Below are 55,683 nucleotides of genomic sequence, written 5' to 3' on the forward strand. Positions count from 1 at the left end.
ATGGCTGTCGCCGCTGCAGTCACAAATTTCATCGATCATCCTCCCGATCAGTCGCTGAAAACAGGACCACACAAAAATGCGCGCCCCCAAATCATCATCACCATTAAAAAGAGTCCGGCAACAAATCATGCGAGGACGCCCGAAATTCGGAAAAGCGCATGAATTTCAGTAAGATAAGGACGGAAACCTTGGGATAGGGCCCCTCATGTGTGCGGATTTCCGCACAGCGCAGCGCGGTGGTGTGCGGATTATCGCGCAATTTTCAAGTCCGGCTATGCTTATGGATAGGGGGCTATGCAAAAGACTTGTTCACGATTCTAATGTGCACGCGATATGTAAGTTAACAGAATTTCGTTCCTGCCCACCGTCCGTTGGAGATTGCAATGACCGTGCCAATCCGCGCATCTGCCGTCCTCCTGGCCCTTTGTCTCGCCACGGGAAGCGCTGCCAACGGAACGTTGCCGGCGCCCTCGGATCCGGTGATCCTGACCATCAGCGGCACCATCCTGCACACCAATGACGGTGACGTGGCGCGTTTCGACCGGGCCATGCTGGCCGGGCTGCCGCGCGTCGAGTTCACCACCGAAACCATCTGGACCGACGAAGCGACGACCTTCAGCGGCGTCCCCTTGCGGGAGGTTCTGGCCCACGTGGGCGCGCAGGGAAGCCATATCCTGGCCATGGCCATCAACGACTACAGCATGGAAATCCCGATGGATGAGTTGGGCGACTATCCGATCGTCGCCGATCTGCTGAACGGCGAACCCATGTCGGTGCGCGACAAGGGTCCGCTGTGGATCGTCTATCCCTATGATCAGGACGATTCGTTTCAGTCCGAGGTGATCTATTCCCGCAGCGTCTGGCAGCTTGGACATATCCAGGTTCTGCCCTGACGGTGTCGCGGGTGTTTTCGGAGGATCCTGCCGGCGCGCCTGCCGACGCCCAGACCGGGCCAAGGCCGCGCACCACCCTTTTGCACTATGCCACCTTCGTGGCGGCGATCGCCACGCTGGCCGGCGTGGTCTGGTTCGTCGCCAGCGATTTCGCGGCCAAGGTGGAAAGCCTTGCCAAGGCGCGGTCCGACAACGTGCAGTGGTCGCTGTCGCAGGTCGAGGTCGAATACCTGATCTTCGACCAGGCCCTGCGCGATGTCGGCGTTGTTGGCGCAGAGGCCCTGCCCCAACTGCGCCAGCATTTCGATATCCTTTACAGCCGCATCGACACCCTGCGCAGCAGCGACCTGTTCCGCGAGGTGCGCGAACAGGATGATTTCCAGCCCGCTCTGGCCGAGACATGGACCACCATCACCGATGCCCTGTCCTATATCGACGGGCCAGACCAGATGCTGCTGGACAATCTGGACACGCTGATCGCCCGGTTCGACGCCATCCACGACGACGTGCGGATGCTGGGGCTGCATGGCATTTCGTTCTTTGCCGAACGGTCGGACGAACGTCGCGAGGGCATCGCCGAAACCCTGAACCGGGTGGCGGCGATCACCCTGATCCTTGTCTTCATCCTGACGCTGATGATTTTCGTGCTGTGGCGGTTCTCGCGGGTGCTGCGCAGTCATGCGGAAGACGCCCGCCTGTCGGCCGACCGCATGTCGGCGGTGGTGACCACGGCGCTGGATGCGGTGGTTGTGTCGGACCACAGCGGCGTCATCCATGAATTCAACGGCGGTGCGGAAGACATCTTCGGCTACACCCGCGACGAGGTTCTGGGCCGCACCATCGAGGATATCCTGGTGCCCCCGCACCTGCGCACGGCCCATATCGAGGGCTTCCGGCGTTATCTGAGCACCGGCGAGCGCCGTGTCATCGGCCAGGGCCGCGTCAAGCTGGAAGCGCGGCGCAAGAATGGCAGCACCTTCCCGGTGGAGCTTTCACTTTCGTCCACCCGCCAACAGGACGGTGCCGAGATCTTCGTGGCCTTCCTGCGCGACATCACCAGCCGGGTCGCCACCGAACAGGCGCTGCGGCAGGCGCGCGATACCGCCATGGCGGGCGAACGCGCCAAGGCCGAACTGCTGGCCGTGATGAGCCACGAAATGCGCACGCCGTTGAACGGCATGCTGGGCACGCTGGAACTGCTGGGTGAAACCGATCTGTCGGCGCGGCAGCAGAAATACCTGTCGGTGGCCAACCGCTCGGGCCAGCTGTTGCTGCATCACGTCAACGACGTGCTGGACGTGGCGCGGCTGGAGTCGGGGAAAATGGGGATCGAGCAGCGCGTGGTGGACCTGTCGGATCTGGTGCGCGAGGTGGTCGAAGGCCAGCAGACCGTGGCCGAGGCCGGGGGCAATGCCATCGAGGTCTCGTTGCCACCGGCGGACAAGTCCCTGGTGCTGAGCGACCCGGTGCGCCTGCGCCAGATCCTGCTGAACCTTGTGGGCAACGCGGTGAAATTCACCCGCAATGGCGTGATCCACATCTCGGTGGATCGGCTGGGCTATGACGACATGGTGGAAATCAGCGTGACGGACACCGGCATAGGCATTGCGCCCGAGGATATCGAGCGCGTGTTCAGTGATTTCGTCACCCTTGATGCCACCTATGATCGGAAGAACACCGGCACCGGACTGGGTCTGGCCATCGCGCGGCGCATGGCCCGTGCCATGAACGGCTCCATCGGGGTCGAAAGCGAACCCGGCGAAGGCAGCCTGTTCTGGATCCGCATCCCGATGCCCCCGGCCCCGGCCGACGCCACCGCCGACGAGGACATTCCCGCCCCGGTGGTGCCGCTGCTGCCCGAGGTTACAACCCCGGCGCAACCGGACCACGCACCGTTGCGGGTGCTGGTGGTTGAAGACAACGAGATCAACCGCCTGGTGGTGCGCGAGATGCTGGAAACCGCCGGCCATACGGTGACCGAGGCCATGGATGGGCTGGAAGGTGCCGACGCCGCACGCGACCACATGTTCGACCTGATACTGATGGACATCTCGATGCCGCATATGGACGGGATCGAGGCGACGCGGCTGATCCGCTCCCGCGATGGCGCCTCGTCTGGCGTGCCGATCGTGGCCCTGACCGCCCATGCGATGCTGGAGGAAATCTCGCGCTTCAAGGCCGCCGGCATGGATCACAGCCTGACCAAGCCGATCTCACGCGAGTCGCTGCAAATCGCGCTGAACCTTGCACGCGGCACCCCGGCCAGCCCCGACATGCCCGAGAAATCCGCGCCCGAGGCCGACACGCCGGTGGATCAGTCCCGGCTGGATACCATGGCGCAGGAGGTCGGTGCCGAGCGTCTGGGCAAGCTGATCGACGCCTTCCTGGCCGAAGCCGACAAGACTGTCGACTGCCTGACCACCACACAGGAGACCGCCCGCGACGATCGCAGCGTACTGGCCACCCTGCACCATCTGGCGGGATCGGCGGCGGTGTTCGGTGCGCGCGACCTGCACGGCTGGCTGGCCGAGATGGAACGTCTGGGCAAATCGGGAAAAACTGGCCGGATGCACGACCGCCTGCCCGAAATTGGCCCGATCTGGGCGCGCACTCGGGCGCAGTTTGCCGAGATCCAGACCGCAGCCAACCCGGATTGATCCCGTGTCGGGGCGTGGCTTCGATGCCCGGTTTCGCCCCGATGCAGTGCCGCCCTGCCCCGGGCAACTTGAAATTGTTTGCAGAATCCGTCCAATTGCCGGAATGTCAGGACAAGATCCCGGCCCCTCGGGTGACATGGAGCATGGATATTGGAAGTTCTCATTGCCGACGATCATGATCTGGTGCGCGAAACCCTGGCGGCCTTTCTGACCGGCCAGGGCGGGATCGAGGTCGAGACCGTCGAAAACCTGGACCTGGCCTGCGACCGGATCAAGGCGAACGGCAGTTTCGACCTGGTGCTGCTGGACTATACCATGCCCGGCATGAACGGCCTTGAGGGGCTGCGCCGCGCCATGGAAATGAACGACGGCAAGCCGGTGGCGATCATGTCCGGCACCGCACCAAAATCCGTCGCGCAAGAGGCGCTGGATGCCGGCGCCGTGGGCTTTCTGCCCAAGACCCTGCCCGCCAAGTCGCTGGTCAACGCCATCCGCTTCATGGCAGCCGGCGAAACCTATGTGCCCGTCGCCTTCATGACCGCCGAGGAAGAGGTCGAAGAAAACCCTGTCGCCAAGAAGCTGAGCGAACGTGAAATGCAGGTGCTGGGCGGCCTGTGCCGGGGCATGTCGAACAAGGAAATCGCCCGCGAACTGGACCTGCAGGAAGTCACCATCAAGCTGCACGTCAAGACGCTGACCAACAAGCTGGAAGCGCGCAACCGCACCCATGCGGCGATGATTGCCAAGGAAGCCGGGCTGTTCTAAGCGCGCACCCGCCTTGTTCCTGCCCCGCAGCATTGCCATATACCGCAGCAGCAACTTCGGAGACGGCATGAGCGACAACGAATTCCCCGGCTGGCATGGCACCACCATCATCGGCGTCCGCAAGGGCGGCAAAGTGGTGATCGCCGGCGACGGGCAGGTATCCCTGGGCAACACGGTCATCAAGGGCACGGCCCGCAAGGTCCGGCGGCTCAGCCCCGGCGGCTTCGACGTGGTGGCGGGCTTTGCAGGCTCGACCGCTGACGCCTTCACCCTGCTGGAACGCCTTGAGACCAAGCTGGAAGCCACCCCCGGCCAACTGGCCCGCGCCAGTGTCGAGCTGGCCAAGGACTGGCGCACCGACAAATACCTGCAAAAGCTGGAAGCGATGCTGATCGTCACTGACGGCCGCGAACTGCTGGTCATCACCGGGGCGGGCGACGTGCTGGAGCCGGAACATGACGTGACCGCCATCGGCTCGGGCGGGAACTATGCCCTGGCAGCGGCACGCGGGTTGATGGAATCCGATCTGGACGCCGAAGAGGTCGCCCGCAAGGCCATGGCCATCGCCGCCGATATCTGCGTGTTCACCAATGGCAAGCTGACGGTCGAAACCATCGGCTAGACCCGCACCGGCGTTTCACCGCGTCGGGCACTGGCGGCGAATCCCATCGCAAGAAGTGCCGTGTTCGCCAGAAAGATCAGCGAATACAACGGCATCTGTCGAACCATCGGAACACCGGCATCGATCAGCGCGCCGGTGACCACCGGGCCAATGGCCGTGCCCAACACCAGCGCCGAGGCTGCCCCGGCGCGGATCGACCCCATGTGGCGCGTGCCGTAGAACTCGGCCCAGAAGGCGCTTGAAACCGTCATGAAGCCGCCTATCGTTGCGGACAGCAACATCAAGCCCACCGCCGTCATACCCAGCCCCGAGCTGACGCCCAGCACCGCGAACCCGGCCGCCATCGGCAGTTGAAACAGCGTCATCAGACGACGCGCGCCCAGCCGGTCGATCAGGATACCCGACCCGATGACCGCGCTGACCGATACCAGCGTGGCCAGTGGAAACAGCGTCACCAGTTGCGCATGGGCCAGCCCCTTGGCCTGCGCCACATGCACCTGGTGGAAGTAGAAAGCGGTCATGAAAATCGCCGGGCTCATGATGCTGGGCAAGGCGCACCAGAACAGCGGATGACGCAGGGCCTGTGCGCGGGTCCAGTGCCGCCCGGCCATGCCCGGCGCATGGGTGGCCTCAGACAGGCTCTGCGGGGTGCGCTCGCGCCGCAACAGCACAAACAGCACCGGGATCGCCAGAACCGCCAGAAAGGCCGCCAGCACCCAGAGCATGCGCCAGGACATCAGCGGCTTCAGCGCCACGAACCCCACCGGCAACAGGGCTTCCGCCGCAGCAAACCCCAGCGTGGCAAAGGCCAGCGCCTTGCCCCGGTTCGAAGCGAACCACCGCGCCATGGCGATACTGGCCAGGTTGGTGGACATGCCCTGACCGAAGAACCGCAGCCCCAGGATGACGATCACCAGCATCGCCGGAGACGCCACCGTCGCCATCCCCAGACAGGCCGCCGCCATACCCAGCATGATCAGCGCCCCAAGGCAGCGCACCCGCATCCGGTCGGCCCAGCCCCCGGCCCAGATCATCGCCAGCGCCGACAACAGCGTGCCCGCACTGTAAAGCGCTCCCCAACCGGCGTGGCTGAGCCCGAATTCGGCCTGCAATTCCGCCGCGAAGACCGAGATGAAGAAAGTCTGACCATAGCCCGACCCGAAGGCGATCAGGAACCCGGCGCTGAGCCAAGGGGCATTGGACCGCAGGAAGCGGGGATCGGGCATTTGCATGGACGGGGACTCGGGCTTGGGGGCAGGCGTGCGGTCAGACTATCCGGTCTGACCAGCCCTGCAAAGACCCGCCCAGCTACAACACATAGCGGCTGAGGTCGGGGGATCTTGCCAGATCGCCCAGATGCTTCTCGACGAAGGCGGCGTTGATCTCGACCTGATCACCGGAGCGGTCCGGCGCGGTAAAGCTGAGATCTTCGAACACCCGTTCCAGAATGGTGTAGAGCCGCCGTGCGCCAATGTTTTCAACACTTTGATTGACCTCGGCGGCAATGCGCGCCAGCGCGGCGATGCCGTCTTCGGTAAACTCGACGACAACCTCCTCGGTGGCCATCAGCGCCCGGTATTGCAGGGTCAGGGCGTTGTCGGTTTCGGTCAGGATGCGCACGAAATCGCCTTCGGTCAGCGCCCGCAACTCGACCCGGATCGGCAGACGGCCCTGAAGCTCGGGCAGCAGGTCCGAGGGTTTGGCGATGTGGAAGGCACCCGAGGCGATGAACAGAATGTGATCGGTTTTCACGGTGCCGTGCTTGGTGGACACGGTGGTGCCTTCGATCAGGGGCAGCAGATCGCGCTGCACGCCTTCGCGGCTGACATCGCCACCGCGCACATCCTGCCGGGCGCAGACCTTGTCGATCTCGTCCAGGAAGACGATGCCGTTTTCCTGCACCGATTCCAGCGCGGCCTTGGTGACCACCTCGTCATCCAGCAGCTTGTCGGCCTCTTCCGAGATCAGAACCTCGTAGCTGTCGCCCACGGTCAGTTTGCGTTTCACGGTGCGCCCGCCGAAGGCCTTGCCGAAGATATCCCCGATGTTCATCATTCCCGCGCCGCCCATGCCGGGCTGACCGGGAATTTCCATGGTCGGGAAGGGGCTTGAAGTGTCGGTGACCTCCAGTTCGATCTCGTGACCGTCCAGATCGCCCCGGTGCAGTTTTTCACGGAACTTTTCGCGGGTTCCCTCGCGGGCATCTTTGCCCGCGATGGCCTCGATGACCCGATCCTCGGCGGCCTGTTGCGCCTTGGCTTTCACATCCTCGCGCATCTGTTCGCGAGTCTGGATGATGGCCGCATCCACCAGATCGCGGATGATCTGCTCCACATCGCGGCCCACATAGCCCACTTCGGTGAACTTGGTGGCCTCGACCTTCAGGAACGGTGCCTTGGCCAGTTTCGCCAGCCGCCGCGAGATCTCGGTCTTGCCGACGCCGGTCGGGCCGATCATCAGGATGTTCTTGGGATAGACCTCGTCGCGCAGGTCATCGGGCAGTTGCTTGCGGCGCCAGCGGTTGCGCAGGGCAACGGCGACGGCGCGCTTGGCATCGGCCTGGCCGATGATGAAACGGTCAAGCTCGGAAACGATCTCGCGCGGGGTCAGGGTGGTCATGGTCCGTCCTTTCGTTGCAGGCGATGTATGGTGCCTGCGGCCCGGTGCCAAGGGGCGCGTGGCAATCAGCGCTGCCGCTTGAGATAGACGTAGTAGGCGCCGTCGCCGCCGTGACGCAGATGCGCGGGGATCACCTGAAGCACCATCGCCGACAGGTTCTGCCCATGCAGCCAATGCGGCACCTGATGGCGCAGCACGCCGCGCGGCACCGGCATGGCATAGCCTTCGTCGCGATCCTTGCCCTTGCCGGTGATGATCAGGACAAGGCGGCGATGCTTGTGATAACTGTCTGCAATGAAACGCAAAAGGGCAGGGTGTGCCTGCGCCAGTGTCATCCCGTGCAGGTCCAGCCGACCTTCGGGGCGCAGCTTGCCGCGCCGGATCTTGCCCATGGTGCGGGCGTCCACGCGGCTGGGCATCTGCTTGAGATGCTCGGCGATGCCCGGCGCGGCCGCGTGATGCACCGGGTTCGGCGCCGGGGCGCGGCTGCCGATGCGGAAGGTGGGAAGATTTGGGGTGAAGCTGGCCTTGGGCGCCGGGGCCGACACGTCCTTGGCGCGGGGGTCGGGCATCGGCGAGGCCGAGCCCAGAAGATCGCCCAGATTGGCCTTTTCGGGTTTCAGGGGCGCAACACTTTGCGCCACCTGAGACCAGAGTTCGCGATCTTCGTCAGACAGCGAGGAACGACGGCGACGGCGGGCCATGGCAGAACGCTCCCAACCGGTACGGGATTATTCGCCGGTGGCGACAAGCTGCCAGTTGGGATCGTCGGTGCCCATGACGCGGGCGAAGGTCCAGATATCGCGCTGGCGCTTGATCTCGTTCGGATCGCCCTCGACGATCTCGCCCGACAGGTTGCGCACGACCGAAGTCAGCTCGCCCACGAAACGTACCGTCAGTTCGCCTTCCGAGGTTGCCGGGTCGAAGGCGGCGGTCACCAGCTTGACCTCGCGCAGGCCGACGAAATTGGCGTCGATGGACAGGCCCTGTTCCTCTCGCGCGGCGATCACCTCGGCGAAACTTTCGCGCACGTCCTCGGCCAGGAAGGGGTCGATCTCGGCCAGATCGCCTTTTTCAAAGGCCATCAGGATCATTTCATAGGCGCCGCGTGCGCCCTGCAGGAACTCGCCCACCAGGAAGCTGCTGTCGATCCGCTTCATTTCCGCCAGCGCTTGCGCGGCGGGGCTGTCGGGATCCACATGATCGACGATGTCGTGATCCGGGCCCCCCTCGATCACTTCCAGATCGGGCCGCGACCTGTCATCGGACTTGGCGCCCGCAGACGTCAGGGGAGGTTTTTCGAAACCCTCACGGGTACCCAACACGCCTTTGAGCCGCAGGACCAGGAATACGGCGATCCCGGCAAGCACGAGGAGTTGGATAATTGACGAGCTCATGGAGACCTCTCAGGGCAATGGGATAGCAGAACGGGCATGAGTTTCTTATGTAGGTGACAGCATATCACAAGTCCACCAACTGGCCGGACGCAAAAACGCGAGAATTCACATGTGGCTACTGTTCGCCTTCATCGCCATCCCCCTGATCGAGATCGGCCTGTTCATTCAGGTCGGCGGCTGGCTGGGTCTGTGGCCCACGCTGGCGATCGTTGTCGGCACCGCCATCGCCGGCACCGCCCTTGTGCGCAGCCAGGGTGTGTCCGCATTGGGACAAATCCAGCGTTCCTTCGAGCAGATGGACGATCCCACCGGTCCTTTGGCACATGGAGCGATGATCCTGCTGTCCGGGATATTGCTGCTGACGCCGGGGTTTTTCACCGATGCGGTGGGCTTTGCCCTGCTGGTGCCGGCGGTGCGCGAACGCGTGTTTACCTACCTGCGCAGCCGGATGCGTGTGACCACGTTTTCCACCGGTCCGGCCCAGAACAGCGGCCCCATGTCGCGGGGCGGGCCGGGCAACGGGGTCATCGACGGCGAGTTCTACGAGGTCGACCCCGACGAAATCGAACCGCGCCCGGGCACCCGGCCTTCGAAGTGGACCCAGGACTGACCCCGCCAGGCCCGCGCACGGCTTGTGACGCCGGGGTCTAGCTGATACGCCCACGGCAAAATGACATCTATCTTCGGAGAAAACGATGAACGACGACGCCCCCGCACCCAATGGCGCTGCCCAGCAGACCCCGGTGAAGATGCAGGTCCTGGCCCAGTACATCCGGGACATGTCCTTTGAAAACATCGTGGCCCAGAAAGGCATCAACGGCGACGTGAAGCCGGACGTGCAGGTGCAGGTCAACCTGGATGCCAAGAAGCGCCCGGTGGACAACCAGTACGAAGTGCTGACCAAATTCACCGTCACCTCGAAAAACAAGGACGACCAGTCGGTTCTGTTCGCGCTTGAGCTGGAATACGGCGGCGTTTTCCACATCGAGGGCGTGCCCGAGCAGCAGCTGCACCCCTTCCTGCTGATCGAATGCCCGCGGATGCTGTTTCCCTATGTGCGCCGCATCGTGTCGGACGTGACCCGTGACGGGGGCTTCCCGCCGCTGAACCTGGACAACGTCGATTTCGTGGCGATCTACCGTCAGGAACTGGCGCGTCGCGCCCAGGCCGAAGCCGAGGCCGCCCCGGCCACGCCGCAGGCCTGATCTAGTCCTTTGTCTCGGCGGCGGGCAGGTACCGCCGCCAGACCGCATCGTCGCCAAGGGCTTCGATGAATACCGAATGCGCTTGGGCTTCGGCCCCGGACAGGCGCGCGGGCAGGGGGTTGGGGCGCGGACGCGGACGCCAGTCTTCGCCGCCGCGCCGATCCGCACCGCCCCGGTTCTGCGCCAGCATGAACCCCGGCTGACGCCCCCCGATCAATTCCAGATAGACCTCGGCCAGAATTTCGCTGTCCAGCAGTGCGCCGTGCTTTTCGCGCGCCGAATTGTCGATCCCGAAGCGGCGGCACAGCGCATCCAGCGAGGCAGGCGAGCCCGGAAACTTCTTGCGCGCGATGGCCAGCGTGTCCAGCGCCTGCGACATGGGCAGGGTGCGCAGCCCGGCCCAGCCCAGCTCGGCGTTCAGGAATTTCATGTCGAACGAGGCGTTGTGGATGACCAGCGTGGCCTCCTGCACGAAGTCGAGAAATTCCTGTCCGACCCGTTCGAACACCGGCTTGTCGGCCAGGAATTCTTCACTGATTCCATGCACTTCGAAAGCATCTTTGGGCATATCACGCTTGGGGTTGATGTATTGGTGATACACCCGCCCGGTCGGCATGTGGTTGAGCAGTTCGACACAGCCGATTTCGACCAGGCGATGGCCTTCCGAAGGCTCGAAGCCAGTGGTTTCGGTGTCCAGAACGATCTCACGCATGGCGGTGCCCAATCTCCTGTAAAATCCGGTCCACATCCGCCTGCGCCTGCGCAAGGCTGGTGGAGCGAATAATGTAGTCCGCCCGTGCGCGCTTGTCCGCATCGGGCATCTGTTTGGCCAGAATGGCCTCGAACTGCGCCTCGGTCATGGTGCCGCGCGCCAGCACGCGGTCGCGCTGAACCGATGCGGGGGCCGAGACGACGGCCACTGCATCCATTTGCGCCTGGGTGCCGTTTTCGAACAGCAGCGGAATGTCGTAGACGGTGACCGGCGCGCTGCTGCGTGCGGCAAAGGCTGCGCGGTCGGCGGCCACAAGCGGATGCACGACCTTTTCGATACGGGCCAGCGCCGTGGGGTCGGCATCGATCCACGCCTTCAGCGCCGGGCGCGAGACCGCACCATCCACCACCGCCTCGGGATGCAGGGCCGCCAGGGGGGCCACCGCCGCGCCACCGGGCGCATACAGCCGATGCACCGCCGCATCCGCGTCCCAGACGTCACAGCCGGCATCGGCGAACATCTTCGCTGCCGTCGACTTGCCCATGCCGATCGATCCTGTCAGCCCCAGCCGAAACGCGCTCACGGTGCCAGAACCACGTCCCGCAGGGCGTCATCCACCAACGGGTTGGTCCCGAACCAGGCGTTGAAGCCCGGAACCGCCTGATGCAACAGCATCCCCAGCCCGTCGACAGTTTGCAGCCCGTGCTTGCGCGCCTCCTTCAAAAACGGTGTGTCCAACGGCACATAGACGATATCGGTCGCCAGAGCGCCCTTGGCGGCCCCGGCCAGAGACAGGGTGAAAGGCGGTTGTCCCTCCATCCCCAGCGAGGTCGTGTTGACCAGCGTATTGGCGCCCGCGGCGGCGGTTTCGGCCCGCTCCCAGTGGATGACGGTGACCTTGTCCCCGAAATGTTGGGCCAGCACTTCGGCCCGTGCGCGTGTGCGATTGGTCAACCGGATCTCGGGCACCCCTGCGGTCAGCAGCCCGTCAATAACCCCGCGCGCCGCGCCGCCAGCACCAAAAACTGCCGCTGGGCCGGCTTCGGGCCGCCAGTCAGGCGCATTCTGCTTCAAATTGGCGATGAACCCGTAGCCATCGCTATTGTCGGCATGGATCTTGCCATCCTTGAACACCAGCGTGTTGGCCGCGCCCACCCGCGCCGCCCGGTCGCTGACTTCATCGGCCAGCGCCAGCGCCGCTTCCTTGTGCGGCAGGGTGACATTGCAGCCGACGAATCCCGCTTTGGGCAATGTGCGCAGTACGGTTTCCAGATCCTCGGGCGCCACGCCCATCGGCACGTAGTGCCCGCTGATGCCGAGGAAATTCAGCCAGTAACCATGCACGCGCGGCGACTTGGAATGCCCGATCGGCCAGCCGATGACACCTGCCAGGGGGATAGGGTCCGCACTCATCCTTCGATATCTCCTCGCAGGGTCAGGGTGTTCAGAAGCTCCAGCAGCGGCAGCCCCAGAACGTTGAAATAATCGCCCTGGATCCGGGAAAACAAGCGCACGCCTTCTTCTTCCAGCTTGTAGCCACCGACCGAATCACCCAGCCCCGGCCAGTTCCGATCCAGATAGCCCGCAAGGTAATCGTCCGAGAAGTCGCGCATGGTCAGCCGAACCATGCCGATGTGTCGCCAGATCGGCTGATTGTCGCGCACCAGCACTGCCGCCGACAGCAACCGATGGGTCTTGCCGCGCAGCTGGAGGAGTTGTTCGGCCGCAGTCTTGCGGTCGTTCGGCTTTCCAAGGACGCGACCGTCGAAATCCAGCACCTGATCGCTGCCCAGCACCAGCGCGCCGGGTCGTTTGTCACTGATCTTGCGCGCCTTCATTTCCGCCAGAAGATCGGCGATATCTCGGGGGGGGGCGCCCTCGGCTTCCATTGACGCGCGGATCGCACCTTCGTCCAGCCGGGGCTTTTCAACCTCGAAGTCCAGTCCCGCCGCGGCCAGCATCGCCTGGCGCGTCGCCGAACCGGAAGCCAGTACAAATTTCTGCATCTTGTGGATAACTCTGTGTGGGACTCTGCGGAGGGGCGGTGCATGGCGTCGGGACGAACCGGGACAGTTTCGGCAACCTCTCGCGCGGGGGGGATAAAGTCAAATCCACACCCACAGTCATCCACGGTAGACAAGTTTTCCCATGACGATAGGTCAGCTTCGGTGACTCAGATACTATCCGCAAACTTATCCACAGGTTGCGTTTTAGCGTCGCCTTGCAAGTTGTTGTTTTTAAATATATTTTAGTTATCGACAGGACCAGAGATGGTTTCCGGACAGATTCTATTCACATGGAACAATCCTGTTGATAAACCCTTAATCCCCAATATCCCCTGTACTACCTACAACATCATCTTTTCTTTTCTCTTTCTTTATTGTTTTGAAGTGCTGCCAACCGAGGGAACGAAAATGTCCGATCTGCTTGTCAACCTGTATCCGTGGACGAAATCCTTGCATGTGATCTCGGTGATCTCCTGGATGGCGGGTCTGTTCTATATGCCACGCCTTTTTGTCTATCACGTGGAGCGGGTGAGTGCGGCAGGGCCCGAGACGGTTGAAATCTTCCAGACCATGGAACGCAAGCTGCTGCGCTTCATCATGAACCCGGCCATGGTCGCCACTTGGATCTTCGGTCTGGCTTTGGTGTTCACGCCGGGGATCGTCGACTGGGGCGCGTTCTGGCCCTACACCAAGGGTGCGGCCATCATTGCAATGACCTGGTTCCACCACTGGTGCGGATACCGCCGGAAAGACTTTCTGGCGGGCAAGAACACGCGCACGGGCCGCGATTTCCGGCTGATGAACGAGGTTCCGACGGTCCTGATGATCGTCATCGTCGTATCGGTGATCGCCCGCCCGTTCTGACGACAATCCGGTCTCGTTGACTTCGAATTGCGAAAGTCTATATACGGATTATAGCGGGCGTCCGTCCGTTATTTTCCGACTGCCGCAAGTTGAGCTGAACCGTGATCCCGGATCACGAGCGCCGGAGCGCATTGTATGAATATTGCCGTTTCCCAGGACCGGGTGAATCTCTCGGACCTCAAAGCAAAAAGCCCCACCGATCTGCTGGCGATGGCCGAGGAACTCGAAATCGAGAACGCCTCGACCATGCGCAAGGGCGAGATGATGTTCCAGATCCTGCGCGAACGCGCGGAGGATGGCTGGGAGATATCTGGCGATGGTGTTCTTGAAGTACTGCAGGACGGCTTTGGCTTCCTGAGATCGCCCGAGGCCAACTATCTGCCGGGTCCCGATGACATCTACGTCTCTCCCGACATGATCCGCCAATGGTCGCTGCGCACCGGCGACACCATAGAAGGCGTCATCCAGTCGCCGCGGGACAATGAACGCTATTTCGCGCTGACCAAGGTCACGAAGATCAACTTCGAAGCGCCCGAGCGCGCGCGTCACAAGATCGCCTTCGACAACCTGACGCCGCTGTACCCGGACGAACGCCTGAACATGGAGATCGAGGATCCCACCATCAAGGATCGATCTGCACGGATCATCGATCTGGTGGCCCCGATCGGGAAAGGCCAGCGCTCGCTCATCGTCGCGCCGCCACGGACCGGTAAGACGGTTCTGTTGCAGAACATCGCCGCGTCGATCGCCCGCAATCACCCTGAGTGCTACCTGATCGTCCTGCTGATCGACGAGCGGCCGGAAGAAGTGACCGACATGCAGCGCTCGGTGAAGGGCGAGGTCGTCTCCTCGACCTTTGACGAGCCTGCCTCGCGCCACGTCGGTGTGTCCGAGATGGTCATCGAAAAGGCCAAACGCCTGGTCGAGCACAAGCGCGACGTGGTGATCCTGCTGGATTCGATCACCCGCCTGGGCCGCGCCTACAACACCACTGTGCCGTCCTCAGGCAAGGTCCTGACCGGCGGTGTGGATGCCAATGCCCTGCAGCGGCCCAAGCGCTTCTTCGGCGCCGCACGGAACATCGAGGAAGGCGGGTCGCTGACCATCATCGCGACCGCGCTGATCGATACCGGATCGCGCATGGACGAGGTCATTTTCGAGGAATTCAAAGGCACCGGTAACTCGGAAATTGTTCTTGACAGGAAAGTCGCCGACAAGCGCGTCTTCCCGGCAATGGACATTCTCAAGTCCGGAACCCGGAAAGAGGATCTGCTGGTCGACAAGATCAACCTGCAGAAAACCTATGTCCTGCGCCGTATCCTGAACCCGATGGGCACCACCGATGCCATCGAGTTCCTGATCTCCAAGCTGAAACAAACCAAGTCGAATTCAGAGTTCTTTGACTCCATGAACTCTTGATATTGTGTAGGTTTGCGCAATGGACACCATATATGCCCTTGCCACGGCACAGGGCAAAGCGGGTGTCGCGGTTGTCCGGGTATCGGGGCCGCACGCCCATGATGCAGTAAAGGCCCTTTGCGGTCGTGTGCCGGATCCCCGGCGCGCAACGCTGTGCGACCTGCGCGATGCCGATGGCGGCCTGATTGATTCCGCCCTGATCCTGACATTTGCCAAAGGCGCATCGTTCACTGGGGAGACATCTGCCGAGTTTCAGGTGCATGGCTCCCGCGCGACGGTTGCAGCCCTGTTGCAAGTGCTGTCGCATCTTCCGGGTCTGCGGCTGGCCGAGCCGGGAGAGTTCACCCGCCGCGCACTGGAAAACGGGCAACTTGATCTTACCGAGGTCGAAGGTCTGGCCGACCTGATCGACGCCGAAACCGAAGCTCAGCGAAAACAAGCGTTGCGCGTTCTATCCGGGGCTTTGGGTCAAAAGACGGAAAGCTGGCGGCAAGACTTGATCCGGGCCATGGCGCTTTTGGAAGTCACCATCGACTTTGCCGACGAAGAGGTGCCAGTGGATGTGACGCCGGAAGTCACGGCGTTGTTGCGGGACGTGACCGAAAGCCTTTCTCGTGAAATCTCCGGATTCCAGGCGGCCGAACGTATCCGCGACGGGTTCGAGGTTGCCATCGTTGGTCCGCCCAACATCGGCAAGTCCACACTTCTGAACACGCTTGCGGGCCGGGATGCTGCGATCACTTCGGATATTGCTGGCACCACGCGTGATGTGATCGAAGTGCGCATGGATGTGGGTGGTCTGCCTGTAACGTTCCTTGATACCGCCGGATTGCGCGAAACCGAAGACGTGGTCGAGGGGTTGGGGATCGAACGCGCGGTGTCGCGTGCCAACCAGGCAGACCTGCGCATCGTGCTGACGGACGGCGCAGTTCCATTTGGGGTATCGATCGGCACGGACGATCTTGTGTTGCTCGGAAAATCCGATCTTGTGGCAAAAAGCGGTCAGGGAATCTCTGGCAAGACGGGGGAAGGGGTCTCGGCCTTGTTGTCCCATGTGCAGGAGCGTCTGCAGGCGCGCGCAAGCACTGCTGGCTTGGCCGTGCAAGAACGCCACCGTCAAGCCATGACTCGCGCGCGTGAGGTTTTGGAATCGGCACTCGATGCGCTAGAGATGGGCCACCGCCCGACCGAACTGGCCGTCGAGGATATCCGGCGCGCGGTCGTGACACTGGATGCTCTGGTTGGTCGCATTGATGTAGAGAACGTGCTGGATGAGATCTTCAGCAGTTTCTGTCTGGGGAAATGACGATGTTTCACGTGAAACATGACAGCTTCGACGTGGTGGTGGTTGGTGGTGGGCACGCGGGTTGCGAGGCTGCTCATGCCGCAGCGCGCCTGGGTGTTCGTGTTGCCCTGGTAACCTTGGATACCAGCAAAATCGGCGTGATGTCCTGCAACCCAGCCATTGGCGGGCTTGGGAAGGGTCATCTGGTCCGCGAAATCGATGCCATGGATGGCATCATGAGCCCAGTGGCCGACAAGGCCGGGATCCAGTTTCGGCTTTTGAACCGCCGCAAGGGTCCTGCAGTTCAGGGACCAAGAGCACAGTCGGATCGCAAGATCTATCGTGACACCATGCAAAGGATGCTGGCTGCGGTACCAAATCTGTCGGTTATCGGTGCGGAAGTCACTGACATTGCGGTTGATGCGGGCCAAGTGACAGGTGCGGTGCTTGGCGATGGGAGCATTGTCCCGTCAAAAGCCGTTGTCATTACCACCGGCACCTTTCTTCGGGGTGTTGTGCATATTGGCGATACGTCCTATCCGGCTGGCCGTATGGGCGAGGACCCCTCCAACAAGTTGGCAGCCCGGTTTGCCGATATGGGTCTACCACTGGGCCGGTTGAAAACCGGGACACCACCGCGACTGGACGGGCGCACAATAAATTGGGCGGTCCTAGAGGATCAGCCCGGCGATGATGACCCCACGTTCTTCTCGTTTCTGACGAAATCGACCCATACGCGACAGGTCAGCTGCGGAATTACGCACACAAACACGCGCACACACGAGATCATCGAGAAAAACCTCAGCCGGTCTGCGATGTACGGCGGCCATATCGAAGGGGTGGGTCCCCGATACTGCCCCTCGATCGAGGACAAGGTGGTCCGCTTCGCTGATAAGGACAGCCACCAGGTATTTCTTGAGCCGGAAGGGCTGGACGATCCCACAGTCTATCCGAATGGCATTTCGACCTCCTTGCCCGAAGATGTTCAAAGGGCTTACGTTCGCTCGATTGTCGGTCTTGAGAGCGTCCAAATCCTGCAACCCGGCTATGCCATAGAATATGATTACGTTGATCCCAGGGCGTTGAACCTGAACCTTGAATTGCGGGAGCAACCGGGACTCTATCTGGCGGGTCAGATCAATGGCACGACCGGGTATGAAGAGGCGGCGGCACAAGGCCTAGTGGCTGGTCTGAACGCGGCCCGACATGCTGTTGGGGAAGAGGGCGTGACCTTCCAGCGCTCCAACTCGTACATCGGCGTTATGATCGACGATCTGACAACCAGAGGCGTCGCAGAACCGTATCGCATGTTCACGTCGCGGGCGGAATTCCGTTTGTCCCTGCGAGCCGACAATGCGGATCAGCGTCTAACTCCAATGGGTTTGGGCCTTGGGTGTGTTGGAGAGACGCGGAAGGCAGCGTTCCAGCAAAAGATGGATGCCCTGGAAGCTGGGCGCAAAGCCCTTGAGTCTGAAGACTGGACCCCGCGTGAAATCACATCGGCGGGCATCAAGGTTGCGGCTGATGGCGGTCGTCGGACCAGTTGGGATCTTCTGTCCTTTCCGAACGCTTCTTTTGACAACATCCTTGAGCTGAACCCAACCCACGAGGGCATGGACCCGGAAGTTCAGGTTCAGCTTTGGCGAGATGCGCTCTATTCGAAGTATCTGGACCGTCAAGCGCGGGATGTGGCGCTGTTGAAACGGGATGAAGCGGTGAAAATCCCGACCGACTTCGACTATGACGGAATTTCCGGCCTTTCAAACGAGTTGAAAACAAAACTCAACAAGAGCCGCCCGGCGTCCATGGCGCAAGCGGCGCGTCTGGAGGGGATGACTCCGGCAGCCTTGTCGCTGTTGTTGGTTCGGTTGCGTCCGGCGCGGCAGGAGAAACGGGCGTGACTCACAGCCTCCCGGGTCTCGATGTTTCACGTGAAACACTTGAGAAGCTGTCCGCCTATGCGGATTTGGTGAGGAAATGGACGCGAAAGATCAATCTCGTGTCACAGAAATCACTGATTCTGCTGTGGGACCGCCATATTGTCGACTCTGCCCAGGTCTTTTCTGCCGTTGCCCCCACGGGGGGGAGTTGGGTTGATTTGGGGAGTGGTGGTGGGTTTCCGGGCGCTGTGGTGGCAATCTTGGCGCAAGAACTCACACCTGACCTAGTTTTGACCTGCATCGAAAGCGACCAACGCAAGGCAGCCTTCCTGCGCACTGTTTCACGTGAAACATCAACGCCCTTCTCGGTGCTGGATGCGCGCATCGAGGCTGTCCCCCCACAGGACGCTCAGTATCTCAGTGCCCGTGCCCTGGCCCCCCTGACAGATCTGTTGGGGTTTGCAGAACGGCATCTTGCAAATGATGGTACCGCCATATTTCCAAAAGGCGCACGCCATGCAGAAGAACTGGCAGAGGCCCGAAAGCACTGGCAGTTCGACGTGCAAGAGATTACCAGTTTGACAGATGCCCAAGCAGTTTTGTTCAAGATCGGAGCCCCGAGACGTGTCTGAGTTCTCCACACCGCGCATCATCGCTATTGCCAACCAGAAGGGCGGGGTTGGCAAGACAACCACGACGATCAACCTCGCTTCGGCGCTGGAAAAGCGGGGATTTTCCAGCCTCGTTATTGATATTGACCCACAGGGCAACGCCTCCACCGGCCTGGGTGTGGAAGTGGGTGAGCGTAGGAAAAGCACCTATGACCTTCTGATCGACGGCGCACCTCTGGGTGAAGTCCTGTGTGCAACGTCGATCGACAACATCCTGATTGCGCCGGCCACAACTGATCTGAGTTCTGCCGATATCGAGTTGGTGGCGAACGAGCGCCGCAGCTTTATCCTGCGCGACATACTGCGTAGCCCGGTGATGGCCGAGCTTGGCGTCGACTATGTCCTGATTGACTGCCCGCCATCGCTGAACCTTCTGACCGTCAATGCCATGGTCGCGTCTGATTCCATCCTGATCCCGCTGCAAAGTGAATTTTTTGCGCTGGAGGGGTTGTCCCAGTTGATGTTGACCATCCGGGAAGTGCGCCAGACCGCAAATCCCAATCTGCGGATCGAAGGTGTGTTGCTGACGATGCACGATCAGCGCAATCGTCTGGCGCAGCAGGTCGAGATCGACGCCCGCGAAACGCTGGGCGAACTGGTGTTCAAGACCATCGTCCCGCGCAACGTGCGGGTAAGCGAAGCGCCGTCGCATGCAGTGCCGGTTCTGGACTATGACCCGAAATCGAAGGGCGCGCTTGCATATGGGGACTTGGCAGACGAGCTTATTGCGCGCTATCACAGCATATCGGCATAAAACAATAAGGCAGGGCTAGATATGGGTGGAGAGAAACGCGGATTGGGCCGGGGCCTGTCGGCCTTGATGGCGGATGTTGCCCCGATCGAGGCCAATGAGAGCATCGCGCCGCGTGGTGAACTGGTGGTGCCCATTGAAGACATTGCTCCGAACCCGGATCAGCCGCGGCGTCGGTTCGGGGATCAGGATCTGACCGATCTGGCCAATTCGATCCGGGAAAAGGGCGTGATTCAGCCCCTGATCGTGCGGAAACGGCCGAACGGGGACGCCAAGTATCAGATTGTTGCCGGGGAGCGTCGCTGGCGCGCCTCGCAAATGGCGCAACTGCACGAGCTTCCGGTTCTGGTGCGGGACTTCTCGGACACCGAGGTTCTGGAAGTCGCAATCATCGAGAACATTCAGCGGGCCGATCTGAACCCCGTGGAAGAGGCCGCCGGCTATCGTCAGTTGATGGACAAGTTCGGCCACACGCAGGAAAAAATGGCCGAGGCCCTGGGCAAGAGCCGCAGCCACATTGCCAACCTTCTGCGACTGCTGAACCTGCCCGCCGAAGTGCAGGCGTTCCTGGTCGACGGGCGGCTCTCGGCAGGGCACGCGCGTGCCTTGATCACCACCGAGGATCCGGTGGCATTGGCGCGCAAGGTGGTCGAGAAAGGGCTGTCGGTACGGGATACCGAACGGCTGGCCAAGGCCGAGTCCGAACCGAAAGCACCGCGCAAGGCGCGGGTGGTCGATGACGAGAAAGACGCGGACACGCGCGTTCTTGAGCAGGATCTTTCGGCCAATCTGGGCATGAAAGTGCAGATCGCCCACAAGCCCGAAAAAGAGACAGGATCACTGACCATCAGCTACAAGTCTCTGGATCAACTGGATGAATTGTGCCGGATGCTCAGCCTTACGCCGTCGGGCGCGTCCATATAAAGATCAGCACGGCGCAGAGAACGAGGGCCTGGATCATCAGGATCTGGGCCCGAACCCCCATCAGGACGGACAGCCCGAAGGCCACGGCGATCGACACCGTGGCCAATTTCTTGGCATTTCGATGAATGGCGCCCTTGGCGTGCCAGTCGCGGATGTGCTCGCCATAGACCGGATGGTTCACCAGCCAGTTGTGCAGGCGCGGCGAAGACTTTCCAAAGCAGAACGCGGCCAGGATCATCAGCGGTACGGTGGGCAGCAGCGGCAGGAAGATGCCCAAAGTGCCTGTTCCCACGGCCAGAAAGCCTGTCATCAACCAGAGCACTCGCATGGGTCAATCCATCAGCAGTTCGCGCAATACGCCGTTCAGAACCCGGCGCCCGGCTTGGGTCGCACGCAGGCGCGATCCGGTCAATGCAACAAGGCCCAACTCTTGCAGATGTGACAGGCGCGCGGGGTCGGGGACAAGGCCCAGACGCGCAAGCCGGGACAGGTCGCTGCCTTCAGACAGACGCAGGCTCATCATCAGGTATTCGGCGGCCTGATCTGCTGCGGGCAGGGTACTGCGCAGGGATTGGCCGGTGCCGCGCTGTTCCAACGCTTGCAGCCATGCGCCGGGGGCCAGATGGGTTTCGGTGGCCATGCGGCCTTCGGGCGTGGTGACCCGACCGTGTGCGCCGGGGCCAATGCCGATGTAGTCGCCATAGCGCCAGTAGATCAGATTGTGCCGGCTTTCGGATCCGGGTGCCGCGTGGTTCGACACCTCGTAGGCGGGCATCCCATGCGCCGCGCAGATTTCTTGCGTCAGATCATAAAGGTCCGCTGACAGGTCATCGTCGGGTAGATCGCGCAGTTTGCCACGGGCGTAGCGGTCGCCAAAGGCGGTGCCGGGTTCGATGGTCAACTGGTACGCCGAGAGATGATCAACGGCCATGGACAGGGCTTCGGTCAGTTCTGCTGACCAATCTTCGCGGCTTTGCCCCTGACGGGCATAAATCATGTCGAAGTTGACATGGTCAAACTCTTTTCGCGCAATATCAAATGCTTGACGTGCCTCGGCCACGCTGTGCATTCGGCCAAGACGGCGCAGGTCTTCGTCGCGCAGTGATTGCACCCCCATCGACACCCGCGTGATTCCGCCTTGCCGGAAGGCCCGGAATTTCCCGGCCTCGACCGAGGTTGGATTGGCTTCCAGCGTGATTTCGGGATCATTCGCCATGGGCCACAGGCGGCGGACGTCTTCCAGAATGGCGGCGACTGTATCCGGGTCCATCAGGCTGGGGGTGCCGCCGCCGAAGAACACCGTGTTCAGGACCCGGCCATGCGTTTCACGCGCCGCGCGCTGCAGTTCCGCCAGATAAGCCTTGCGCCAGCGGGTGTGGTCGATGGTGGCCGCGACATGGGAATTGAAGTCGCAATAGGGGCATTTGGCGGCGCAGAACGGCCAGTGGATGTAGAGGCCGAACCCGCCGGCCTCCCAATCGGGGCGCTCAGTCAAGCAGGCCCGCTTTCATCTTGGTGAAGGCATCGGCGCGGTGGCTCATGGAGTGCTTCTTTGCAGGATCCATCTCGCCGAAGGTTTCGGTTTCACCATCGGGCTGGAAGATCGGGTCAAAGCCGAAGCCCTGCGCGCCGCGCATCGGCCAGACAAGGCGGCCCGACACACGGCCTTCGAACAGCTGATCGGTGCCATCGGGCCAAGCCACGCAGAGCGTACAGCAGAAATGCGCGGTCCGGGGTTCCGGCGCGGCTTTCTCCTCCATCAGATCCCAGACCTTTTTCATCGCCATGGGGAAATCGCGCCCCTTGGGCGTTTCGGCCCAATCGGCGGTAAAGACCCCCGGCGCGCCATCCAGGGCATCGACCATAATGCCGCTGTCATCCGACAGGGCGGGCAGGCCCGCCGCCTTGGCTGCTGCATGCGCCTTGATGCGCGCGTTGCCGGCAAAAGTATTCTCGGTTTCCTCCGGCTCGACGAAGCCAAGCTCCTTCACCGACACGACCTCGATCCCGTAGGGCGCCATCAGCGCCCCGATCTCGCGGATTTTCCCTGCGTTGTGGCTGGCGATGACCAGCTTGTCGCCGATCCTGCCGGTCATGCGGTGGCGGCTTTCTGGGCGGCGACCAGGTCAGCCACGCCCGCTTCGGCCAGATCCAGCAGTTCGCCCATCTGGGCACGGGTGAAGGCGGCGCCTTCGGCGGACATCTGCACCTCGACCAGCTTGCCGGAACCGGTGATGACGAAGTTGCCATCGACGCCCGCATCGCTGTCCTCGGGATAGTCCAGATCCAGCACCGGCTGACCGGCGTAGATGCCACAGGACACCGCCGCGATGGGATCGACCAGCGGATCCGAGATCACGTCGCCGGCCTTCATCAGCTTGTTGACCGCAAGGCGCAGCGCGACCCAGCCGCCGGTGATTGCAGCGCAGCGGGTGCCGCCATCGGCCTGGATCACATCGCAGTCGATGGTGATCTGGCGTTCGCCCAGGGCAACGCGATCCAGCCCGGCGCGCAGGCTGCGTCCGATCAGGCGCTGGATTTCCTGGGTGCGGCCCGACTGGCCGTTCTTGGCCTCGCGCCGCATCCGGCTGTGGGTGGCGCGCGGCAGCATCCCGTATTCGGCGGTGACCCAGCCAAGACCCGAGTTCTTCAGGAACGGCGGCACCCGCTCTTCCAGCGAGGCGGTGCAGAGCACATGGGTGTCGCCCATGCGGATCAGGCAAGAGCCCTCGGCGTGGCGGGTGACATCGGTCTCGATGGACACGGGGCGAAGTTCGTTGAGTTTACGGCCGGAAGGGCGCATGACATTTCCTTGCGTTGGGATGCCGAACCCTTATCTTCGCAAGGCGGTGTGGTTCAAGCCTGCAAGGGCTGTGTGCGCGAGAACGGGACAAACGGGATGACCGACAGCAGCAAGGTTCTGCAAGATCTGAACGACCGCTCCCGCGAGGTGTTCCGGCGGGTGGTCGAAGGCTATCTGTCCAGCGGCGATCCGGTGGGCTCGCGCACGCTGACACGCTCCATGTCGGAAAAGGTCAGCGCGGCGACGATCCGCAACGTGATGCAGGACCTGGAGTATCTGGGGTTGCTGGGAAGTCCGCATATCTCGGCAGGCCGCGTGCCCACCGAAAAGGGCTTGCGCATGTTCGTGGACGGGTTTCTGGAAGTGGACCAGATGACCCTTCAGGATCGCGAGATGATCGACGCCACCGTCAAACGCTCGGACGGTGATGTGGGCGCGATTCTGGACGGCATCGGTTCGGCGCTGTCGGGGGTGACCCATGGTGCCAGCCTGGTGCTGACGCCCAAGCATGAAGCGCCGATCAAGCATATCGAGTTCGTCAGCCTTGCCGCCGACCGGGCGCTGGTGGTGCTGGTCTTTGCCGATGGCCATGTGGAAAACCGCGTGTTCACGCCGCCGCCGGGGCAGACCCCGTCATCCATGCGCGAGGCGGCAAATTTCCTGAACGCGCTGGCCGAGGGCCGCACCGTCAGCGAATTGCGCCGGGTCATGGAAAGCGAGATCAAGCGCCGCCGCCAGGAAATCGACAAGCTGGCCCGCGACCTTGTGGAAAGTGGGCTGGCGGTCTGGGATGAACAAGGCGAAGGCGCCGAGCGGCTGATCGTGCGCGGCCGCGCCAACCTGCTGGAAAGCCAGGATGCGGTTGATCTGGAGCGCATCCGCATCCTGTTCGACGACCTGGAGCGCAAACGTGATATTGCCGAGTTCCTGGACCTGACCGAAACCGGCGAGGGTGTGCGCATTTTTATCGGCTCGGAGAACAAGCTTTTTTCACTTTCGGGTTCCTCTCTGGTCGTCAGTCCCTATATGAACGCGGATCGAAAGATTATCGGCGCCGTGGGCGTGATCGGGCCGACACGTCTGAATTACGGACGGGTCGTGCCGATCGTGGATTACACGGCGCAACTGGTCGGCAGGATGATCTCCGACCGGAGTTGAGAAGGAGGGATCATGGCAGATCCGAAAGCCAAAGACGTGGGCGAAATGGAAGACATTCTGCCGGGCGTCAGCGAAGACGACCTTGTCGATCTGGACACGCTGGCCGAGCAGGACTCGCCGCAAGACGTGGAAGCGGTTGCGCTTCAAGCCGAGATTGAAACCCTGAAGGCGGAACGCGACGAATTGCACGACCGCTTCATGCGGGCGCTGGCCGATGCCGAAAACGCCCGCAAGCGTGGCGAGCGGGATCGCCGCGAGGGCGAGCAATACGGCGGCTCGAAACTGGCGCGCGACATGCTGCCGGTCTACGACAACCTGAACCGCGCCCTGCGCGCAGCACCCGAAACCGGCAGCGAGGCCGACAAGGCGCTGCTGGAAGGGGTCGAACTGACCCTGCGCGAGTTGCTGAACATCTTCGAAAAGCACGGCATCCAGCGCGTCGCGCCGGAGCGGGGCGAGAAGTTCGATCCGCAGCTGCACCAGGCCATGTTCGAAGCCCCGGTGCCCGGCACCAAGGCCGGCGAGATTATCGAGGTCATGGCCGAAGGCTTCCTGCTGCACGACCGCCTGCTGCGCCCGGCACAGGTCGGCGTATCGTCGATGCCGGCCTCCTGATCCGATCCCCATGACAGGTCGCGGCGCCCCGTTTCCCGGTGGCGCCGCAATTCGTTGGGGTGGCGCACTCCCGCCCCCTTTGCGGCCTGACGACCGCAAGGCGTTGGGCCCGGCGCTGCTGCGCGGCGCAAGATGAGTATTTATTCCAAAAAGAAATGCGGTGTATGGCCGGGCTGCCTGCAGGCAGCCTGGTTGGGGCTGTCGTTCGGCGATCAACCGTCCCGCACCATCCCGCGCAACTCGTACAGCAGGGTCAGGGCCTGGATCGGGGTCAGTTGGTCGGGGTGGACATCTGACAGTCGGTCTACAGCCGGATGGGTTTTCTCGACGGTGGGGGTGGGCGGCGGCGGCGCGGCGAACAGGGGCAGGTCGTCGAGCATCGGGGCCCGTTTGCCGCCCTCGCGGTCGCCGGCTTCCAGAGTTTCCAATACCTGCCGCGCGCGAGCGATGACCGGGGCGGGCAGGCCGGCCAGTTTCGCCACCTGCACCCCGTAGGAGCGATCGGCCGCACCGGGGCGGACCTCGTGCAGGAAGATGACCTCGCCTTCCCAATCCTTGACCGCCACGGTGGCGTTGCTGGCATGGTCCAGCTTTTCGGCCAGCGTGGTCATTTCGTGGTAATGGGTGGCGAACAGCGCCCGGCAGCGGTTTACGTTGTGCAAATGTTCCAGCGTCGCCCAGGCGATGGAAAGCCCGTCGTAGGTGGCGGTGCCGCGCCCGATTTCGTCCAGTATTACGAGGGCGCGCGCGTCGGCCTGGTTCAGGATGGCGGCGGTTTCCACCATTTCCACCATGAAGGTCGACCGTCCCCGCGCCAGATCGTCAGCGGCACCGACGCGGCTGAACAATTGCGAGACGATCCCGATGCGGGCCTCGCGCGCGGGCACGAAGGCGCCGGACTGGGCCAGCAGGGCGATCAGCGCGTTCTGCCGCAGCCAGGTGGATTTGCCTGCCATGTTGGGCCCGGTCAGCAGGCAGATGGCGGCGCCATCCCCCTCGGCGCTGAGGGCGCAATCGTTGGCGACGAAGGCTGCGCCCGACTGGCGCGACAGCGCGGCCTCGACCACCGGGTGACGTCCGGCGCGCACGTCAAAGGCGCGGCTGTCCTCCATCCGGGGGCGGGTCCAGTCGGCGCCGGCGGCCAGATCGGCGAACCCGGCGGTCAGGTCGATCTCGGCCAGCGCGCGGGCGGCGTTGCCGATCTTGGCGGCGGCGTCCAGGCAGGTGGCGCACAGACGCGCGAAGATCTGCTTTTCCAGGTCCAGCGCGTGCGAGCCTGCATTCAGCAACCCGCGCTCCAGCTCGGACAGCTCCACCGTGGTGAAGCGGATGGCATTGGCGGTGGTCTGGCGGTGGATGAAGGTTTCCGTCAGCGGTTCCGAGGTCATCTTGCCGGCATGGGTTGCCGGGGTTTCCACGAAATAGCCCAACACGTTGTTATGCTTGACTTTCAGCGAACCAATGCCGGTCAGATCCGCATATTTCGCCTGCAAGCCGGCGATCAGGCCCCGGCCCTCATCGCGGAGGGTGCGGGCCTCGTCCAGTGCGCTGTCATAGCCGCTGGCCACGAAGCCGCCGTCGCGGGCCAGCAAGGGCGGATCGGCGACAAGGGCTTCATCCAGCAGATCAGCCAGCGCCTCGTGCCCCAGCAGGTCCTGCGCGGCCCAGCCCAGACGCTCGGGCAGATCCTCGGGCAGCATCGCGGCGATGGCCCCGGCCTGGGCCAGCCCATCGCGCAGGGCGGTCAGGTCGCGCGGGCCGCCACGGTCCAGCGACAGGCGGCTGAGGGCGCGATCCATGTCGGGCGCGCGTTTCAGAGCCGCGCGCAGGTCGTCGCGCAGGCGGGGATCGTCCAGCAGGGCCTCGACCGCGTCATGCCGGCCCCGGATTTCCGCCAGGTCCTGCGAGGGCGCCGACAGCCGCCGTTCCAGCAGCCGCGCGCCGCCCGCCGTCACCGTCCGGTCCACGGTCGCCAGAAGCGAGCCGTTGCGCCCGCCCGACAGGCTTTGGGTAATCTCAAGGTTGCGGCGGGTCGCGGCGTCGATGGCCATGGCCCCGCCCGGCGCTTCACGCACCGGCGGGCGGATCAGCGGCAGTTTGCCCTTCTGGGTGATCTCCAGATAGTCGACCAGCGCGCCAAGGGCCGCGGTTTCGACCCGGTCGAACTGGCCGAAGGCGTCCAGCGTCGCCACCGCGTACAGCGCCTTCAGGCGGGCCAGCCCGCCTTCGCTGTCGAAACTGGCCGCGCCCAGCGGCACGAGGGCGGCCCCGGTTTCCTCGGCCATACCGCGCAACTCGGGCTCCAGCGCGTCGCGGCAGAGGATCTCGGGCGGCGCGAGGCGGGACAGCAGATGCGGCAGCATCACCCGCTTGCAGGGCGCCACGGTCATCTCGCCGGTGGAAATATCCACCCAGGCCAGGGCGCCGGTGCCCCGGATCTCGGCCCAGGCGGCCAGGTAATTGTGCCGCCGCGCGTCCAGCAGGCTGTCCTCGGTCAATGTGCCAGGGGTCACGACCCGCGTCACGCCGCGTTTGACCACCGCCTTGTAGCCGCGCTTTTTCGCTTCGGCCGGGTTTTCCAGCTGTTCGCAGATGGCCACGCGAAAGCCCTTGCGGGTCAGGGTCAGCAGATAGCCTTCTGCGGCATGGACCGGTACGCCGCACATGGGAATATCCGCGCCCTCGTGCTTGCCGCGTTTGGTCAGGGCGATGTCCAGCGCCGCCGCCGCAGCCACCGCATCGTCGAAGAACATCTCGTAGAAATCCCCCATCCGGTAGAACAGGATGGCATCGGGATGATCGGACTTGATCTCGAGATACTGCGCCATCATCGGCGTCATGGGGCGGCTCCGGGGCTGCGATTTGCGTCTCATGGGTGTAGTGCGTCGGGCGAAGCGGCAAAAGCCCCCATCGGCCCGATCCGCCTTATCTGCGCCTGTCTGCGCTAACACGCGTTGAGACCGCACGGTGGCTCGCGTAAGACGGCGGGAACCGACGGAGGAGACCCCGCCCATGTCCAAGACAAAGATCACGCCCGAAGACGCGCTGGCGTTTCACCTGCTGCCGCATCCGGGCAAGCTGGCGATTCAGGCCACCGTGCCGATGAGCACGCAGCGCGATCTGTCGCTGGCCTACTCGCCCGGCGTTGCGGTGCCCTGCGAGGCCATCGCCGCCGACCCGCAGGCGGCCTATGACTATACCACCAAGGGCAACACGGTGGCAGTGATCTCGAACGGGACCGCCGTGCTGGGGCTGGGCAACCTGGGCGCGCTGGCGTCGAAACCGGTGATGGAGGGCAAGGCGGTGCTGTTCAAGCGCTTTGCCGATGTGAACTCCATCGACATCGAGCTGGACAGCGAGGATCCAGAAGAGCTGATCGCCGCGATCCGGCTGATGGGGCCGACCTTCGGCGGCATCAATCTGGAAGACATCAAGGCGCCCGAGTGTTTCATCATCGAGCAGCGCCTGAAGGAAGAGATGGATATCCCGGTCTTCCACGACGACCAGCACGGCACCGCCGTGATCTGTGCCGCCGGGCTGATCAACGCGCTGCACCTGTCGGGCAAGAAGATCGAGGATTGCCGCATCGTGCTGAACGGCGCGGGCGCGGCGGGCATTGCCTGCCTGGAACTGCTCAAGACCATGGGCGCCACGCATGACAACTGCATCATGTGCGACACCAAGGGCGTGATCTATCAGGGCCGCACCGAGGGCATGAACCAGTGGAAATCGGCCCATGCCGCGCGCACCGATCTACGCACGCTGGAGGAAGCCATGCAGGGCGCCGACGTGTTCCTGGGCGTGTCGGCCAAGGGCGCGGTCACCCGCGAGATGGTCGCCTCGATGGCCGACAACCCGGTGATTTTCGCCATGGCCAACCCCGATCCCGAGATCACGCCGGAAGAAGCCCACGACGTGCGGCTGGATGCCATCGTTGCCACCGGGCGGTCGGATTATCCCAACCAGGTCAACAACGTGCTTGGGTTCCCCTATCTGTTCCGCGGCGCGCTGGACATCAACGCGCGGGCCATCAACGACGAGATGAAGATCGCCTGCGCCCAGGCGCTGGCCGAACTGGCGCGCGAGGATGTGCCCGATGAGGTCGCCATGGCCTATGGCCGCAAGCTGAGCTTCGGGCGCGACTACATCATCCCGACACCGTTTGACCCGCGCCTGATCCATCGCATTCCGCCCGCCGTGGCCAAGGCCGGCATGGACACCGGCGTGGCCCGCCGTCCGATCATCGACATGGATGGCTACAAGCGGTCGCTGAAGGCACGGATGGATCCCACCGCGTCGATCCTTGAAGGCCTGCACGCGCGGGCCCGTCAGAATCAGGCCCAGATGATCTTTGCGGAAGGCGACGATATCCGCGCCCTGCGCGCTGCCGTGGCCTATCAACGCTCGGGCCTGGGCAAGGCCCTTGTGGTGGGTCGCGAGGCAGACGTGAAAACCAAGCTGGAAGCGGCGGGATTGGGCGATGCGGTGCGCGAATTGCGCATCATCAATGCCGCCAACACCGTGCATCTGGAGGCCTACAAGGACTTCCTTTACGACCGGCTGAAACGCAAGGGGTTCGACGGGTCCGACGTGCATCGTCTGGCGGCGCGCGACCGGCATGTGTTCTCGGCGCTGATGCTGGCGCATGGCCATGGCGACGCGATGGTGACCGGGGCAACCCGGAAGTCGGCGCATGTGATGGAACAGATCAACCACGTCTTCGACGCCGATGCCGAACATGGGGTGGTCGGGGTGACGGCGCTGTTGCACCAGGGCCGGATCGTGATGATCGCCGACACGCTGGTCCATGAATGGCCCGATCAGAACGACCTTGCCACCATCGCCGAAGGCGCGGCATCGGTCGCTCGGTCGCTGGGGCTGGAGCCGCGCGTGGCCTTCGTCAGTTTCTCGACCTTCGGCTATCCGGTGTCGGAACGGGCTGAAAAGATGCACATGGCGCCGAAAGTGCTGGAAGCACGGGGTGTGAATTTCGAGTTTGAAGGCGAGATGACAGTGGATGTGGCGCTGAACATGTCCGCCATGGAGGCCTATCCGTTCTCGCGCCTGTCAGGCCCGGCCAACATCCTGGTGGTGCCGGCGCGGCACTCGGCCTCGATCTCGGTCAAGCTGATGCAGGAAATGGCGGGCGCCACGGTGATCGGTCCGATCCTGTCGGGCGTGGCAAAGCCGATCCAGCTGTGTTCGACCAATGCCACCGAGAACGACATCTTGAACATGGCGGTGCTGGCGGCATCCAAGATCGGGTAAGCACCCATGCACCGGGAAAGGGCCCCGCAGCGCGGTGCCCTTTTTTTTGAGTATTTTTTCCAAGAAGAAACAGGCCGGTCCGCAACGGGTGTGACGCCCGCGCAAGGCAGCGGCCGAGGGCAGGTCAACTGCCGGTAAAGGGCGCGGCGTCACCCCAGATGGCGCGGACGCGGGCGTCGCGGCCACAGGCGTCGCGGTATTTCTTGTAGGCGGAGGCCTTGGACTGCGGGCCGAAGCGCGTCAGGATCAGGCCGTCCTGCTTGTAGTAATCCTGATGATAGTCCTCGGCCGCATAGAAGGGGGCAGCCGCGCGCACCGGCACCTTGGTTCGACGGCCAAGATCATCCTCGGCCCGGGCAATGGCGGCCTCTGCCGCGCGTTTCTGGCCGGGGGTCTGGGCGAAGATTGCGGGGGCATAGGTGTGGCCGCGATCACAGAACTGGCCGCCGTCGTCGTAGGGATCGATGGAGCGCAGGAACAGATCCAGGATCTGGTCGTAGGAAATCACGTCTGGATCGAAGGTGATCTGCACCACTTCCGAATGGCCGGTGCCGCCGCGCGTCACCTGCTTGTAGCTTGGGTTGGCGACGGTGCCGCCGGCAAAGCCAGACACTGCGCCGGTCACGCCTTTGACCTTCTCGAAATCGGCCTCGACGCACCAGAAACAGCCGCCTGCCACCAGCGCGGTCTCTTGGCCTGCCGCACTTGCGTCGCTGGCTTGCAGGGTCAGCCCCAGGGCAATGGTCAGCGCCAGAAGCGCGGGTTTGAGGGTCGCAAGTTTGCGGAACAGGGTCATGGCATGGCCTCCTTTTCCCGAACCCTGACGCCATATGCGGCGGGTGATCAACGCTGGAATTGCGATGTCACGCAGGGTTGAGGGGCCGTGAAAGGATGCAAGCCTCTGTTATTTCCCGGCGGATCGGCTAGGGTTTTCGGTGCGGGGACAAGGGTTTCCGGGACATGATGGAGGATAGGATGAGCAAACGCGACGACCTGATTGCGGTATATGCAGAGGATCTGGCCAACAAATGCGGGGTAACCCCGGACAGCGATCTTCTGACCAAGGTGGTGATCGGTCTGGGCCCGGCGATCTACAATGCCGACAGTTCGATGGTGGCGGGCAGCGATCCGTCGGAACTGGAGACCGTGAAAAAGAACTTCCTGATGGGTAAGCTGGGTCTTGCGGACGGCCCGGAACTGACTGCCGGGATCGACGCGGTGCTGGATATCTATGGCCGGTCCGAACGCCAGAAGTACCGCGCGGTGGTCTATTACCTGCTGACCAAGCATTTCGGCAAGGAAGACGTCTACGCCTGAAGCCAAAATTTGCGAGACTTTTGAAACGATTGCGCGACAGAAGCCTTTTGCGCCGGGGGGATGGATCGGCTATCACGGTTTTGTCCTGCCAGGATGGCTGGAACCGAAATTCGAAACACGTGTGGTGCGAAAGCACGTGGGGTGAAGGGAGGTCCGGCTTGGCGGGACCTCCCTGTTTTCTTGTCCGTGTTGGTCTGGGTTTGCCCCCGGCGACCGATTGAGGCGGCGGTCAGAGCGTGCCGGCTTCTTGCAGTGCCGCGAAGGCCTCTTCGGCGGTTTCCACAAAGCGGAAAAGGTCCAGATCCTCGTCCGATATGGTCCCGGCGCGGGCCAGGGCTTCCCAGTTGACGATTTCGCGCCAGAAGGATTCGCCGAACAGCAGGATCGGGACCGGGCTCATGCGCTTGGTCGAGATCAGGGTCAGCGCCTCGAACAATTCGTCCAGGGTGCCGAAACCGCCGGGAAACACGGTGATCGCCTTGGCGCGCATCAGGAAGTGCATCTTGCGGATGGCGAAATAGTGGAAGTTGAAGCTGAGTTCCGGCGTCACATAGGGGTTCGGCGCCTGTTCGTGTGGCAGCACGATGTTCAGCCCGATGGACACGCCGCCCGCGTCCAGCGCGCCGAGGTTGCCCGCTTCCATCACCCCCGGTCCGCCGCCGGTAACCACGACGTTTTCGGTATTGCCGGTGGCGACGCTGCGCTCGGTAACCAGTCGGGCGAAGGCGCGGGCCTCGTCATAGAAATGGCTGAGCGCGCCCAGGGTCGGCGTGCGGGCCTTGTCGGCATTTTCCGGCGCGGGAATGCGCGCACCGCCGAACAGAACCACGGTGGAGCGGATGCCGGCTTCGTCCAGCGTCAGCTGACATTTCAGCAGTTCCAGTTGCAACCGCACCGGGCGCAGGTCTTCGCGGGACAGGAAATCGTTGTCGGTGAACGCCAGCCTGTGGGTGGGTGACCGGGTCTGCGGGGTGTCGGGAATGCCGCGCGCCCGCTCGATATCGTCGCGGGCATGGGGCAGGGGATGGGCCTTCTGGTCCGTCATGGGGTGTCCTCGCCACTCGATCGCGCGTCGTTGCGCCTTGGGTCTTGCCGAAGTATAGCCTTGCCGGAGCTTGAGCCAGAGTAAACGCGCGAAAGGGTCGCCCATGTCGAATGCCGCCTTGGAAACTGCCATCGAAGCTGCCTGGGAGGCACGCGACAGCATCACTCCCGAAACCAAAGGGGAAGCCCGCGATGCCATCGAAAGCACGCTGAACGCGCTGGACAGCGGCAAGCTGCGGGTTGCCGAGCGGCAGGCCAATGGAGATTGGCATGTGAACCAATGGGCCAAGAAGGCTGTGTTGCTGGGATTCCGCCTGAAGGACATGGAGAAACAGTCCGGCGGCCCGCAGGACGGTGGCTGGTGGGACAAGGTCGACAGCAAGTTTGCCGGCTGGAAGAAAAAGGACTGGAAGGCGGCCGGGTTCCGCGCCGTGCCGAACTGCGTGGTGCGCAAGTCGGCCTATATCGCCCCCGGCGTGGTGCTGATGCCGTCCTTCGTGAACCTTGGCGCCCATGTGGACAGCGGCACCATGGTGGACACCTGGGCCACCGTCGGTTCCTGCGCGCAGATCGGCAAGAACGTGCACCTGTCGGGCGGCGTTGGCATCGGCGGCGTGCTGGAGCCGATGCAGGCCGGACCGACCATCATCGAGGACAACTGCTTCATCGGTGCCCGGTCCGAGGTTGTCGAGGGCTGCATCGTCCGCGAAGGCTCGGTCTTGGGGATGGGGGTCTTCATTGGCCAGTCCACCAAGATCGTCGATCGCGAGACCGGTGAAGTCATGTATGGCGAAGTGCCCTCGGGGTCTGTCGTTGTGGCCGGGTCGATGCCGTCGAAGAACGGCGTGAACCTGTATTGCGCGGTGATCGTGAAGCGGGTGGATGCGCAGACCCGCTCCAAGACCTCGATCAACGACCTTCTGCGCGACTGATGTGCTGAGCGCCGGGGGCGGCTCCCGCCCCCGCGCGGCCCCCTGGGCCTTGCGGCGTTGGGCCGGGCGCCGCTGCGCGGCGCAAGATGAGTATTTTTGCCAAAAAGAAGAGATGGTCGCGACGGAAACCCCGGGCCGCGCCGTAACAGTCTTGTTCCATTCCGGGAGGCAAGAATGTTCAAGGACGTAACGCTTGTATTGGCCATTGCGCTGGGGTTTCTCGTGCAGGGCGGGTTCGGGATTGCGCCCCCTGTCCTCGGCTAGGGGCATTGACCCGGCCAAGCGCGCCGCATACCTCCGATCCCATGACCAAGGAAAAGAAACCTCAGCAGGTGTTCACCCTGCTTGTCGAGATCGGCCGCAAACCCGGCGATGGCTTGCCCAAGGGCGCTACCGGGGCCGCGCTGATGTGCTATGCCAGCGGTGTGGATGAGCCCGAAGCGGTGCGGGAAACCGTGGCGGTCCTGAAGCAGGCGGAGCTGGCGCCGCTGGATGTCACCGGCTATGGCACCCTTGAGGAGCGGCTGGAGCAGGGCCACGACATTTCCGACGAGGAGCGTGCCCTGATGGAGCGCGCCCTTGCCGAAAATTCGGTGATCGTGGCGCAGATGACCCCTTTCTTCGAGGATACCGTCGGAGGCCCGCATTGACCCCCGTTGATCCCGTAGCCCTGACCGCCGACCTTGTGCGCTGCCCTTCTGTCACGCCGGAAGAAGGCGGGGCGCTGGAGCTTCTGGCCGCGCTGCTGACCGAGGCGGGATTTTCCTGCACTCGGGTGGATCGCGCCGGCATTCCCAACCTCTTTGCCCGCTGGGGCGCGAAGGGCCATGCCCGCAGTTTCGGCTTCAACGGCCATACGGATGTGGTTCCGGTGGGCGACGTTGCAGCCTGGACCTGCGACCCCTTCGGGGCTGAGGTTCGCGACGGCTGGATGATGGGCCGGGGCACCACGGACATGAAGTCCGGGGTGGCGGCCTTTGTCGCGGCCGCCATTGACCTGGTGCGGCAGACGCCGCCTGACGGGGCCATCATCCTGACCATCACCGGGGATGAGGAAGGCGACGGCGTCGATGGCACCGATGCCATTCTTGACTGGATGGCCGAGCAAGGCGAAGCGATGTCGCTGTGCCTTGCCGGCGAGCCGACCTGCCCCGAAACCTTCGGCGAGATGATGAAGATTGGGCGGCGTGGGTCGCTGACCGCCTGGATCACCGCCAGCGGGGTGCAGGGGCATTCGGCCTATCCGCATCGCGCCAATAACCCGATCCCGGCGCTGGCCCGTCTGGTCGACCGGTTGTCAACGCACGCGTTGGACCAGGGTACGGCTCATTTCGATCCCTCGACGCTGGCGGTCACCGGTTTTGACACCGGCAATGCGGCCAACAATGTCATCCCGGCGCAATGCACGGCAATGGTCAACATCCGCTTCAATGATACGCACAGTTCCGATGCGCTGTTGGAGTGGCTGCGGGACGAGGCCGACAGGATCACCGCCGAGACCGGCATCACCTTCGAGACGACCAGCAAGGTGTCGGGCGAAAGCTTCATCACCCCGCCGGGAGAGTTGTCAGAACTGATCAGCCGGGCCGTGCAGGCCGAAACCGGGCTGACGCCGGTGCTGTCGACCAGCGGCGGCACTTCGGATGCGCGCTATGTGCGCAATCACTGCCCGGTTGCGGAGTTCGGCCTTGTTGGCAAATCCATGCACCAGGTGGACGAGCGGGTCGAGGTGGCGCAGATCCCGCGCCTGAAATCCGTCTACACCCGCATCCTGAAAGACTATTTCGGGTGCAACTGACCATCGACGAGGTCTCCGATCCCGCAGCCTGTTTCGCGCTGCGGCAGGCGGTTTTCGTCAAGGAGCAGGAGTTTCGCGTGGCCGAGGAATTCGATGACCTGGATGCCACGGCCCGGCATTTGTTGGCCTGCGACGGCACAACCCCCGTGGCCACGGCGCGGTTGATGATCGAGGGCAACACCGGGCGCATTGGCCGGATTTGCGTGGTCAAACCCTACCGCGGCCAGGGCGTCGGTGCGGTGCTGGTGCGTGATGCGCTGGACCGATTGCGTGCCACACCCGGGGTGCACCGTGCGGTTCTGGGGGCGCAGGTACGGGCTGCGGGGTTCTACACGGCCCTGGGATTCTCGGTCTGCGGGCCGCTCTACGACGACGGCGGCGTGCCGCATCACGACATGGAGATTGCCTTGTGACCCCTAAGCTGGTGGTCATGGTGAAAGAGCCGCGACCGGGTCGCGTCAAGACCCGTCTGGCCGCCGGGATCGGGGCAACCGCCGCCGCCTGGTGGTTCCGGCATCAGACCGCACGCCTGCTGCGCAACCTGCGCGATCCGCGTTGGCAGATGATCCTGGCTGTCGCCCCGGATCGCGAAGGGTTGCGCAGCCGCATCTGGCCTGCTGACCTGCCGCGCTGGCCGCAGGGGCGGGGCGATCTGGGTGACCGCATGGGCCGGATATTCCGCGCCCTGCCGCCCGGTCCGGTGCTGATCGTCGGGGCCGATATTCCGGGGATCACACCGGCCCTTGTCCGCGATGGTTTCCGGGCGTTGGGCGACCACGATGCGGTGTTCGGCCCGGCACAGGACGGCGGCTATTGGCTGATCGGCCTGGCGCGCCGCCGCCCGGTGCCGCCGGGGCTGTTCGACGGGGTGCGCTGGTCCAGCGAACACGCACTGTCCGACACCCTCGCCACTCTGCCCGACCACCGCATCGCCCGACTGGCGTGCCTGCGCGATGTGGACACGCTGCGGGATCTGCGCGCCCTTGCCGCCGCGGGTCAAGGATCGCGCAGCGACCGCGCGCCCCGCGCGGCCTGTCCTTGACGCGCTGCTCCCAAAACATCCTTGAACGGGTGTCTGAGACGCACAAGCGTCCCTCAGACACCTCCACAGCCGACCTGCTGAGTCGCGCAGCGACTCAGCCCGGCCCAACGCCGCACGCGTTTCTTCGAAACGCACCGCGGCGGCGGGAGCACGCCCTTTCCCGGTGACGCGCGCCGATGCCCGTGCTAGTCCAGCCTCATGACACGTATCCCCTCCAGGGACGAGATCCTCGACTGGATCGCCGCCCATCCCACGCAGAGTTCGAAACGCGACATCGCCCGTGCCTTTGGCATCAAGGGGGCCGATCGTATCCCGCTCAAGGCGCTGCTGCGCGAACTTGAGGCCGAGGGACACCTGGAAAAGCGCCGCAAGACCTATCGCGACCCGGATCGCCTGCCGCCGGTCAGTGTGTTGCAGATCCTGCCGGTGGGCGCCGAGGGCGACCTTTTCGCCCGGCCGCTGGAATGGCATGGCGAGGGGCCGGAGCCGAAGGTGCTGTTTATCCCGCGCGGCGGCGAACCGGCACTGGGGGAAGGCGACCGCATCCTCGCCCGCCTGGCCAAGATCGAGGATCAGCCTCACGCCTATGAAGCGCGTCTGATCCGGCGCATCGGCACCAACCCGCTGCGCATTCTGGGCATCTTTCGCAAGGGGGCCGAAGGCGGGCGCATCCTGCCCATCGACAAGAAATCCGACAAGGAATACCGCGTCGCCCCCGGTGCCACCCATGGCGCCAAGGATGGCGAACTGGTCGAGGGCGAGCAGGCCGGACCGCGCACCCGGCTGGGCCTGCCGTCGGCGCGGATCGTTTCCCGGCTGGGCGACCCCAGCGCGCCGCGGGCGGTGTCGCTGATCGCCATTCACGAACATGGCATTCCCGATGCTTTCCCCGATGAGGTGATCGCCGCCGCCGATGCCGCCAAGCCCGCGCCGCTGGGCAAGCGCGAGGATCTGCGCGACCTGCCGCTGGTGACCATCGACCCGGCCGATGCGCGCGACCATGACGATGCGGTCTATGCCGAGGCCGACGGCGACCCCAACAACCCCGGCGGCCATGTGGTCTGGGTCGCCATCGCTGATGTGGCCCATTACGTCACACCGGGCAGCACACTGGACCGCGAGGCCCGCAAGCGCGGCAACTCCAGCTATTTCCCCGACCGGGTGGTGCCGATGCTGCCCGACCGGCTGTCGGGCGATCTGTGTTCCTTGCACGAGGATGTGCCGCGCCCCTGCATTGCCGTGCGGATGCAGCTGGATGCAGAAGGAGAGAAGATCGGCCACCGCTTCACCCGCGCCATGATGCGTTCGGCCGCGTCGCTGACCTATGACGAGGTGCAGGCGGCGATGGATGGCGAGCCTTCGGGCCGCATCACGCCGATGATGAGCACCATCATCCGCCCGCTCTATGCCGCCTATGCCGCCGTCCGCAAGGCGCGGGAGCGTCGCCAGCCGCTGGAACTGGACCTGCCCGAACGCCGGATCGTGTTGGGCGAGGATGGCAAGGTCGCCTCGGTCGCCTTCCGGCCCCGCTTTGACGCGCACCGGTTGATCGAGGAATTCATGATCCTCGCCAATGTCTGCGCCGCTGAAACGCTGGTGGCCAAGCGCCGCCCGCTTCTGTTCCGCGTCCACGAGGAGCCCAGCCCCGAAAAGCTGGAATCCCTGCGCGAAACCGTGCAGGCGGCGGGCTTCACGCTGGCCAAGGGGCAGGTCCTGCAAACCCGGCACCTGAACCGCCTTCTGGAACAGGCCGCCGGTACCGACGAGAGCGAGCTGGTCAGCATGACCACGCTGCGGTCGATGACGCAGGCTTATTACAACCCCGAGAATTTCGGGCACTTCGGGCTGGCCCTGAAGAAGTACGCGCATTTCACCTCGCCGATCCGGCGCTATGCGGACCTGATCGTGCATCGCGGCCTGATTTCGGCGCATGGCTGGGGCAAGGACGGGCTGACGCCCGAGGATGAAGAAAACCTTGAAGAAACCGCCAAGCAGATCTCGGACACCGAGCGGCGCTCGATGCTGGCCGAACGCGACACCACCGACCGCTACCTGGCCGCCTATCTGTCGGAACGGGTCGGAACCGAGGTCGCGGGCCGGATCTCGGGCGTGGCGAAATTCGGGCTGTTCATCCGCATGGATGACACCGGCGCCGACGGGCTGGTGCCGGTGCGCACGCTGGGCGCGGAGTTCTTCCACTATGATCCCGAAAGCCAGACCCTGATGGGGTCGGACACCGGCGTTGTGCTGGGGCTGGGCCAGCGGGTCATTGTCCGCCTGGCCGAGGCCGAAGGACTGACCGGCGCCATCGGGCTGGAACTGCTGGAGGTTGAGGGCAAGGCGCTGCCGCGCAGCGGCCGGAGCTACGGCGGACGCGGCAAGCCGGTCAAGCGCAAGGTCGGCAAGGCAAAGGCGAAGGCCGCCAAGACCAAGCGAAAGGTTGCCCGCACACGACGCTGACCCCTAGCCGGAAACCACCAATTGCGCTACCTTTCGTTCAAAACACTACATACTGGGTTTCGAACAGGGGATCCCCATGAGGTTTTTCAAGCAGTTACTACCCGTCGTCTTCAGTTTGACCGCCACGGCGCTGGTTGCGGAATCCGCGCTGGTCAGCCAGGCGGCCAATGTTTCTCCGCGGCCTGTGCTGCGACCCGAGGTCAGCAACGTGACATCTGTTTCCGTCAGCAATCTGGGCTTTGAACGTTGGCTCAACGGGTTCCGGTCCCGCGCCCGTGCGCAGGGCATTTCGGATCAGACGCTGAACGCCGCCTTCAGCGGCATCCGGTACAACACCAATGTGATCTCGCGCGACCGCAACCAGTCGGAGTTCACCAAGGCGCTGTGGGAATACCTTGACAGCGCGGTTTCCAATGCCCGGATCAACAACGGTCGCGCGGCCTATCGCAAGTACCAGCAGACACTGGCCGCGATCGAACGGAAATACGATGTCGAGGCCGAGGTTGTCGTCGCGATCTGGGGGTTGGAAAGTGCCTATGGCACCTATCGGGGCAACAACGATGTGGTCGAGGCGCTGGCGACACTGGCCTATGACGGGCGGCGCGGGAACTTCTTTGAAGAACAGCTGATTGCGTCGCTGAAGATCTTGCAGGCCGGGGACGTGGCACCGCGCAACATGATCGGAAGCTGGGCCGGGGCGATGGGGCACACGCAGTTCATCCCCACCTCGTATCTGGCCTATGCGGTGGATTTCAGCGGTGACGGCAAGCGCGATATCTGGTCGAACGATCCCACCGACGCGCTGGCCTCTACCGCTGCCTATCTCAGCCGTTTCGGCTGGAAAAAGGGCCAGCCCTGGGGGGTCGAGGTGCGCCTGCCCAGTGTGTTCAACTATGGGATGGCAGGCCACGGCACGGCGAAAACGCCCCGGCAATGGGCGGCGCTGGGGGTGCGTGGCATGGATGGCCAGCCGGTGCCGAACCATGGCCGCGCCTCGATCCTGCTGCCCGCCGGGTCGCAGGGACCGGCCTTCATGATCTTCAAGAATTTCAACGTGATCGAACGCTACAACGCCGCTGACAGCTATGTCATCGCCGTGGGCCACCTGAGCGACCGGATCAAGGGCAAGCCCGATTTCATCGCCAGTTGGCCACGCGGTGACCGCACGCTGCGGCTGTCCGAGCGCAAGGAGCTGCAACAGCGGCTGAGCGCGGCGGGCTATTCCACCGGCGGTGTCGATGGCCTGATCGGCCCCAACACCATCGACGCGATCCGGGACTATCAGAAATCGGCCGGTCTGGTGCCCGATGGCTATGCGTCGGTAGAGCTGTTGAAAACGCTGCGCTAGACACAGGCCTGCAGGCCGGTTCACCCCCCGGCCCGCAGGCCCCGCGTTCAGAATTGGTCCAGCAGGCCTTCGGCGCGAAAGCTCAACTCGCGCGATTTTCCGATGATCACATGGTCATGCAGGGTCAGGCCCAGCACCGAAGCCGCATGATCGATGCGCTCGGTCATGGTGATATCGGCCTGTGACGGGGTCGGATCGCCCGAGGGATGGTTGTGCACAAGGATCAGTGCCGTGGCGTTCAGTTGCAACGCCCGTTTCATCACCTCGCGCGGGTAGACCGGCACGTGATCGACGGTGCCTTGCGCCTGTTCCTCGTCCGCGATCAGCGTGTTCTTGCGATCCAGATAGAGCACCCGGAACTGTTCGACCTGGCTGTGCGACATGGTCGTGTGGCAATAGTCCAGCAGCGCCGACCAACTGGACAGAACCTCGCGATCCAGCACCTTGGAACGGGCCAGCCGTGCCGCAACCTCGCGGCTGAGGGCAAACTCCAGCACCACCGAGGCACCTACGCCTTGCACCTCTGTCAACCGTTCAGGCGGGGCCGCAAGCACGTGGGTGAGATCGCCGAAGGTCTTGAGCAGCGCGTGGGCGATGGGCTTTACATCGACACGCGGCAAGGCCCGGAACAGCATCAATTCCAGCAATTCATAGTCCGGCACGGCCTTGGGGCCACCGTCCAGAAACCGTTGGCGAAGTCGTTTGCGATGTTCGCGGATGTAAGAGGGTTGTTTGCACGATCCGACCACTGCCGTCACCGGCGTGGCGGGACCATCCAGCGGCAGAACGGGTTCGCGAAAGGCGTCAGGGGTCTCCATGGGCACCAGATTTCGCGCCCATGGATAAAGTTTGTCTTAACGGGTCAGCTTTTCATGCTGTCCCAGAAGCCCTTGACCTTGCCGAAGAAACTGTCGGCCTCGGGATGGTTGTCGGCAGACAGCCCTTCGAATTCCTTCAGCAGCGCTTTCTGCTTTGAGGTCAGGTTGACCGGGGTTTCGATGGCCATCTCGATGAACATGTCGCCCTGTCCACCGCCACGCAACGCGGGCATGCCTTTGCTGCGCAGACGCATCTGCCGGCCCGACTGGCTGCCGGCGGGCACTTTCACCCGGCTGCGGCCGCCGTCGATGGTGGGCACTTCGACATCGCCGCCCAGGGCCGCGGTCGTCATCGGCACCGGCACGCGGCAATACAGGTTCACGCCGTCGCGCTGGAACAGGTTGTGCTCGGCCACCTCGATGAAGATGTACAAGTCACCCGTGGGCCCGCCGCGCATTCCGGCCTCGCCCTCGCCGGCAAGGCGAATGCGGGTGCCGGTTTCGACGCCGGCAGGAATGTTCACCGAAAGCGCACGTTCCTTCTCGGTCCGGCCTTGTCCGTGGCAGGTCGCGCAGGGGTTCTTGATGATCTGGCCAAGCCCGGAACAGGTCGGGCAGGTGCGTTCAACGGTGAAGAACCCTTGTTGCGCCCGCACCTTGCCCATGCCCGAGCAGGTCGGACAGGTCACCGGCTCGGCACCGCCCTCGGCCCCGGTGCCGCTGCACGATCCGCAGGTCACGGCGGTGGGGACGGTGATGGTCTTTTGCAGGCCGCGATAAGCGTCCTCCAGCGAGATCCGCAGGTTATAGCGCAGGTCTGCCCCGCGCGCGGCACGCTGGCGTCCGCCGCCACGTCCGCCGCCGCCCATGAAATCGCCGAACAGATCGTCGAACACGTCCGAAAAGGCCGAGGCGAAATCGCCCTGCCCGCCGGGATGCCCGCCACGCGGACCGCCGCCGCCCATGCCGCCCTCGAAGGCTGCATGGCCAAACCGGTCATAGGCCGCCTTTTTCTCGGCGTCCTTCAGAACCTCGTAAGCCTCGGCGGCTTCCTTGAACTTGCCCTCGGCATTCGGGTCGCCGGTATTCCGGTCGGGGTGAAATTCCTTGGCCTTCTTGCGATAGGCCTTCTTGATTTCGTCCGCCGATGCGCCGCGCGCGACCCCGAGAACGTCGTAGTAGTCGCGTTTTGCCATATGCGCAGTCCTCTTTCACAACACAGGACCGGCCCCACCCGAAAGGCAGGACCGGTCCAGGTGTCACATGGCGCTTAACCGCGCTTGTTGTTGTCCAGATCCTCGAAGTCGGCGTCGACGATATCGTCGTCCACGCCCGAGGGTTCGTCGGCCCCTTCCGGAGCCGCTTCGCCGGACTGTTCCTGCTGCGCCTTGTAGATCGCTTCGCCCAGCTTCATCGAGGCTTCGGTCACGTTCTGGATGCCCGAACGGATCTTGCCCGCGTCTTCGGTTTCCAGGGCTTCCTCAAGCGCGCCAATGGCCAGTTCGATCGCCTCGACCGTGGTCGGATCGACCTTGTCGGTATGCTCTTCCAGCGACTTCTTGGTCGAGTGGATGAGGCTTTCGGCCTGGTTCTTGGCCTCGACCACGTCCTTGCGCTCTTTGTCGGCCTCGGCATTGGCCTCGGCGTCGCGGACCATCTGGTCGATCTCGTCGTCGGACAGACCGCCGGACGCCTGGATCGTGATGTTCTGCTCCTTGCCGGTGCCCTTGTCCTTGGCGCTGACCGCAACGATGCCGTCGGCGTTGATGTCGAAGGTCACTTCGATCTGGGGCAGACCACGCGGTGCCGGCGGGATGTCTTCCAGGTTGAACTGGGCCAGCATCTTGTTGTCGGCCGCCATTTCACGCTCGCCCTGGAACACGCGGATGGTCACCGCGTTCTGGTTGTCCTCGGCGGTCGAGAAGACCTGCGACTTCTTCGTCGGGATCGTGGTGTTGCGGTCGATCAGGCGGGTGAAGACACCGCCCAGGGTTTCGATGCCCAGCGACAGCGGGGTCACGTCCAGCAGAACCACGTCCTTGACGTCGCCCTGCAGAACACCGGCCTGAATGGCGGCACCCATGGCGACAACCTCATCGGGGTTCACACCCTTGTGCGGCTCCTTGCCGAAGAACTTGGTCACTTCTTCCATGACCTTCGGCATCCGGGTCATGCCGCCGACCAGAACCACCTCGTCGATGTCCGAGGTCGACAGACCGGCGTCTTTCAGCGCGGCCTGGCACGGCTTCATCGAGGCCTTGATCAGATCGCCGACAAGGCTTTCCAGCTTGGCGCGGGTCAGCTTCATCACCATGTGCAGCGGCTGGCCGCCGTTCGGGTCCATCGAGATGAACGGCTGGTTGATCTCGGTCTGGCTGGAGGACGACAGTTCGATCTTGGCTTTCTCGGCAGCTTCCTTCAGACGCTGCAGGGCCATCTTGTCCTTGGTAAGATCGACGCCGTTTTCCTTTTTGAACTGATCGGCAAGATAGTTCACGATCCGCATGTCGAAGTCTTCACCGCCCAGGAACGTATCCCCGTTGGTGGATTTCACTTCGAACAACCCGTCGTCGATTTCCAGGATGGTCACGTCGAAAGTACCGCCGCCAAGGTCATAGACCGCGATGGTTTTGGCTTCTTTCTTGTCCAGACCATAGGCCAGGGCCGCGGCGGTCGGTTCGTTGATGATCCGCAGCACTTCCAGACCGGCGATCTTGCCGGCATCCTTGGTGGCCTGACGCTGGGCGTCGTTGAAATAGGCCGGGACGGTGATGACCGCCTGGGTCACTTCCTCGCCCAGATAGCTTTCGGCGGTCTCTTTCATCTTCTGCAGGATGAAGGCCGAGATCTGGCTGGGGGAATATTTCTCGCCACGGGCTTCGACCCATGCGTCGCCGTTGCCACCGTTGATCACGGTGAATGGCAGGTTCTTCATGTCTTTCTTCAGGTTCTCGTCGTCGAACCGGCGCCCGATCATACGCTTCACACCGAAGATGGTGTTGTCGGGGTTGGTGACGGCCTGGCGCTTGGCCGGCTGGCCAGCAAGACGTTCATTTTCGGTGAATGCAACGATAGACGGGGTGGTGCGGGCACCTTCGGCGTTTTCAATAACGCGGGCTTGCGACCCATCCATGATAGCGACGCAAGAGTTGGTGGTCCCGAGGTCGATACCGATCACTTTGGCCATGTGTATGTACCTTCTTACTTTGGCGATGTTTGGGGACGGCCCGAGACGTGGCGCCTGTCCCCGATCCCTAACATGATGCCGGGATATCCCGGCTGACTGGGCAGTATATAGGTGGCGAGTCTTTGGGCTGCAAGCGACCCATGGCGCAGGAAAACCCGTGAATGCGGGGAAATTTGCGGCCAAACTGCAGGGAAATGGCGCGGAGGGGACTAAAATGCCCGAACTGGATCTGAACGGGGTGCGCCTGTTGCCCGGCCATCTGGACCCCAAGGCACAAGCAGACCTTGTTGCAGAGGTGCGCAGGGTCTGTGCCGCCGCCCCCTTGATGCGGCACATGACGCCGCGTGGCCAGCCGCTGTCGGTGCGGATGACCGCGGCAGGAAAATTCGGCTGGATCAGTGACCGGCAGGGCTATCGCTATGCCGCGCGGCATCCCGGCGGCACCGACTGGCCGCCGATCCCCGACGTGCTGCTGCAGGTGTGGTCCGATCTGCTGCCCAAGGCCCGCGCGCCTGAAAGCTGTCTTGTGAATTTCTACGGCGAGGGCGCGCGCATGGGCCTGCATCAGGATCGTGACGAGGCCGATCTGACCCAGCCGGTGCTGTCGATCTCGCTGGGCGACGACGGGCTGTTCCGGGTGGGCGGGACCACGCGCGGCGGCAGGACGCGTTCGGTCTGGATGAAATCGGGCGACGTTGCGATCCTGCAGGGGGCAGGGCGGCTGGCCTATCACGGCGTCGACCGCATCCGCTTCGGCAGTTCTCCGCTGTTGGCGCAGGGGGGTCGGCTCAACCTGACCTTGCGCGTTGTGACCTGAGCCGCGATGCTGCGCCGAATGCGCCCAAACCCGCAGTCCGCGCTTGTCGTTGGCGCAAACGCGGGGAAAAAGGGGCCAGTAGACAGCGTGGAGTGGTACTCATGGATTTTGGTAAACTGGAAACGGAAATGCGCCGCCTGGCCCTGGAAGCCGGCGATGTGATCATGGAGATCTATGGGCGCGAGGATTTCGACGTGAAGGCGAAATCCGACGACAGTCCGGTGACCGAAGCCGACGAGGCCGCCGATGCGCTGATCTCGGCCGGGTTGCGGGCCGCTTTCCCCGATGTGCTGCTGGTGACCGAGGAACAGGCCGCCTCGCACACCGAATCCGCGTCCAGCTTCCTGATCGTCGATCCGCTGGATGGCACCAAGGAATTCGTCAAGCGTCGCGGCGATTTCACCGTGAACATCGCCTACGTGGAAAATGGTGTGCCGATCCGGGGCGTGGTCTATGCGCCGGCCAAGGATCGCCTGTTCTACACCGATGCCAGCGGCAAGACAGTCGAGGAAACCGCGCCTTTCGCCAAGGACACCAAGGGCGCGGTGACCGAGGTGTCGGTCAAGACCCCGGACAATGCCGCGCTGCTGGTTGTGGCGTCGAAAAGCCACCGTGATCAGGCCACCGACGACTATATCGCCAAGTACAACGTGGCCGACATGAAAAGCGCGGGCTCGTCGTTGAAGCTGTGCCTTGTGGCCACCGGCGAGGCGGACATCTATCCGCGCCTGGGCCGCACGATGGAATGGGACACCGCCGCCGGGCAGGCGGTGTTGATGGGCGCGGGCGGCAAGATGATCCGTTTCGATAACCATGCCCCGTTCACCTATGGTAAACCGGGGTATGAGAATCCATTCTTCATCGCCCATGCGCCGGGTGTCGAGTTGAAGGAAGCCTGATCGCCCATGTCCGTCGTCATCGTCATTCCGGCCCGCTATGCGTCGACCCGTTATCCCGGCAAACCGCTTGTCCTGCTGCGCGGGCCTGACGGCAGCGCCAAAAGCCTGATCCAAAGATCGTGGGAAGCCGCCTCGGCAGTATCGGGCATCGACCGTGTGGTGGTTGCCACCGATGACGACCGCATTCGCGCCGCGGCGGAGGCCTTTGGCGCCGAGGTGGTGATGACCGCCGAAAGCTGCGCCAATGGCACCGAACGCTGCGCCGATGCGCTGGAGCGGATGGGCGGCGGGGCCGAGATCGTGGTCAACCTGCAAGGCGATGCGCCGCTGACGCCTGCCTGGTTCGTCGAGGATCTGGTCGCGGGCCTTCAGGCCGCACCCGATTTCAAGGTGGCGACGCCGGTGCTGCGCTGTGACGGCGCGGCCCTGTCGGGGTTTCTGGCCGATCGCCGGGCCGGGCGGGTCGGCGGCACCACGGCGGTCTTCGACCGCACCCACCGGGCGCTGTATTTCTCGAAGGAAGTCATTCCCTACACCTCGGCCGACTATGCCGATGCGGCACCGACCCCGGTGTTTCACCACGTGGGCTGCTACGCCTATCGCCCCGATGCCTTGACCGCCTATGGCCAGATGCCCGAAGGGCGGCTTGAGGCGCTGGAGGGGCTGGAGCAGTTGCGTTTTATCGAAAACGGCTGGCCGGTGCTGTGTGTCGAGGTCGAAGGCCGGGGCCGCGCCTTTTGGGAGTTAAACAACCCAGAGGATGTTCCGCGGATCGAATCCATGCTTAAATTGATTGGATAGCGTCGGGTCTTGTCCGTCCTGTGGGTGCCGGCCGGAAAAGGGCGTCGCGTTGACGCGGAGTTTCAATTTGGTCGTGCAGCTGCAGAAAGTTGTCATAAAAGCAAAGTAGTCCCTTGCCGGGTCGGGAGTGCCGAACTTGCAACGGGGCGGGCCGCAGGTCATCATTTGCACGCGGTCGTGAAAGTAGAGGAATGGGTATAGCTATGACGCGTAAGGTCACCAAAGCCGTGTTTCCGGTGGCCGGAATGGGAACAAGGTTCCTGCCGGCAACGAAATCGATCCCCAAGGAAATCATGACTCTGGTGGACCAGCCGTTGATCCAGTACGCGATCGACGAGGCACGCGCCGCGGGCATCACCGACTTCATCTTCGTGACCTCACGCGGGAAATCCGCGCTTGAGGACTATTTCGACGGCGCCCCACTGCTGGAGCAGACCTTGAAGGAAAAGGGCAAGACCAAGCTGCTGAAGGCGCTGCACAAGACTGACATGCCATCCGGTGCGATCTCTTACGTGCGCCAGCGCGAGGCGTTGGGGCTGGGCCACGCGGTCTGGTGTGCCCGCCGCCTGATCGGGGACGAGCCCTTTGCCGTGCTGCTGCCCGACGATGTGATCGACAGTGAAACCCCCTGCCTGAAGCAGATGGTCGATGCCTATGAGAACACCGGCGGTTGCATGGTCGCGGCCATGGAAGTGCCGCACGAGAAGATTTCGTCCTACGGGGTGCTGGACGTGGCCGACGACAAGGACGCAACCGTGTCGGTGAAAGGCATGGTCGAAAAGCCCAAGGCCGAGAACGCGCCGTCGAACCTGGCGGTCATCGGCCGATACATCCTGTCGCCGGCGGTTCTGGACAGCCTGAACGAGATGAAGACGGGCGCCGGGGGCGAGATCCAGCTGACCGATGCCATCGCGGCACAGATCAACACCGCCGAAGGCGTGCACGGCCACCGGTTCAACGGTCAGCGATTCGACTGCGGTTCGAAAGCGGGCTTCCTGCAGGCAACGGTCGCCTTCGGTCTGGCCCGGGAAGAGCTGGGCGATGAATTCCGTGCCTTCCTGCACGAATACCTCGCCATCCGCAGCGCCGCCGAATAACACCGCTGCATCGCCGAACATGAAAAAACCGCCGTGGGATCCGCGGCGGTTTTCCTGTGTCAGGGCTGTGCTTGCGCGTCAGGCGGCCTTGGATTCCTCGGCGCCCGCCAGGATCGTGTAAAGGATCGACGGGTCGTCGTTGGCACGCAGCTGCGCCTGGATCTTGGGATTGCGCAGCGCCCGCGACACGACGGCCAGCGCCTTGAGGTGCTGAACGCCGCTGTTTTCCGGTGCGAACAACGCAAAGACCAGATCCACCGGCTGATGATCGACCGAATCGAACGGCAAGGGGCGTTCCAGCTTCATGAAGACGCCGACAACCTTGTCCAGACCGTCCATGCGGGCATGGGGAAGGGCGATGCCACCCCCCACGCCGGTCGGGCCGATGCTTTCCCTGTCCAGCAGGGCATCGACCGCATCATCCGGGCACAACCCATAAACGGACGCCGAAAGATCACTGAGATCGCGAAGGAGTTTCTTCTTGCTGGACATGCCAGCAACCACCTTCACGGCCTCGGGGTTCAGTAGGGATCCTAGAGTCATGCCTTGGGCTTGTCCTTCCCGCTGCTGGGCGGTCTCTGGTGTCACGCGGGGGCGGTGCTGGGCTCGATCCAGCCGATATTGCCGTCCTCGCGACGGTACACGACGTTTACACCATCCGTACCTTCATTGCGGAACACCAGCACCGGCGCCTCGGCCAGTTCCATCTGCATCACCGCTTCGCCCACCGAGATCGACGGGATGCGGGTTTGCATCTCGGCGATGATGACCGGGGTCAGCGAGTCGGGCTCCGAGTCTTCGGGGCTGTCATCCGCCGCGATCACATAGGACGAACCGCCGATTACATCAACCGGTTGTTGACGATCCTTGTGGTGGTCTTTCAGGCGGCGCTTGTAACGGCGCAACTGCTTTTCCATCTTCTCGCCGCAGGAATCGAACGCGGGGTAGATGTCGAAGGCGTGGGCCTTCGCCTGTACCGTCAGCCCGGTCGACAGGTGAATGGTCGCTTCACATTGAAACTCCTGAGCGTTCTTGGAGAAGACGATCACCGCATCGGTCGGACGTTCGGCATACTTTTCCAGAAGGCCCGACATTTCGGTCTTCACATAGGTTTGCAGCGCATCGCCAATGTCGATTTGTTTCCCGGTGATCTGATAACGCATGTTACCTCCAGTGCGTTGCGGCATCCCGGTTCCCGGTGCAACAGGGCTATCGCCCGGCTGGTTAAGGAACTGTGAATGCCAGTGTCAAAACTGACTGCGACCCGGTTAGGGGACCCGACAACTTTGGTCGGATCCAAGGCGCGAGGCAAGCAAGATGAAGCATATCGGACCTGTGGCGGTACGACTTTACCCCAAGTCAAACTTCGCTCGAAAACCCTTCTCTTGCGGGCCAAAACTCAATCAATGCGGAATCCTTCTCCCAGATAGACCCGGCGGACATTTTCGTTCTGAACCACGTCTTCGGTCGATCCGCTCATCAGAACCTTGCCGTCATGAAGTATATAGGCACGGTCGACGATTTCCAAAGTCTCGCGGACATTGTGATCGGTGATCAGCACGCCGATTCCGCGGGTTTTCAGTTGTGAAACCAGCGCCCGGATGTCGCCCACGGCGATGGGATCGACCCCGGCAAAGGGTTCGTCCATCAGCACGTACCGGGGATCGGCGGCCAGGCAGCGCGCGATCTCGACGCGCCGGCGTTCGCCCCCCGACAGGGACAGGGCGCGGGACCGGCGCAGGTGCTCGATAGAGAATTCCGACAGAAGCTCTTCCAGCCGCTCGCGCCGCGTGGTGCGGTCGGGCGTGGCAATCTCGAGAATCGACAGGATGTTGTCTTCCACGTTCAGCCCGCGAAAGATGCTGACCTCCTGCGGCAGGTACCCGATTCCCATGCGGGCGCGGCGATACATCGGCAGCAGCGTCACGTCCTGGCCGTCCAGGATGACCTGCCCGCCTTCGGGCGTCACCAGCCCGGCGATGGAGTAGAAACAGGTGGTCTTGCCCGAGCCGTTCGGCCCCAGAAGGGCCACGACCTCGCCGCGCTTCAGATCCAGCGAAACATCGCGGATCACCGGCCGCTTGCGATAGCTTTTGCGCAGGCCGACCACGTGCAGACCCATGCCGCCGTCGCTCACTTCCAACTGCGGGTCGGGCGTTCGCGCCGAACGGGGCGCGATCACGGCTGTTCGTCCTGGGGCTGCAGGATTGTGCGCACCCGCCCCGCGACCTGCCCGATGCCGGTTTCCAGATCGACCACCAGCCGTTCTCCGGCGACGGTGTTGGCGCCCTGGGTCAGCAGCACGTTGCCGGTCATCACAACCTCGTTGGACAGGGGGGTATAGATCGCCTCGTCGCCCTCGGCGGCTTCTTCGGGGGTCACCAGCAGCACGTCGTCGCGCGCGGTGATGGTCTTGATGTCGCTGCCCAGAGAGCCGTCTTCCAGCACCACGTATTCCACCAGAACCCATTGCGCCGACAGCCGCATGTCGCCCTGCACCGCCACCACGTTGCCGGTGAACAGCGCGGTGCCGGCGTCGCGGGTCAGATCAAGCTGATCCGAAGTGACCTCGACCGGCGCATCGGGATCGGCATTGCGGAACCCGCCCGTGGCAACGCTGGTCTGTGCCGCAACGGGCTGCGCCAGGCACAAGGCGACCAGGCCCAGGATGATCCGAAAATGTCGTCGCATGGTCTACCCCCGCCGTTCCCCTCAGGGGATGTATACCAGTCGCACGCCACCCGTGAAGAGCATCCGCGTGCGCGTGTCGTCCTCGGGATCGGTAAACACTTCCATCTGGCCCGCGTCCAGTGTTCCCAGTGGCCCGTCGGCCGAGATCGGTGTGAGGGTCCGCATATAGGTCAGGTCCGAGCGCAGCTCCAGCGCATCGGTGCGGATGCGGTAGCCGTCCGACGTCAGGATCAGCACGTCCTCGGTCAGGTGCGACACCATGTTGATGTCATCCATGACCCCTGTGCGCGAGGTGATCTCGTAGGTCTGTGCATCCTGTGTGAGCAATTCGGCAAACAGATCGGTGCCGTGTGTGACCCGTGGCAGATCCTCGTCGGGCAACAGCGCCTTGGCGGTGATCTTCACTTCGGCCCCGTCCTCGGTGACCGAGGCATGGATCGGGGCGCCCAGCCGTTGTTGCTCGGCCAGTTCCGACACGGAATCGTCGGCATAGCGCAGGGCTTCGCCTTCGGGTGGGGTGCGGGCCAGCAGGAACATGGTCGACATCAGGCCGATGGCCCCAAGGGGCAACAGGATCTTGCCCGCCACCACCAGCCGGGAATAGGTGTTCCCGTGCGGGCCCACGGGTCAGATGACCCCGGCGCGCAGACAGTCGTGAATGGTCAGAATGCCCACGGCCTGCGCCGATTGCCCGCCGTCCACGACGAAAAGACTGGTGATCTTGCGCTCTTCCATCATGTGCACCGCCTCTTCGGCCAGTACCTGTGGCGGCACGGTCTTGGGGTTGGCGGTCATCACGGTTTCAGCGGTCTGGTCCAGCAGCCCGTCCATGTGGCGCCGAAGGTCGCCGTCGGTGATGACGCCCACAAGTGCGCCGCCTGCATCGGTCACGCCGACCACGCCAAAGCCCTTCTGGCTCATGGTGACCAGCGCTTCGGTCATCGGGGTCGTCGTGGCGACCAGCGGGATCTTCGCGCCGGTGTTCATCAGGTCGGCCACCTTGGAAAGCTGCGCCCCCAACTTGCCGCCGGGATGGAATTTGCGGAAATCCTGCGGCGAGAATTCGCGATGCTTCATCAGCGCCACGGCCAGCGCGTCTCCCAGAACCAGCGTCATGGTGGTCGACGACGTGGGCACAATGCCGGTGCCGCAGGCTTCGGGCGCTTGCGGCAGCACCAGCGCCACGTCGGACTGTCGCAACAGCGTGCTGTCGGGGCGGCTGGCGACGCCGATCAGCGGAATGCCGAAGCGGCGCGTGTGGGCGATCATGTCGGCCAGTTCCGGGGTTTCGCCCGAATTCGACAGCATCATCACCACATCGCCTTCGGCCAGCATGCCAAGGTCGCCATGGCTGGCCTCGGCCGGATGCACGAAATGCGCCGGCGTGCCGGTCGAGGCCAGCGTGGCCGCGATCTTGCGCGCGATATGGCCCGACTTGCCCATGCCCGAGACGATGACCCGGCCCGAGGCTTCCAGCAGCAGGGCAACGGCCGCCCCGAAACTGTCGTCCAGCGAAGCGTCAAGCTGATGCAGGGCCGCGATCTCGGTCGCGATGACCTGATGGCCGGTGTCCAGAAAGGCTTGGGTGTCTTGGGTCATGCGTGCGCAAAAATATCCGTGTCGGGCCAGCCTTCCAGATCAAGCCGGGCCCGTGTGGGCAGGAAGTCGAAGCAGGCCTTTGCCAGCTTGGTGCGGTCTTCGCGCGCAAGCCGTTCGTCCAGCTTCTCGCGCAGGGCGTGCAGATGCAACACGTCTGAGGCAGCATAGTCGAGCTGGGCGTCGGTCAGGGTCTTGGCCCCCCAGTCGCTGGTCTGCTGCTGCTTCGAGATATCGACACTGAGCAACTCGTTTACAAGGTTCCGCAGCCCGTGACGGTCGGTATAGGTGCGCACCAGCCGCGAGGCGATCTTGGTGCAATAGACCGGCGCCGCCAGTGCGCCAAAGGCGTGGTACATTGCGGCGATGTCGAACCGGCCGAAGTGGAACAGCTTCAGCACCGTCGGGTCGCGCAGCATCCGGGCGATGTTCGGCGCCTCGGTCTGGCCCTTGGCGATCTGCACCAGATGGGCATTGCCGTCGCCGCCCGACATCTGGATCACGCACAGCCGGTCGCGGTGCGGGTTCAGACCCATGGTTTCGCAGTCGATGGCCACCACGGGCCCAAGGTCCAGCCCATCGGGAAGGTCATTCTGGTAAAGGTGGTTTGCCACGGTCAGCCCTTTGTCGTTTTCCGGATCGGTAGTCCACCACGCCCGCCATGTCAAAACATTGGCGGAATTTCGGGCTTTTGGCGAAAAGGGTCCGGTCCGGGGCCGACAGGGATCGGCCCCGGTGCAAGGGGTACGGCGTTGGGTGCCCCTAGTGCGCGGGCTTGATGAAGGTGCCGTTGCGCAGGTCACGCATGGCGGTCATCAGTTCCTCGCGGGTGTTCATCACGATGGGGCCGTGCCAGGCCACTGGCTCCTGGATCGGCGCGCCCGAGACCAGCAGGAAGCGCACGCCCTCGGGACCGGCCTGCACCGTGACCTCATCCCCGGTGCCAAAGCGGATCAGGGTGCGGTTGCCGGACAGGTCGCGGATGTTGACCTCTTCGCCACCGACCTCTTTCTCCAGCAAGACGCCGCTGGGGGCCGAAGCATCGGCAAAGGCCGCCGATCCGTCGAACACATAGGCGAAGGCGCGGCGATAGGTGTCGACCTTGAAGGTTTTCTTCACCCCGGCGGGTACGAAGATGTCCAGGTACTGCGGATCGGCAGCGATGCCGTCCACCGGCCCGCGCTTGCCCCAGAATTCGCCGATGATGACCTTCACACGGGTGCCGTCATCGTCGATGATCTCAGGGATATCCGCGCCCTTCACATCCTGATAGCGCGGCGCGGTCATCTTCAGGCTGGAGGGCAGGTTGGCCCAAAGCTGGAAACCGTGCATCTGGCCTTGCGCGTTGCCCTTAGGCATCTCCTGATGCAGGATGCCCGACCCGGCGGTCATCCATTGCACATCGCCCGCGCCCAGCGTGCCGGTGTTGCCCAGGCTGTCGCCGTGGTCCACCGTGCCGTTCAGCACATAGGTGATGGTCTCGATGCCGCGATGCGGATGCCACGGAAAGCCCTTCAGGAAGTCCTCGGGGCGATCGTTGCGGAAGTCATCGAACAGAAGGAACGGATCCAACTCCTCGGGATCCTGAAATCCGAAAGCGCGATGCAGTTTGACGCCGGCCCCCTCAAGGGTGGGCACGGCCTTGCGTTGATTTGCGACAGGTCTGATGGACATGAGCCTATCTCCTTTCACTCAGGAAGATAGGGCGTGTGTTCGCTGCGCTCAATGGCACAGAGTGTGCTGGCGTGCGCGTGGTCTGTGCATTGGTGCTGGATGTTGGGCGTCGTCCGGGACCGATGCGGGTTTGGTTTTGCTGCCAAGGGACCTTGGAATTGTTCCGGAGGGCCACAACGCGCCAACCGTCGGTATCGTCAAATGGATTGCGACCGCTGTGCAGCTTTCAGCCTAAGCGCTGAAGAATCTCAACTTTATCTCCTGGAATGTGTTTGCCTTCATCGTCGGCATCATTCCGTGGTTTCTTGTCGGCGTCCCTTGGAAGGGCGTGCGATCATGGGTGTTCACGTTGGGGCGTCTATTGCGAACCTGGGCGGGTATCTGAGCGCTTGGCCACCTTTCGGGGCTGGTCTCTGCCTGTGGTTCAATGTGCCGGTCCGGACCAAACCAACAAAAAAGCCCGGCACCAAGGCCGGGCTTTTGAAACCTCTCAGACGCGGATCACACCCAGGGGCGCGCAGCGCTGGCCGTGGCTTCGAAGGCGTCGATGGCAGCGATCTTCTCGAAGGTCAGGCCGATGTCATCCAGACCGTTCAGCAGGCAATGCTTGCGGAAGGGATCGACCTCGAAGGCAAGGGTGCCGCCGTCGGGGCCCTTGATCGTCTGGTTTTCCAGATCGACCGAGATGGTGGCATTGGCGCCGCGCTGGGCGTCGTCCATCAGCTTGTCCACGTCTTCCTGTGGCAGCACGATCGGCAGGATGCCGTTCTTGAAGCAGTTGTTGTAGAAGATGTCGGCAAAGCTGGGCGCGATCACCACGCGGATGCCGAAATCCAGCAGCGCCCAGGGCGCGTGCTCGCGCGACGAGCCGCAGCCGAAGTTGTCGCCCGACACAAGGATCTGCGCGTTGCGGTACTGTGGCTTGTTCAGCACGAAATCCGGAATTTCCTTGCCGTCGTCGTCATAGCGCATCTCGTCGAACAGGTTCACGCCCAGACCAGACCGCTTGATCGTCTTCAGGAACTGCTTGGGGATGATCATGTCGGTATCGACATTGATCAATGGCAGCGGAGCGGCAACACTCTCGACGACCGTGAATTTTTCCATAGTAGAATCCTTGCTGCTTTGCGTAGTTCCGGGCAAGAGTTGCCCGGACGGCACCGCCAGACCTTCTGCCAAAAATCTGGTCCGGGGTCCAGCGCCGAGGAGAGTGGTGCGATGAACGGACTATCACGACATTGGATGTGGGCCACGGCTCTGGTTGCTGCGGTAAGCGGCGCGGCCCAGGCCCAGACCCAAACCCAGTATGACGAGGACAACGGCCGGCTTGAGCTGCCGCTGTGGGAGTTGGGCATTGGCCTGACCGGACGGCAGACCGCCGAATATCCGGGTTCCAGCGACTATGCGACCCGCGTCGTCGCCTTTCCCTACATCGCCTATCGCGGCAAGTTCCTTGAGATCGGTGAACAGGAAACCCTGCGCTTCATCCCGTTCCAGACCGAGCGGTTCGAACTGGCGTTTTCCTTCGACGGCAACTCGGCCGTGGAACGGCGCAGCACCGAATTGCAGGGCGCCCTGCCGGATCTGGATGCGCTGGTCGAATTCGGGCCGGAATTCATCTGGCGTGCGGCCGAGATCGATCCGGTCT

57 protein-coding genes (1 of these 57 only partly in view) are annotated in these 55,683 nt (G+C 63.3%); 30 read left to right on the top strand and 27 right to left on the bottom strand.

Features of this window, described 5'->3' with window-relative positions:
* Positions 1 to 383 precede the first annotated feature (383 nt).
* The 4 genes from H8B03_RS16705 to hslV all read left to right on the top strand — a co-directional run bounded on the left by H8B03_RS16705 (position 384) and on the right by hslV (position 4,937).
* Positions 384 to 893: a molybdopterin-dependent oxidoreductase gene (locus H8B03_RS16705; protein WP_193143042.1), complete on the top strand. Its 510-nt coding sequence runs from the start codon at positions 384 to 386 to the stop codon at positions 891 to 893.
* Positions 894 to 904: 11 nt separating this feature from the next.
* The gene (locus H8B03_RS16710; protein ID WP_193143043.1) at positions 905 to 3,550 is read left to right on the top strand and encodes an ATP-binding protein; all 2,646 of its coding nucleotides are present in this window, start codon (positions 905 to 907) and stop codon (positions 3,548 to 3,550) included.
* 150 nt (positions 3,551 to 3,700) lie between these two features.
* A complete protein-coding gene (locus H8B03_RS16715; protein WP_193143044.1) occupies positions 3,701 to 4,315 on the top strand; it encodes a response regulator transcription factor in 615 nt (204 codons plus the stop codon).
* Between the two features lie 67 nt (positions 4,316 to 4,382).
* Entirely contained in the window at positions 4,383 to 4,937 is a 555-nt protein-coding gene (gene hslV, locus H8B03_RS16720; protein WP_193143045.1) for an ATP-dependent protease subunit HslV, read from the top strand.
* Here the strand turns inward: hslV and H8B03_RS16725 are convergent.
* The 4 genes from H8B03_RS16725 to H8B03_RS16740 form a co-directional block, all read right to left on the bottom strand.
* Entirely contained in the window at positions 4,934 to 6,169 is a 1,236-nt protein-coding gene (locus H8B03_RS16725) for an MFS transporter (protein WP_226926059.1), read from the bottom strand. The two genes, hslV and H8B03_RS16725, sit on opposite strands and share 4 nt — an antisense overlap.
* A 76-nt stretch (positions 6,170 to 6,245) precedes the next feature.
* A complete protein-coding gene (gene hslU, locus H8B03_RS16730) occupies positions 6,246 to 7,556 on the bottom strand; it encodes an ATP-dependent protease ATPase subunit HslU (protein ID WP_193143046.1) in 1,311 nt (436 codons plus the stop codon).
* Positions 7,557 to 7,621: 65 nt separating this feature from the next.
* The gene (locus tag H8B03_RS16735) at positions 7,622 to 8,260 is read right to left on the bottom strand and encodes a Smr/MutS family protein (RefSeq protein ID WP_193143047.1); all 639 of its coding nucleotides are present in this window, start codon (positions 8,258 to 8,260) and stop codon (positions 7,622 to 7,624) included.
* A 27-nt stretch (positions 8,261 to 8,287) separates the two neighbouring features.
* Positions 8,288 to 8,953: a Tim44/TimA family putative adaptor protein gene (locus H8B03_RS16740; protein WP_193143048.1), complete on the bottom strand. Its 666-nt coding sequence runs from the start codon at positions 8,951 to 8,953 to the stop codon at positions 8,288 to 8,290.
* 109 nt (positions 8,954 to 9,062) lie between these two features.
* Here H8B03_RS16740 and H8B03_RS16745 point away from each other — a divergent pair, with 109 nt between their 5' ends.
* Together H8B03_RS16745 and secB are read left to right on the top strand one after the other, a co-directional pair.
* Positions 9,063 to 9,563 (top strand): FxsA family protein, encoded by a 501-nt coding sequence (locus tag H8B03_RS16745; protein ID WP_193143049.1) that lies wholly within the window; start codon positions 9,063 to 9,065, stop codon positions 9,561 to 9,563.
* Positions 9,564 to 9,648: 85 nt separating this feature from the next.
* Entirely contained in the window at positions 9,649 to 10,158 is a 510-nt protein-coding gene (gene secB, locus H8B03_RS16750) for a protein-export chaperone SecB (protein ID WP_193143050.1), read from the top strand.
* Between the two features lies 1 nt (position 10,159).
* Here secB and dnaQ read toward each other — a convergent pair whose 3' ends face one another.
* Genes dnaQ through H8B03_RS16770 form a run of 4 tightly spaced genes read right to left on the bottom strand, consistent with a single transcriptional unit; the run spans position 10,160 to position 12,876 of the window.
* A complete protein-coding gene (dnaQ, locus tag H8B03_RS16755) occupies positions 10,160 to 10,870 on the bottom strand; it encodes a DNA polymerase III subunit epsilon (RefSeq protein ID WP_193143051.1) in 711 nt (236 codons plus the stop codon).
* Complete coding sequence (coaE, locus tag H8B03_RS16760) at positions 10,863 to 11,453, bottom strand: dephospho-CoA kinase (protein ID WP_193143052.1); 591 nt, start codon at positions 11,451 to 11,453, stop codon at positions 10,863 to 10,865. The genes dnaQ and coaE overlap by 8 nt, the downstream gene beginning before the upstream one ends.
* On the bottom strand, positions 11,450 to 12,283 hold the full coding sequence (locus H8B03_RS16765; protein WP_193143053.1) for a shikimate dehydrogenase: 834 nt from the start codon (positions 12,281 to 12,283) through the stop codon (positions 11,450 to 11,452). The genes coaE and H8B03_RS16765 overlap by 4 nt, the downstream gene beginning before the upstream one ends.
* Positions 12,280 to 12,876, bottom strand: a complete 597-nt coding sequence (locus tag H8B03_RS16770) for a nucleoside triphosphate pyrophosphatase (RefSeq protein ID WP_193143054.1) — start codon at positions 12,874 to 12,876, stop codon at positions 12,280 to 12,282. The genes H8B03_RS16765 and H8B03_RS16770 overlap by 4 nt, the downstream gene beginning before the upstream one ends.
* A 408-nt stretch (positions 12,877 to 13,284) precedes the next feature.
* On the opposite strand from H8B03_RS16770, the gene hemJ reads away from it, so the two are divergent.
* The 7 genes from hemJ to H8B03_RS16805 all read left to right on the top strand — a co-directional run bounded on the left by hemJ (position 13,285) and on the right by H8B03_RS16805 (position 20,670).
* The gene (gene hemJ / locus H8B03_RS16775) at positions 13,285 to 13,740 is read left to right on the top strand and encodes a protoporphyrinogen oxidase HemJ (RefSeq protein WP_193143055.1); all 456 of its coding nucleotides are present in this window, start codon (positions 13,285 to 13,287) and stop codon (positions 13,738 to 13,740) included.
* 135 nt (positions 13,741 to 13,875) lie between these two features.
* A complete protein-coding gene (gene rho, locus H8B03_RS16780) occupies positions 13,876 to 15,159 on the top strand; it encodes a transcription termination factor Rho (protein ID WP_193143056.1) in 1,284 nt (427 codons plus the stop codon).
* A 19-nt stretch (positions 15,160 to 15,178) separates the two neighbouring features.
* Positions 15,179 to 16,465 carry a tRNA uridine-5-carboxymethylaminomethyl(34) synthesis GTPase MnmE gene (gene mnmE, locus H8B03_RS16785; protein ID WP_193143057.1) on the top strand — a complete coding sequence of 429 codons (1,287 nt, stop codon included), beginning with the start codon at positions 15,179 to 15,181 and terminating at the stop codon, positions 16,463 to 16,465.
* Positions 16,466 to 16,467: 2 nt separating this feature from the next.
* Positions 16,468 to 18,345: a tRNA uridine-5-carboxymethylaminomethyl(34) synthesis enzyme MnmG gene (gene mnmG, locus H8B03_RS16790; RefSeq protein WP_193143058.1), complete on the top strand. Its 1,878-nt coding sequence runs from the start codon at positions 16,468 to 16,470 to the stop codon at positions 18,343 to 18,345.
* Positions 18,342 to 18,956, top strand: a complete 615-nt coding sequence (rsmG, locus tag H8B03_RS16795) for a 16S rRNA (guanine(527)-N(7))-methyltransferase RsmG (protein ID WP_193143059.1) — start codon at positions 18,342 to 18,344, stop codon at positions 18,954 to 18,956. Before mnmG ends, rsmG begins: the two co-directional genes overlap by 4 nt.
* Positions 18,910 to 19,749: a ParA family protein gene (locus H8B03_RS16800; protein WP_193143060.1), complete on the top strand. Its 840-nt coding sequence runs from the start codon at positions 18,910 to 18,912 to the stop codon at positions 19,747 to 19,749. The genes rsmG and H8B03_RS16800 overlap by 47 nt, the downstream gene beginning before the upstream one ends.
* A gap of 21 nt (positions 19,750 to 19,770) precedes the next feature.
* Positions 19,771 to 20,670, top strand: coding sequence for a ParB/RepB/Spo0J family partition protein (locus H8B03_RS16805; RefSeq protein WP_193143061.1), 900 nt, complete (start codon positions 19,771 to 19,773; stop codon positions 20,668 to 20,670).
* Here the strand turns inward: H8B03_RS16805 and H8B03_RS16810 are convergent.
* The 4 genes from H8B03_RS16810 to rph are packed head-to-tail and all read right to left on the bottom strand — an operon-like array spanning position 20,645 to position 23,473.
* Positions 20,645 to 20,998, bottom strand: coding sequence for a YbaN family protein (locus H8B03_RS16810; RefSeq protein WP_193143062.1), 354 nt, complete (start codon positions 20,996 to 20,998; stop codon positions 20,645 to 20,647). The two genes, H8B03_RS16805 and H8B03_RS16810, sit on opposite strands and share 26 nt — an antisense overlap.
* 3 nt (positions 20,999 to 21,001) lie before the next feature.
* Positions 21,002 to 22,165: a radical SAM family heme chaperone HemW gene (hemW, locus tag H8B03_RS16815; RefSeq protein ID WP_193143063.1), complete on the bottom strand. Its 1,164-nt coding sequence runs from the start codon at positions 22,163 to 22,165 to the stop codon at positions 21,002 to 21,004.
* Positions 22,158 to 22,766: an RdgB/HAM1 family non-canonical purine NTP pyrophosphatase gene (rdgB, locus tag H8B03_RS16820; protein ID WP_193143064.1), complete on the bottom strand. Its 609-nt coding sequence runs from the start codon at positions 22,764 to 22,766 to the stop codon at positions 22,158 to 22,160. The genes hemW and rdgB overlap by 8 nt, the downstream gene beginning before the upstream one ends.
* Positions 22,763 to 23,473 carry a ribonuclease PH gene (gene rph / locus H8B03_RS16825; RefSeq protein WP_193143065.1) on the bottom strand — a complete coding sequence of 237 codons (711 nt, stop codon included), beginning with the start codon at positions 23,471 to 23,473 and terminating at the stop codon, positions 22,763 to 22,765. The genes rdgB and rph overlap by 4 nt, the downstream gene beginning before the upstream one ends.
* Before the next feature lie 96 nt (positions 23,474 to 23,569).
* On the opposite strand from rph, the gene hrcA reads away from it, so the two are divergent.
* Both hrcA and H8B03_RS16835 read left to right on the top strand, forming a co-directional pair.
* Positions 23,570 to 24,631 carry a heat-inducible transcriptional repressor HrcA gene (gene hrcA / locus H8B03_RS16830; protein ID WP_193143066.1) on the top strand — a complete coding sequence of 354 codons (1,062 nt, stop codon included), beginning with the start codon at positions 23,570 to 23,572 and terminating at the stop codon, positions 24,629 to 24,631.
* Between the two features lie 12 nt (positions 24,632 to 24,643).
* Positions 24,644 to 25,246, top strand: coding sequence for a nucleotide exchange factor GrpE (locus tag H8B03_RS16835; protein ID WP_193143067.1), 603 nt, complete (start codon positions 24,644 to 24,646; stop codon positions 25,244 to 25,246).
* Positions 25,247 to 25,458: 212 nt separating this feature from the next.
* Here the strand turns inward: H8B03_RS16835 and mutS are convergent, their stop codons facing one another.
* Entirely contained in the window at positions 25,459 to 28,086 is a 2,628-nt protein-coding gene (gene mutS / locus H8B03_RS16840) for a DNA mismatch repair protein MutS (RefSeq protein ID WP_226926061.1), read from the bottom strand.
* A 172-nt stretch (positions 28,087 to 28,258) separates the two neighbouring features.
* Between mutS and H8B03_RS16845 the strand changes: the two genes are divergently transcribed.
* Positions 28,259 to 30,514 (top strand): NADP-dependent malic enzyme, encoded by a 2,256-nt coding sequence (locus tag H8B03_RS16845; RefSeq protein ID WP_193143068.1) that lies wholly within the window; start codon positions 28,259 to 28,261, stop codon positions 30,512 to 30,514.
* A 124-nt stretch (positions 30,515 to 30,638) separates the two neighbouring features.
* On the opposite strand, the gene msrA is transcribed toward H8B03_RS16845, so the two are convergent.
* Positions 30,639 to 31,310 (bottom strand): peptide-methionine (S)-S-oxide reductase MsrA, encoded by a 672-nt coding sequence (gene msrA, locus H8B03_RS16850; protein ID WP_193143069.1) that lies wholly within the window; start codon positions 31,308 to 31,310, stop codon positions 30,639 to 30,641.
* A gap of 179 nt (positions 31,311 to 31,489) precedes the next feature.
* On the opposite strand from msrA, the gene H8B03_RS16855 reads away from it, so the two are divergent.
* Entirely contained in the window at positions 31,490 to 31,831 is a 342-nt protein-coding gene (locus H8B03_RS16855; protein WP_193143070.1) for a DUF2853 family protein, read from the top strand.
* Between the two features lie 229 nt (positions 31,832 to 32,060).
* Here H8B03_RS16855 and H8B03_RS16860 read toward each other — a convergent pair whose 3' ends face one another.
* Positions 32,061 to 32,876, bottom strand: a complete 816-nt coding sequence (locus H8B03_RS16860; protein WP_193143071.1) for an LOG family protein — start codon at positions 32,874 to 32,876, stop codon at positions 32,061 to 32,063.
* Positions 32,877 to 32,979: 103 nt separating this feature from the next.
* Here H8B03_RS16860 and dapD point away from each other — a divergent pair, with 103 nt between their 5' ends.
* From dapD to H8B03_RS16895, 7 genes are all read left to right on the top strand, one after another.
* Positions 32,980 to 33,807: a 2,3,4,5-tetrahydropyridine-2,6-dicarboxylate N-succinyltransferase gene (gene dapD / locus H8B03_RS16865; protein WP_193143072.1), complete on the top strand. Its 828-nt coding sequence runs from the start codon at positions 32,980 to 32,982 to the stop codon at positions 33,805 to 33,807.
* 305 nt (positions 33,808 to 34,112) lie between these two features.
* A complete protein-coding gene (locus H8B03_RS16870) occupies positions 34,113 to 34,457 on the top strand; it encodes a hypothetical protein (protein WP_193143073.1) in 345 nt (114 codons plus the stop codon).
* Positions 34,454 to 35,605, top strand: coding sequence for a succinyl-diaminopimelate desuccinylase (dapE, locus tag H8B03_RS16875; RefSeq protein WP_193143074.1), 1,152 nt, complete (start codon positions 34,454 to 34,456; stop codon positions 35,603 to 35,605). The genes H8B03_RS16870 and dapE overlap by 4 nt, the downstream gene beginning before the upstream one ends.
* The gene (locus H8B03_RS16880) at positions 35,596 to 36,018 is read left to right on the top strand and encodes a GNAT family N-acetyltransferase (RefSeq protein ID WP_193143075.1); all 423 of its coding nucleotides are present in this window, start codon (positions 35,596 to 35,598) and stop codon (positions 36,016 to 36,018) included. Before dapE ends, H8B03_RS16880 begins: the two co-directional genes overlap by 10 nt.
* Before the next feature lie 17 nt (positions 36,019 to 36,035).
* Positions 36,036 to 36,647 (top strand): TIGR04282 family arsenosugar biosynthesis glycosyltransferase, encoded by a 612-nt coding sequence (locus H8B03_RS16885; RefSeq protein WP_226926081.1) that lies wholly within the window; start codon positions 36,036 to 36,038, stop codon positions 36,645 to 36,647.
* A 198-nt stretch (positions 36,648 to 36,845) separates the two neighbouring features.
* Positions 36,846 to 39,107 (top strand): ribonuclease R, encoded by a 2,262-nt coding sequence (gene rnr / locus H8B03_RS16890; RefSeq protein ID WP_193143077.1) that lies wholly within the window; start codon positions 36,846 to 36,848, stop codon positions 39,105 to 39,107.
* Between the two features lie 76 nt (positions 39,108 to 39,183).
* Positions 39,184 to 40,455: a lytic murein transglycosylase gene (locus H8B03_RS16895; RefSeq protein ID WP_193143078.1), complete on the top strand. Its 1,272-nt coding sequence runs from the start codon at positions 39,184 to 39,186 to the stop codon at positions 40,453 to 40,455.
* A 47-nt stretch (positions 40,456 to 40,502) separates the two neighbouring features.
* Here H8B03_RS16895 and radC read toward each other — a convergent pair whose 3' ends face one another.
* The 3 genes from radC to dnaK form a co-directional block, all read right to left on the bottom strand.
* The gene (gene radC / locus H8B03_RS16900; RefSeq protein ID WP_193143079.1) at positions 40,503 to 41,273 is read right to left on the bottom strand and encodes a DNA repair protein RadC; all 771 of its coding nucleotides are present in this window, start codon (positions 41,271 to 41,273) and stop codon (positions 40,503 to 40,505) included.
* 44 nt (positions 41,274 to 41,317) lie between these two features.
* A complete protein-coding gene (dnaJ, locus tag H8B03_RS16905; RefSeq protein WP_193143080.1) occupies positions 41,318 to 42,469 on the bottom strand; it encodes a molecular chaperone DnaJ in 1,152 nt (383 codons plus the stop codon).
* Between the two features lie 74 nt (positions 42,470 to 42,543).
* Positions 42,544 to 44,460, bottom strand: coding sequence for a molecular chaperone DnaK (dnaK, locus tag H8B03_RS16910; RefSeq protein WP_193143081.1), 1,917 nt, complete (start codon positions 44,458 to 44,460; stop codon positions 42,544 to 42,546).
* Positions 44,461 to 44,674: 214 nt separating this feature from the next.
* Here dnaK and H8B03_RS16915 point away from each other — a divergent pair, with 214 nt between their 5' ends.
* The 4 genes from H8B03_RS16915 (at position 44,675) to galU (ending at position 48,074) form a co-directional block, all read left to right on the top strand.
* Positions 44,675 to 45,277 carry an alpha-ketoglutarate-dependent dioxygenase AlkB gene (locus tag H8B03_RS16915; protein WP_193143082.1) on the top strand — a complete coding sequence of 201 codons (603 nt, stop codon included), beginning with the start codon at positions 44,675 to 44,677 and terminating at the stop codon, positions 45,275 to 45,277.
* Positions 45,278 to 45,378: 101 nt separating this feature from the next.
* Complete coding sequence (gene cysQ, locus H8B03_RS16920) at positions 45,379 to 46,176, top strand: 3'(2'),5'-bisphosphate nucleotidase CysQ (RefSeq protein ID WP_193143083.1); 798 nt, start codon at positions 45,379 to 45,381, stop codon at positions 46,174 to 46,176.
* A gap of 6 nt (positions 46,177 to 46,182) precedes the next feature.
* Positions 46,183 to 46,977: a 3-deoxy-manno-octulosonate cytidylyltransferase gene (locus tag H8B03_RS16925; RefSeq protein ID WP_193143084.1), complete on the top strand. Its 795-nt coding sequence runs from the start codon at positions 46,183 to 46,185 to the stop codon at positions 46,975 to 46,977.
* 203 nt (positions 46,978 to 47,180) lie between these two features.
* Complete coding sequence (gene galU / locus H8B03_RS16930) at positions 47,181 to 48,074, top strand: UTP--glucose-1-phosphate uridylyltransferase GalU (RefSeq protein ID WP_193143085.1); 894 nt, start codon at positions 47,181 to 47,183, stop codon at positions 48,072 to 48,074.
* A 78-nt stretch (positions 48,075 to 48,152) separates the two neighbouring features.
* Here galU and H8B03_RS16935 read toward each other — a convergent pair whose 3' ends face one another.
* From H8B03_RS16935 to H8B03_RS16970, 8 genes are all read right to left on the bottom strand, one after another.
* Positions 48,153 to 48,617, bottom strand: coding sequence for a PTS sugar transporter subunit IIA (locus tag H8B03_RS16935; RefSeq protein ID WP_193143086.1), 465 nt, complete (start codon positions 48,615 to 48,617; stop codon positions 48,153 to 48,155).
* A 41-nt stretch (positions 48,618 to 48,658) separates the two neighbouring features.
* Entirely contained in the window at positions 48,659 to 49,237 is a 579-nt protein-coding gene (hpf, locus tag H8B03_RS16940; protein ID WP_193143087.1) for a ribosome hibernation-promoting factor, HPF/YfiA family, read from the bottom strand.
* 236 nt (positions 49,238 to 49,473) lie between these two features.
* Positions 49,474 to 50,196 (bottom strand): LPS export ABC transporter ATP-binding protein, encoded by a 723-nt coding sequence (gene lptB / locus H8B03_RS16945; RefSeq protein WP_193143218.1) that lies wholly within the window; start codon positions 50,194 to 50,196, stop codon positions 49,474 to 49,476.
* Between the two features lie 56 nt (positions 50,197 to 50,252).
* Positions 50,253 to 50,765 (bottom strand): LptA/OstA family protein, encoded by a 513-nt coding sequence (locus tag H8B03_RS16950; RefSeq protein WP_193143088.1) that lies wholly within the window; start codon positions 50,763 to 50,765, stop codon positions 50,253 to 50,255.
* Positions 50,766 to 50,786: 21 nt separating this feature from the next.
* Complete coding sequence (lptC, locus tag H8B03_RS16955; RefSeq protein ID WP_193143089.1) at positions 50,787 to 51,389, bottom strand: LPS export ABC transporter periplasmic protein LptC; 603 nt, start codon at positions 51,387 to 51,389, stop codon at positions 50,787 to 50,789.
* Between the two features lie 3 nt (positions 51,390 to 51,392).
* Positions 51,393 to 52,364: an SIS domain-containing protein gene (locus H8B03_RS16960; RefSeq protein WP_193143090.1), complete on the bottom strand. Its 972-nt coding sequence runs from the start codon at positions 52,362 to 52,364 to the stop codon at positions 51,393 to 51,395.
* Positions 52,361 to 52,975 carry a ribonuclease D gene (locus H8B03_RS16965; protein WP_193143091.1) on the bottom strand — a complete coding sequence of 205 codons (615 nt, stop codon included), beginning with the start codon at positions 52,973 to 52,975 and terminating at the stop codon, positions 52,361 to 52,363. Before H8B03_RS16965 ends, H8B03_RS16960 begins: the two co-directional genes overlap by 4 nt.
* 148 nt (positions 52,976 to 53,123) lie before the next feature.
* A complete protein-coding gene (locus tag H8B03_RS16970) occupies positions 53,124 to 54,035 on the bottom strand; it encodes a pirin family protein (protein ID WP_193143092.1) in 912 nt (303 codons plus the stop codon).
* A 268-nt stretch (positions 54,036 to 54,303) separates the two neighbouring features.
* On the opposite strand from H8B03_RS16970, the gene H8B03_RS19185 reads away from it, so the two are divergent.
* The gene (locus tag H8B03_RS19185) at positions 54,304 to 54,420 is read left to right on the top strand and encodes a hypothetical protein (RefSeq protein WP_319022497.1); all 117 of its coding nucleotides are present in this window, start codon (positions 54,304 to 54,306) and stop codon (positions 54,418 to 54,420) included.
* A gap of 116 nt (positions 54,421 to 54,536) precedes the next feature.
* Here H8B03_RS19185 and leuD read toward each other — a convergent pair whose 3' ends face one another.
* Positions 54,537 to 55,142, bottom strand: a complete 606-nt coding sequence (leuD, locus tag H8B03_RS16975; RefSeq protein WP_193143093.1) for a 3-isopropylmalate dehydratase small subunit — start codon at positions 55,140 to 55,142, stop codon at positions 54,537 to 54,539.
* Between the two features lie 111 nt (positions 55,143 to 55,253).
* On the opposite strand from leuD, the gene H8B03_RS16980 reads away from it, so the two are divergent.
* A protein-coding gene (locus H8B03_RS16980; protein WP_193143094.1) for a MipA/OmpV family protein crosses the window boundary here: on the top strand, positions 55,254 to 55,683 show its 5' portion. 452 nt of this gene lie beyond the right edge of the window; the window shows 430 of its 882 coding nt (coding positions 1-430); its start codon is at positions 55,254 to 55,256; the stop codon falls past the right edge of the window.

Origin of the sequence: Meridianimarinicoccus sp. MJW13 (genome assembly GCF_014901205.1) — a bacterium.
Lineage (GTDB): Bacteria > Pseudomonadota > Alphaproteobacteria > Rhodobacterales > Rhodobacteraceae > Meridianimarinicoccus.

Excerpts from the sequence above, each read along its gene's own strand:
- H8B03_RS16705 (WP_193143042.1), top strand. The coding sequence starts at position 384 with ATGACCGTGCCAATCCGCGCATCTGCCGTCCTCCTGGCCCTTTGTCTC.
- hslV (WP_193143045.1), top strand. The coding sequence starts at position 4,383 with ATGAGCGACAACGAATTCCCCGGCTGGCATGGCACCACCATCATCGGC.
- H8B03_RS16725 (WP_226926059.1), bottom strand. The coding sequence starts at position 6,169 with ATGCAAATGCCCGATCCCCGCTTCCTGCGGTCCAATGCCCCTTGGCTC.
- hslU (WP_193143046.1), bottom strand. The coding sequence starts at position 7,556 with ATGACCACCCTGACCCCGCGCGAGATCGTTTCCGAGCTTGACCGTTTC.
- H8B03_RS16735 (WP_193143047.1), bottom strand. The coding sequence starts at position 8,260 with ATGGCCCGCCGTCGCCGTCGTTCCTCGCTGTCTGACGAAGATCGCGAA.
- H8B03_RS16740 (WP_193143048.1), bottom strand. The coding sequence starts at position 8,953 with ATGAGCTCGTCAATTATCCAACTCCTCGTGCTTGCCGGGATCGCCGTA.
- H8B03_RS16745 (WP_193143049.1), top strand. The coding sequence starts at position 9,063 with ATGTGGCTACTGTTCGCCTTCATCGCCATCCCCCTGATCGAGATCGGC.
- secB (WP_193143050.1), top strand. The coding sequence starts at position 9,649 with ATGAACGACGACGCCCCCGCACCCAATGGCGCTGCCCAGCAGACCCCG.
- dnaQ (WP_193143051.1), bottom strand. The coding sequence starts at position 10,870 with ATGCGTGAGATCGTTCTGGACACCGAAACCACTGGCTTCGAGCCTTCG.
- H8B03_RS16765 (WP_193143053.1), bottom strand. The coding sequence starts at position 12,283 with ATGAGTGCGGACCCTATCCCCCTGGCAGGTGTCATCGGCTGGCCGATC.
- H8B03_RS16770 (WP_193143054.1), bottom strand. The coding sequence starts at position 12,876 with ATGCAGAAATTTGTACTGGCTTCCGGTTCGGCGACGCGCCAGGCGATG.
- hemJ (WP_193143055.1), top strand. The coding sequence starts at position 13,285 with ATGTCCGATCTGCTTGTCAACCTGTATCCGTGGACGAAATCCTTGCAT.
- rho (WP_193143056.1), top strand. The coding sequence starts at position 13,876 with ATGAATATTGCCGTTTCCCAGGACCGGGTGAATCTCTCGGACCTCAAA.
- mnmE (WP_193143057.1), top strand. The coding sequence starts at position 15,179 with ATGGACACCATATATGCCCTTGCCACGGCACAGGGCAAAGCGGGTGTC.
- mnmG (WP_193143058.1), top strand. The coding sequence starts at position 16,468 with ATGTTTCACGTGAAACATGACAGCTTCGACGTGGTGGTGGTTGGTGGT.
- H8B03_RS16800 (WP_193143060.1), top strand. The coding sequence starts at position 18,910 with ATGCCCAAGCAGTTTTGTTCAAGATCGGAGCCCCGAGACGTGTCTGAG.
- H8B03_RS16805 (WP_193143061.1), top strand. The coding sequence starts at position 19,771 with ATGGGTGGAGAGAAACGCGGATTGGGCCGGGGCCTGTCGGCCTTGATG.
- H8B03_RS16810 (WP_193143062.1), bottom strand. The coding sequence starts at position 20,998 with ATGCGAGTGCTCTGGTTGATGACAGGCTTTCTGGCCGTGGGAACAGGC.
- rdgB (WP_193143064.1), bottom strand. The coding sequence starts at position 22,766 with ATGACCGGCAGGATCGGCGACAAGCTGGTCATCGCCAGCCACAACGCA.
- rph (WP_193143065.1), bottom strand. The coding sequence starts at position 23,473 with ATGCGCCCTTCCGGCCGTAAACTCAACGAACTTCGCCCCGTGTCCATC.
- hrcA (WP_193143066.1), top strand. The coding sequence starts at position 23,570 with ATGACCGACAGCAGCAAGGTTCTGCAAGATCTGAACGACCGCTCCCGC.
- H8B03_RS16835 (WP_193143067.1), top strand. The coding sequence starts at position 24,644 with ATGGCAGATCCGAAAGCCAAAGACGTGGGCGAAATGGAAGACATTCTG.
- mutS (WP_226926061.1), bottom strand. The coding sequence starts at position 28,086 with ATGACGCCGATGATGGCGCAGTATCTCGAGATCAAGTCCGATCATCCC.
- H8B03_RS16845 (WP_193143068.1), top strand. The coding sequence starts at position 28,259 with ATGTCCAAGACAAAGATCACGCCCGAAGACGCGCTGGCGTTTCACCTG.
- msrA (WP_193143069.1), bottom strand. The coding sequence starts at position 31,310 with ATGACCCTGTTCCGCAAACTTGCGACCCTCAAACCCGCGCTTCTGGCG.
- H8B03_RS16855 (WP_193143070.1), top strand. The coding sequence starts at position 31,490 with ATGAGCAAACGCGACGACCTGATTGCGGTATATGCAGAGGATCTGGCC.
- H8B03_RS16860 (WP_193143071.1), bottom strand. The coding sequence starts at position 32,876 with ATGACGGACCAGAAGGCCCATCCCCTGCCCCATGCCCGCGACGATATC.
- dapD (WP_193143072.1), top strand. The coding sequence starts at position 32,980 with ATGTCGAATGCCGCCTTGGAAACTGCCATCGAAGCTGCCTGGGAGGCA.
- H8B03_RS16870 (WP_193143073.1), top strand. The coding sequence starts at position 34,113 with ATGACCAAGGAAAAGAAACCTCAGCAGGTGTTCACCCTGCTTGTCGAG.
- H8B03_RS16885 (WP_226926081.1), top strand. The coding sequence starts at position 36,036 with ATGGTGAAAGAGCCGCGACCGGGTCGCGTCAAGACCCGTCTGGCCGCC.
- rnr (WP_193143077.1), top strand. The coding sequence starts at position 36,846 with ATGACACGTATCCCCTCCAGGGACGAGATCCTCGACTGGATCGCCGCC.
- H8B03_RS16895 (WP_193143078.1), top strand. The coding sequence starts at position 39,184 with ATGAGGTTTTTCAAGCAGTTACTACCCGTCGTCTTCAGTTTGACCGCC.
- radC (WP_193143079.1), bottom strand. The coding sequence starts at position 41,273 with ATGGAGACCCCTGACGCCTTTCGCGAACCCGTTCTGCCGCTGGATGGT.
- dnaJ (WP_193143080.1), bottom strand. The coding sequence starts at position 42,469 with ATGGCAAAACGCGACTACTACGACGTTCTCGGGGTCGCGCGCGGCGCA.
- dnaK (WP_193143081.1), bottom strand. The coding sequence starts at position 44,460 with ATGGCCAAAGTGATCGGTATCGACCTCGGGACCACCAACTCTTGCGTC.
- H8B03_RS16915 (WP_193143082.1), top strand. The coding sequence starts at position 44,675 with ATGCCCGAACTGGATCTGAACGGGGTGCGCCTGTTGCCCGGCCATCTG.
- cysQ (WP_193143083.1), top strand. The coding sequence starts at position 45,379 with ATGGATTTTGGTAAACTGGAAACGGAAATGCGCCGCCTGGCCCTGGAA.
- H8B03_RS16925 (WP_193143084.1), top strand. The coding sequence starts at position 46,183 with ATGTCCGTCGTCATCGTCATTCCGGCCCGCTATGCGTCGACCCGTTAT.
- galU (WP_193143085.1), top strand. The coding sequence starts at position 47,181 with ATGACGCGTAAGGTCACCAAAGCCGTGTTTCCGGTGGCCGGAATGGGA.
- H8B03_RS16935 (WP_193143086.1), bottom strand. The coding sequence starts at position 48,617 with ATGACTCTAGGATCCCTACTGAACCCCGAGGCCGTGAAGGTGGTTGCT.
- hpf (WP_193143087.1), bottom strand. The coding sequence starts at position 49,237 with ATGCGTTATCAGATCACCGGGAAACAAATCGACATTGGCGATGCGCTG.
- lptB (WP_193143218.1), bottom strand. The coding sequence starts at position 50,196 with ATGGGTCTGCACGTGGTCGGCCTGCGCAAAAGCTATCGCAAGCGGCCG.
- H8B03_RS16950 (WP_193143088.1), bottom strand. The coding sequence starts at position 50,765 with ATGCGACGACATTTTCGGATCATCCTGGGCCTGGTCGCCTTGTGCCTG.
- H8B03_RS16960 (WP_193143090.1), bottom strand. The coding sequence starts at position 52,364 with ATGACCCAAGACACCCAAGCCTTTCTGGACACCGGCCATCAGGTCATC.
- H8B03_RS16970 (WP_193143092.1), bottom strand. The coding sequence starts at position 54,035 with ATGTCCATCAGACCTGTCGCAAATCAACGCAAGGCCGTGCCCACCCTT.
- leuD (WP_193143093.1), bottom strand. The coding sequence starts at position 55,142 with ATGGAAAAATTCACGGTCGTCGAGAGTGTTGCCGCTCCGCTGCCATTG.